The sequence below is a fragment of the Nocardia thailandica NBRC 100428 genome (assembly GCF_000308795.1).
In the GTDB taxonomy this organism is placed as follows: Bacteria; Actinomycetota; Actinomycetes; order Mycobacteriales; family Mycobacteriaceae; genus Nocardia; species Nocardia thailandica.
The window spans coordinates 1-57,538 of the sequence record NZ_BAGK01000127.1 but is presented as its reverse complement, the minus strand read 5'-3'; the positions used below and the strand labels follow the sequence as shown (position 1 = coordinate 57,538).

Sequence of the window (57,538 nt, the reverse complement as noted above, 5' to 3'; positions counted from 1 at the left end):
CTACACCGCCGAGCTGGGCCAGGCCGGGGCGCTGCGCACCGGTGACGACATCCGCCTCGCGGGTGTCCCGGTGGGACAGGTGCGTTCGCTGACCCTGCTCCCGGACCGGGTGCGCATGTCGTTCACCGTCCGCGACGACGTCTTCGTCGGTGACCGGACCGTCCTCGACATCCGCATGCTGACCGTCGTCGGCGGCTACTACGTGGCCGTGCGCCCCGCGGGAACCGCGCCGCTGGGCGCCGCGGTCATTCCGCGCGAACGGGTCATCCTGCCCTACAGCCTGACCCAGGTGTTCGCCGACGCCATCGCCCCCGTGCGGGCGATCGACGGCACCACCGTGCGCCGCAATCTCGACACCCTCGCCACCTCGATCGACCACGGCCCCGAGGCACTGCGCTCGGCGATCCGCGCGACCGACGCCCTGGTCACCCTCATGAACACCCAGAGCGCCGATATCTCTCGCGCGCTCACCGTGGCCGACGAGTACCTGTCGGCGATGAACTCCGCCTCCGAATCCCTCGCCCAGCTTGTGCGGATGCTGCGGGTACTCGAGACCATCGTGCAGACCAACAAGGACACCGTCGCCCAGGCCCTCGACGATCTCTCCGATGTCCTGCACCGGCTCTCGCCGCTGGGCCGGGCCTGGGACCGCGACCTGCACGACCGCGCCCAGCCACTCGCCGACTCGATCGGTGGCCTGCAGAACCTGGTCCGGCAGCTCGGCACCCTCGTCGACTCGCTGCGCGGTCTCGAGGACCGCCTGCTGCCGCTGCTGACCGGCGGTGACGGAATACGCGTGGATCGCTCGTCGGTCACCGTGGTGCCCGACCGGATCTGCGTGCCCGTCCCGGGCGGTGGTTGCTGATGCTGCACCGGATACTCGGTTCCCGCGGATTCATGTCGGCCGCGGTCGTGGTGACCGTGGTCGCCGGCGGCGCGACCGTGACACACCTGACCAGGCCGGGTACCGACACGCGCGCCTACTGCGCCGACCTGCCCGACAGCATCGGCCTCTATCCCGGCAGCGCCGTGACCGTGCTCGGCATCCAGGTCGGTTCGGTGACCGGCATCGAATCCCACGGGTCCTCCGCGCGGGTGCGTTTCACCGTGCGCGCCGACCGCACGCTGCCCACGGACGTCGGCGCGGTCACCGTCAACGACACGCTCATCGCGGACCGTCAGCTGGCCCTGATCGGCGACGAACCCACCGGCGCGGGCCGGGATCCGGGCACCTGTATCACCAAGACCCTGACACCCGAGAGCCTCACCGAGACCTTCGACGCGCTGGCCGGTCTCGCCGGTCAACTGTCCGGCGCGCCCGGCGGCGCCTCCGGCCTGGAGGCCCTCGACCGGGCCACCGACGGCACCGGCGAGCAGATCAACGCGCTGGTGACCCGGCTGGGCCAGGCCCTGGCCTCCCCGGACGCGGCCATCGGCCACCTCGGTGCTCTGCTCGACGCGCTCGCCGCGCTCGCGCACCGGGCCCGCAACGGCTGGAACACCGTGGAAGCCATGACCGTCGAGCTACCGCGCACCTTCCACGACATCGTCACCATCGCCTTCCCGCCGATCGTGGACATCGTCACCTACCTGGTCCAGGTGCTCCCCCAGCTCAACGACTTCTTCATGATGATGGGCACGCCCGCCATCCGGACCCTGGACTCGACGGGCGACCTGGCCGCGCAACTCGCCGCGGGCGCCGGCTCGCTCAGCGAGGTCGTCCGCAGGGCCCCCGCGGTGGCCGCCGGGTTCCTGCACTCCGTCGACCCCACGACCGGGCAGCTGCGGATCGACTACGCGCCACCGAAACTCGCTGTCCCGCCTGCGGATTCGGTCACCCTCTGCGCGGCCCTCCTTGCCGTCACCGGACAACCGTGCGCAGCCGACGGCACCGGCACTGTTCCGGCGCTGCCGGTCCTGCTCGCGGCGGTGAGCGCCCGATGACCCGCGCCCGCCACCTGGCCGCCGTCCTGGCCACCGCCACGATCGCCACCGGCTGCGCGGCAGTGCCCGGTACCGGAGCCACCGACGGCACCTATCCCCTGCACATCGAATTCGCCGATGTGCTCAATCTGCCCGAGGGCGCCACCGTGATCGCCGACGGTGTGCGCATCGGCCGACTCACCGGCGTCCGGCTGATCGAGCGGCCCGGATCGCCCGGTGGCGGTCTCGTCACCGCCGACATCGCCGTCGACAGCTCGGTGCGGCTGCCCGCGGGCACCACCGCCGAACTACGGCAGGAAACCCCGCTCGGTGACATCCACATCGCTCTGACCGAACCCGCCGCAGCCGCCGGAGCCGCGCTGGGCCCCGGGTCGACCATCCCGCTCACCGACACCACCCGCTCGCCGGCGATCGAAGACATCCTCGCCGCGCTGTCGGTGTTCCTCGGCACCGGCGCGGTGACCGACCTCCAGGACATCATCCGCACCGTCAACGGGGTCATGCCCGGCGACCCGCGCGACACCGCGCGCCTGTCGGCGACCCTCGGCACGGACCTCACCGACCTCGCCGGCGATCTCGGCGCGGTCGACAGCCTGCTCGACGGCCTGGAGGCCACCCTCGACCGGGGTGTGCTCGCCAACGCCCCGGTCCTGGAGGAACTGCTCACCCCGTACGGCGTCGAGCAGACCACCGACGCCATCGACGCCCAGATCGGGGTCATCTTCGTGCTCACCGCCCTCGGCCCGGTCGCGCCCAGCACGACCTGGCTCGGCCCGGTGCTCGGCTCCCTGGACGCCACGGTGACCGGCGTCGTCCCGATGCTGTTCGGCAGCGCGCCGTTCGACACCGCCTCCCCGTCGAATCTGAAGGCTCTCGTCGACCTGATCCACACCGAGATCCTGCCGTTCGCCGATCGCGGCCCCACGGTCGATCTGACCCGGATCGAGGTGAGCGGGACCGAGCGGCCACCGGTCGACGAGCAGACCGGCCGGATCATCGATCTGCTGCGGGTGATCGGAGCCGTCCGGTGAAGCTCCGTGCCGCCGTGTCCCTTTCCGCGATCCTGGCCGTCCTCGTCGCCGGGGTCACCTACATGTGCGTCGGCGTCCTCGACATGGACCCGCGCCGCCACTACACCACCATCGACCTGCACCTGTGGGCCTCCGGCGGCCTCGCGCCGCAGGCGCCGGTGCTGCTCAACGGGGTGCCCGTCGGGCATGTCGCCGAGGTCCGCACCCGCCCTGGGGGGGTTCTGGTGCGGCTGGCCGTCGACGACCGGCACCGCATCCCCGCCGCGGGCACCGTCCGCATCGAGCAGCTCTCCGCGCTCGGCGAGCCCTACATCGGCTTCGAGCCCGACACCGAGGGTGGCCCGTACCTGGGCGACGGGCAGGTGGTTCCGGCCGAGGCGGTCCACGAACCGACGACCGTCACCGAACTGTCCACCCGCCTGGTCTCGCTGCTGGACGGGGTCCGCCCCGAAGTGGTGTCCGGGCTCGTCGAGACCTTCGACCGTGCCCTGGCCGGCACCGGCGCCACCGTGCAGACCCTGCAGCGTTCCACCACCCTGCTGGCCGCGACCCTGCTCAGCCGCACCGACGTGCTGCGGCAACTGTTCGCCGACCTGCAGTATCTCGGAGCCGACATCGACTGGATGGGACCGTCACTGGCCGCGGCGGGCCCGCTCTTCGGCGAGTTCGGCATCACGCTCAGCGACATCGTGCAGTCGGGCTCGGCCCTGGTGGAGAGCCGGCCCACCGAGCAGTACTTCACCGGCGCCGGCGTACTGCCGTTCCTGACCGAGGTCGACGCGCTGCTGGCGAAGATCGGCCCGGACGTCGCGCTGCTCGGCCCCGCCCTGCAACCCGTCGTCGCCGACGCGGTCACCCGAGCGCCCGGCATCGACCTCGGCGCGCTCCTCGACCAGGCCGTGCACGGCTTCGGCGAGGACGGCAGCGTGCGACTCCGTATCACCGTCAGATAGACCCCGACCTCCCCCAGGCGGAAGGACAGACGACATGAGCACCGACACCACCGAACACCCCGGCCCGCCGCCCGCGGACACCGAGGCGCCCGATGGCCCCGAGACCCCCGGACCGGCCACCGCGCGGACGGGGACGGCCGCCACACTTCGGAAGGCGCCGGAACCGCTGTCCGGCAACCGCTCCGACCGGACCGCACCCCGCACCGTCGCACTGCGCCTGTCGACCGTGCTGACCGCCGCGGCGCTGGCGGTGTCGGTCGCCGCGACCGCCACCCTGGCCGTGCTCTACGTCGGCGCCCGCGGCGACCTGGACGATCAGCGGCAGCACGCCGCCGACGAAGCCCACGCCGAACGCATCGCCGCCGACTACGCCCTGGGCGCCTCCACCATCGACTACCGCAACGTGAAAGCCTGGCTGGCCGAGCTGAAGACCGGGACGTCCCCGCAACTCTCGGCCAAGTTCGACACCACCGCCCCCCAGCTCGAGCAGATCCTGCTTCCGCTGCAGTGGACCTCCACCGCGACACCCCTCTCAGCGGGCGTGATCTCCGAATCGGGCGGGGTCTACAAGGTCAACGCCTACCTGACGGTCACGTCGAGCAGCGTGCAGAATCCGGCCGGAACCCTGACCACGGTCGCCTATTCGCTGACCATCGACCGCAACTCCGATTGGCACATCACCGATGTCGGTGGCCTGCAGAACGCGGTCCCGGTCAGATAGCAGACGGCCCGGCACCCGCGGATCGGGTGCCGGGTCGCGGGCTGTGGCCGCTACGGCTATCGGGGCCGCACCGTCATCGGCAGGCCGGCGAAGCCGCGCACGTTGACCGAATGCACCCGCTGCGCGGCGGCGGTGTCGATGTCGTAGCCGCTGATCGACTCGGCGATGGCGGTCAGACCGATGTTGGCCTCCATGCGGGCCAGGTGCGCGCCCAGGCAGAAGTGCACGCCCATCCCGAAACTCAGCAGCGTCTGGGAACTGTCGCGGCCGATGCGGTAGGCGGCGGCGTCCTCGAAGACGTCCTCGTCGCGGTTGGCCGAACCGAGCAGCAGCAGCACCCGGTCTCCGGCGGGGATGACGTGGTCCTCGATCGCCACGTCGGCCAGCACCCGGCGCACCAGCAGCTGCGTCGAGTTGTCGTAACGCAGGGTCTCCTCGGTCCAGTCCGGCACGATCGACGGGTCGGCCAGAACCTTGGCGGCCTCGTCGGGGAACCGGTGCCCCCAGTACATGGCGTTGCCCAGCAGTTTGGTGGTGGTCTCGTTGCCCGCCACGATCATCAGGACGAGAAAGCCGATGATCTCCTGCTCGGAGAGCCGGGTCACCCCGCCGTTCTCGTCGTCGGGGATCTCGGCGTCGATGAGCACCGACACCAGGTCGTCGCCGGGATTGCGCCGCCGGTCCTCGACCAGTGCCTTGTAGTAGGTGGTCAGCTCGACGTAGGCGTAGATCGCGGCCGAGGGGACGTCGAGAACCCCCTCCTCGCGGTGCAGCAGCAGATCCGACTGGGTGCGCAGGTGCGCGCGGTCGGCCTCGGGCACCCCGAGCAGCTCCGAGACCACGTCCATCGGCAGCAGCCCGGCGAAATCGCGGATGTAGTCGAACTGCCCCATCTCCAGGCACCGGTCCCAGTGCGCTCGGGTCAGATCGCTGATCCGGTCGGTCAGCTCGAGCAGCCGGCGCGGGGTGAAGCCCTTGGACACCAGTTTGCGGATGCGCGCGTGCTTCGGATCGTCCAGGGCGAGGAAGGACATGGCCAGGTGGGCATTCGGGCCGTAGGAGGTCGGGTCCATCGACACACCCCAACTGTTCGACAGGCGCACGCTGTCACGCAGCGCGGCCCGCACGTCGTGGTGGCGCGACAGCGCCCAGAAGTCCATCGACCCGTTCCGGTAGACCGGGGCCTCGGCGCGCAGGCGCGCATAGGTCGGGTACGGGTCCTCGTGGAACGCGTAGTCGTAGGGGTCGAAGGGGACGAGCGTCTCCATATCGGCGGTCACAGCACACTCCATCACCAGATTTCGTCTTGTCCAGGTCACGCTACACCGTTATCCGGACACCTGTACAGACAGATGTCCATCTTGGCGCCGGATTCCGGACCGGCCCGGCCTGTCCGCGGCGCGAAGGGGTGATGCGCGGCGCACTGCCGTCGTATCGCGGCGAGCAGCAGCACTGTCGGCGGGCAGCGGTCACCCGCCACCCGCCGACCCCGGCCGCCGCGCTCGCCAGGGCACGGGCGGCGTCAGGTCCGGCTCGGCATCGGGACGGACACGCCCTCACACGACGGTGAGCGGCAACGGGATTCCCCGGTCGGCGAAGGCGAAATTCGCGCCGGTGCTGATCCGGGTCAGGGCCACCTCCACGGCCTCGGCCGCGGGTTCGTCGCCGAGGACGACATCGACCGCCAGGGTCCGCTCGTCCGCGGCGGCGACCCGGCACCCGTAGCGCGGGTTCACCCCGCGCACGAGGGCCTCGAGGGGTTCGAGACGGTCCGCGGTCAGCAGGGCGGGCCACACGCTGTCGCGCACGCCGCCGCAGTCGCGGTTCAGGGTCACCCGCACACCGTCGCCGGTCACCTCGATCGCGCGGCTCACGTACTGCACCGGATTGAGCGCCGGATGCAGGGCGATGATCCGGGCCAGGGACTCCGGGTCGTCGCCGAGACACAGTGCGGCGCGGATTCTTTCGGAGGATACCCCCGCCACGCCCGCGAACTGCTTGCGCCCGATCTCGTCGGCCCGCTCCGGCTCGACGCGCTCCCGGACGGCCAGCAGGAAGCCCGCGGCGAGCAGATGCTGCTGCAGGCACACCTCTTCGGCGATGCGGATCAGGGCCGAGCGCGAGAAGTCGGGGAAGCGCAGGTCGCTCAGCAGCGGGCCCCGGTAGTCGCCGACACCTTCGTCGGCCGGGTCGATCGGCGACAGCGTCACCGACGCGGCGTCGGAACCCTCGATCACCCCGGCGTTGCGGGGTATCGGCGGGGGCACATGGGAGTCGTCGATGATCACCGTCCACGCGCAGACCGGCTTCCGGCCCGCGGGCACCCGCGGCGGCCGGTGGATCGGCCGGACCTGGGCGCGGGGATTGGTGGCCAGCGCGGTCGCGTCGAAGGTGGGGTCCTCGATGTCGTGACACATGGCCCGCACGAACGCGTCACCGAGTGGTTCCACGTCGGCCAGCGCGCCGCAGTGGTCGAGCCAGAACTCGCCGTGGTCGTGATCGTCGACCCGGAACCGGAAGTCCAGGAACTGCGGCGGCGCGCCGATGTCCAGCTGCAAGCCCTTGAAAATGGTCTCCACGCTGTCGCCGGCGTAGCCGAGGGCGGTCTGCATGCGCCGGGTGTAGACCGGGCTCGAGACCTGCCATTCCTCGATGGCCACCTGGGTCATGCCCTCGCGACCGAACGCGCCGATGGTGTGCGGCATGCCGGAACGGTCGATGAGGTGACCGCACAGCAGCAGTTCGGGCACCAGCACCGCGAGCTGCTCGCGGGTCAGCGCGGCGAACGACGAATCCTGGCTCACCACAGCGGCACCGGCGACTTGCCCACCGGGTACCAGCCCGGCAACGGCTGATTCCTGGTCGCGTGCTCGATGCGGGCCAGCATGGGCTTGCTCATCGCATTGTTCGTCAGCATCTCGAGGAACAGCGCCGAGACGTTGCCGAAGTCGAAGAAGTCGCGCTGCCAGTTCCACTGGAAGTTGCCGCCGTAGCGGAACCAGCTGCCGCCGATGCCCTCGACGGTGTAGTGGGAACCGTCCTCGCGGGTGGCGTCGGAGGTCTGCTTCCAGAAACCGACGACGTCGCCGGTCCTCTCGTCGATCACGACGTGCTGGTACGGGTAGCGCCAGCCCTCGAGGCCGTCCATCTCCTGACCGACGGCGATCTCCCGGATCTCCTCCCGGCCCACGGCCATGAATTCCTGCTTGGGCCCGTAGTTCCAGCCGTAGGTGGCGTCCTCGGTGTACATGTCGGCCAGCGGACGCCAGTCGCCGAGCTCCTCGCACCGCTTGTTCTCCGCCAGCCAGCGCTCGACCATCTCGTCGAGCTCGGCGCGCGTGTACCCGGTCATCGTTGTTCTCCTTCGTCGTCCGGCTCCCCGGAGAGGATCGACAGCGCCCGTGTCGGGCAATAGGTCACCGCGTCGGCGACGGCGGCGCGCTGCGCCGCCCCCGGGTTCTCGACGAGGATCTCGACTTTTCCGTACTTGGGGACCGCGAACACTCCGGGCGCCTCGGTCTGACAGACCGCGTGCCCCTGGCACAGATCCAGATCAACGACGATTCGCACTCGAGACCCCGCCTTCCGCCATCGGCATCGTCCGTTCGCTCCCGCGAACCGCTTCGCATGGACACCAAGCTGGACATGTGTCTGGACAGTATCACCGGCACTTCGGGCACGGCAATACCCCGCGGTGACCCACGAGGGAGGTACGCGGTGTCAGTCGGCGACCGAGAGCAACGGGGTGATGACGGTCCGGGCGAGCATGCGCAGCGCCTTCTCGTCGCGGGAGTTGGCCGCCCGGCTCGGCATGAGCAGATTCGCGAACACCAGCCGCACCAGGGTCTCGGCGATCAGCTCGGGATTGCGCAGCGCGACCGTGCCGTGCCGCTGGCCCGAGCGGATGCGGTCGGCGACGAAGCCGTCCATGAGATCGAGCAGGGCCGCGTCGTCGGCGCGCAGCGCGTCGAGCATGACCTGGGGTTCGTGCCGGGCGAGCCGGTCCAGCGCCGGATGCTCGCCGACCGCCCGCACCGCCACCACGAATACCTCCACCGCGCCGGTGACCGGGTCCTCGGCGGCCGCGGCGGTGTCGCGCAGCAACTGGAGCATGCGGCCGAGTTCCCGGACGACCAGCTGTTCGACCACTCCGTCCTTGGACCCGAAACGGCGGAAGACGGTGCGGCGGCCCACCTTCGCGCGCACGGCGATGTCGTCCATGGACATGCGGCTGCCGTACGCCTGGTAGAGCTCGAGTGTCGCGTCGAGGATCTGATGATCGGTGCCGGTGAGCGGCACCTCCGGTTCGGCCATCGCCTTGGCGACCACGAGTCTCAGGGGCAAGGCGGACACTCCGCGCACTATACCGGCCGTACCGAAACGGCAGTTTTGGCACTCGAAGAGTGTCATGAGTGCCACACTGGGCGCCGCCGCTTCCCGCGCGTTCGACTGGAGTGTTGATGGCAGGCTCGCCCGCGACGAAAGTCCGTTTCCCGCTTCTCGCCCTCGGCGCCGTGCTGTGGGCGAGCGCGGGCTGTGGCTACACCGTCGCGGATCTACCCCTACCGAAGCCGGGGGCGGGCGGGGCCGTCTACACCCTGCACGCGGTGTTCGGGAACGCGCTCAACCTCCCCGATCAGGCGAAGGTCAAGCTGGGCGGGTCCGACATCGGCGTGGTGTCCGGGATCCGGGTGCACCGGTTCGAGGCGATCGTCGACCTGCAGATCCGCGGCGAGATCGCCCTGCCGAACGGCACCGGCGCCGCACTGCGGCAGGCGACGCCCCTCGGGGACGTCTTCGTCGCGCTGACGCCACCGCATCGGCCCTCGGCCGCCGGGGTGCTGACCGACGGGGACACCATCGCACGCGCCGCCACCTCGGCGGGCGCGACGGTCGAGGAACTGCTCGTGTCGGTCTCGCTGCTCTTCGACGGCGGTGGCGTGGCCCGGCTGGCCCACCTCGGCGATCAGCTCGGCGACATCGTCGACGACCACGGCGGTGAGCTCGCCCACCTGGTCACCGAGCTCACCGCCGTCGTGGGCGAACTCCACGCCAACAGCGCTCGGGTCGACGCCGCCCTCACCGAATTCGGCACCCTCGCCGACACTCTCGACGCCCGCCGTACCGAACTCGGCCGCGTCGCCGACACGCTGCCGCAGGCGATCGGCGCCGTCGCCGAACACAATCGGGCCGTCGGCGACCTCCTGGCCACGCTGTCCACCGCCACCGCCGCCCTCGGCGACTACTCCGCGACCACCGGCGACCGGCTCGCCGAACTCCTCGACAGCGTCGACGCCCTCCTGGCCGCACTCGGCGCCGTCGGAGACGGCATCACCGTCACCGCCGACCAGCTCGAGCAGATACTCCCCCGGCTGCAGGCCGCCACACGCGGCCGCAGCCTCGTGGTCGGCATGACCCTGACCGACCTCGACATCGGACTGCTGACCGACCCCGAGCACAGCAAGTTCTGGGACCGGAACGACGTGGCCGATTTCGTCGGCTCGTTCCTGCAGGTGCTCCGGGTGGTCCAGGGGCGCGTCTCCGGCCCCCGGTGACGGCGCGGCCCCGGCGCGCATCGCGCGCCGGGGCCGTGGTCCGTTTTCCTGGCCGGATCAGCAGGTGCTGGTCACCGGCTCGTTGCGGAATCGGGCTTCCATGTACTCCCACGCGGCGGGCAGGCCCATCACCGCGGCGGTCATGTGCTCGGAGATGTTGTAGGGCACGAAGGTGATCGGCACGTTGTTACGGCAGTAGCGCCCGACGGTCTCGGCGACACTGTCGTACGGGGTGAGGAAGTCCTCGATGCCCTGCCAGTAGTAGTGCGGCGCGGTCGGGTTCAGGTCCGAGTAGCGGATGCTGTTCTCCCGCAGCACCGCGAACGCCTCGGGGCTGTCCATGAGGTCCTTGCGGGCGGCGAGCTGCTCGGCGTTGCGCAGAACGCCGTGGAACAGCAGGAAGCGGCGGCAGGCGTCCTTGGTGAACTCGCGGAACCACAGGCCCTCGTCGTTGAGCTGCGAGGAGATCGGCAGCCGGTCGGGGTATTCGCGTTCCAGGCCCATCGCCGCGGCGAAGGCGAGCCCGAAGCCCGGGTGGTTGGCGAAGCCGAGGCCGCGGGCCATCTGCTCGAGGTCGGCCGGGATGCCGCCGGCGACCACGCCGGCCAGCTTCAGCTCCGGCGCGTAGGTCGGCTGCAACGCGCCCGCCCACGACGTGGCCAGCGCGCCGCCGGAATAGCCCGCGATGCCGACCGGCGACTCGGCCAGACCCAGCTCGGGCACCTTCTGGACCGCGCGGATCGAGTCGAGCACCACCATGCCGCCGAGGCGGCCCGCCGCGTAGGCGACCTGCGGGCCCCAGTAGTCGGGCAGCGACACCGCCCAGCCGCGCATGATCGGCAGCACCGCGCCCGGCCCGTCCTGCAGCTCGCCGCTGAACAGGGAGTGCGAGGGGCTGCACTGCGTGCCGAGGGCGTTGATCAGCGCCTGGTAGGACACCAGCGGGGGCTTGCTCACCCCGGGCGGCAGCATCACCGTGGTGGTCGCCATGATCGGCTTGCCCACCGAGTTGGTGGACCGGAACGCCACCTGCCAGCCGGTCGAACCGCCGAAGATGGTCGTGTCGATCTGCCGGGTGCGGACGACGTCACCGGGATGCAGGGACGCCAGTTCCGCGGGCGCGGCGTAGAACGGGTCCGGGTCGGGCGTCGGATAGGCCGGGTCACCGACCGCACTGGGTGCGGTGAGTCCCGTGACGAGCAGTGCCGCCACCAGGGCAGCGGCACGGGTCCAGCTTCGGAACACGTTTTGTCCTGTCGAGAAAAAGGGAGGGGAGAACGGCCGAGCGCGGCAGCGGCGATGTTTGCGTCACCGTTGCTGCGGGCAACCTAACCGATCGGTAGTGATACCACCCAACCCGTTGCGGTAGACCACGATCGGCCGGGCCCGTCCCTGTGACACCTCCTCAAAAACCCTCCGCGGCAGGGCGAGCCGCGCCCCCGCCGTCGGCTCCGGGGACCGCGGGCGCACCCGCCGCCGCGACGATCTCGCGCAGGGCCGCGATGTGCCCGTCGAATGCCGTGCGGCCGCGCGCGGTCAACCCGGCCCGCAGCTTGTGGCGGGTGCCCGACAGCCGCCGCTCGGTGCGGACGTAGCCGGCCTCCTCCAGGGTGGCCAGCTGCTTGGACAGGGCCGAATCCGACAGTCCCACACGCTCCTTGAGGAACGCGAACTCGGCCCAGTCCACCGCGGCGAGCGTGGCGACGAGCGTGAGCCGCGTGCTCGGGTGGATCAGCTCGTCGAAGCGGGCCTCGCTCACGCGCCCACCCAGCGGCGGCCGGTGCGCAGGATCTCCGGCGCCCCGAATCCGATCACCGCGGCCACGAACACCGCCGACCAGACCGCCGCGTGCCGCGCGCCGTCTGCCGACAGCCCGAGCGCCACCGCGACGGTGAGCAGGACGAACCCGCACAGCATGCCGATCACCAGCCACGCGGTCCACCGGCCCGCGACCGCCCTGCTGACCAGCGCCCGGCCGGTGCGGCGCTGTCCGCCGAGCAGCCGGGAGGCGAGGGTGGCGTGCCCGGCGCCGAACAGCACGGTCGCCGCGACGGCCAGCCAGGCCGGGGCCCACTGCCCGATCGCCCCGAGAACGACCCATCCCCCGGCCATCGCCCACCAATATCCCCGTGGCAGGCCGACTTCGGCGTCGACGCCGCGCCGGGCCCGCTCCACCGCGTCGAGCGCGGCCCGAGCCTGATCAGGAGCTACGTACTCCATGGGAACCTCCCTTTCCTATCTGGAAACAAGCGTCCCTCTTTCCCAGTGGGAAAGTCAAGAAGATGATGGCGCAGGATCGTCCGGGCGGGACGGTCCAGCGCTCCTGAGACACGGGGCCCCCGTCAATTCGGACCCATCCCTGCCCGAATCCGGGCACAGATGTTGGTGAAATCGCGCCGAGCGTGCATGATCTGTCGGGTGAATGACGGAGTGACCGCCGATCTGGTCCGCTATGTGGCGGCCTCCACCGGGCTGCCGGAGCAGGTCGCGGCGCGGGTGGTGGCCGACGTCGTCGGCTACTTCGCCGAGACCGCCGAGCAGTTCGTGCGGCGGCGGCACGCCGAGTTGCAGGCCCGGCAGGTGCGCAACGCCGAGATCTGGCAGCGCCTGGCGGGCGAGCTGGCCGCGCGGCCGGTGGCGGCGCCGGCATTCACCGAACGGCAACTGCGTCGCATCGTCTACGGGTGAGGAGTCCGTCGCACCATGTGTGGAATCGTCGGCTACATCGGTCACCGGCAAGCTGTGCCGGTCCTGCTGGAGGGCCTGCACCGGCTCGAGTACCGGGGGTACGACTCGGCGGGCCTCGCCCTGCCACACCGGGGCAGGCTACGGGTCACCAAGACCCAGGGCCGCGTCCAGGACCTGCGGGACCGGACCGACGCCTCGGCCCTGCGCGGCACCACCGGCATCGCGCACACCCGCTGGGCCACCCACGGTGAACCCAGCGACGTCAACGCCCACCCGCACGTCGACGGGTCGGGCCGCATCGCGGTCGTGCACAACGGCATCGTCGAGAACGCCGAACAGCTGCGCGCCGAGCTGACCGACCGGGGCGTCACCCTGGTCTCCGACACCGACACCGAGGCGATCGCGCACCTGATCGCCGCGGAGCTCGACGGCACCGACTCACTCGAACAGGCAGTGCGCGCGGCATTGCATCGAGTGCAGGGAACCTACGGCCTGCTGGTCCTCGACGCGCGCCGCCCGGCCGAGCTGGTCGTGGCCCGCAACGGGTCCCCCATCGTGCTCGGCGTCGGCGACGGCGAGATGTTCGTCGCCTCCGACATCGCCGCGCTCGTCCACCACACCCAGCGGGTGGTCTTCCTCGACGACGGCGAGCTCGCCACCGTCCGCGCGGGCGAGTTCCGCACCAGCACCCTGGCCTCGGAGGTCGAGAGCACCAAGACCCCGACCACCATCGCCATGGCCGCCGAGGACTACGCCCTCGGCGGCTACCCGGACTTTCTGCGCAAGGAGATCGCCGAGCAGGCCGAGGCGGTCGGCCGGGCCCTGCGCGGCCGCCTCGACGACCGCTTCGCCACCGCCCACCTCGGCGGCCTCGGCATGGACGCCCGCGAGCTGCGCGGCATCAGCAAGGTGGTGTTCCTGGGGTGCGGGTCGGCCTACTACGCCGGGCAGCTCGGCGCGCAGCTGGTCGAGGAACTCGCCCGCATCCCCGCCGTCGCCGAACCCGCCTCGGAGTTCCGCTACCGCAACCCCGTCGTCGACCCGGGCGCGCTCTACGTCGCGATCAGCCAGTCCGGCGAAACCATGGACACCCTCGCCGCCGTGCAGGAACTCCAGCGCAAGGGCGGCCGGGTCATCGGCGCGGTGAACGCCGTGGGCAGCGCCATCGCCCGCCAGTGCGGCGCCGGCATGTTCCTGCACGCCGGACCGGAGGTCTCGGTGGCCTCCACCAAGGCGCTGACCAACATGACCGTCTCCTTCGCCATGCTGGCCCTGCTGCTGGGACGGGTGCGCGACCTGTCCGCCGCCGACGGACGCCGCATCGTCGACGGCCTGCGGGCCCTGCCCGAGGCCATCGACAGCGTACTCACCGGCGAGGACGTCGTGGCCGACATCGCCGACCGCTACGCCAAGGCGCGCAGCATGTTCTTCATCGGCCGGGTGCGCATGTGGCCGGTCGCCCGCGAGGGCGCCCAGAAACTCAAGGAGGTCAGCTACATCCACGCCGAGGCGTACCAGGCCTCCGAGCTCAAGCACGGGCCCCTCGCCCTGATCGACCCGGAGATGCCCAGCGTGGTGCTCGTGCCCGACGACGAGCTGCTGTCGAAGAACCTGGCCACGATCGAGCAGATCAAGGCGCGCGGCGGCCCGGTCATCGCCGTCACCAACACCGAGCTGCCCGCCGGGCTGGCCGACGAGGTCATCCGGGTGCCCGAGGTGGCCCCGGAGCTGGACCCGATCGTGCTGACCATCCCCCTGCAGCTGCTCGCCTATCACACGGCGCTGTCGCTGGGCCGGGACGTGGACAAGCCGCGCAACCTGGCCAAGAGCGTCACGGTCGAATAGGCGCGCGCCCCGGAGGGTCTCAGCCCGCGAGGCCCTCCGGGTTCACCAGCTGCCACTTCAGGATCTTGCCGGTCTCCCCGCGCGGCAGCGACTGCATGAACGTCACGTCGCGCGGCACGGAGAACCGGCTGAGCCGGTTGCGGACATAGCTGCGGACCATGTCCGAATCCAGGCCGGAGCCTTCGTGTTTGACCAGGAAAGCGGCCAGCCGCTGACCGAACTCCCGGTCCGGGACGCCGACCACCGCGACATCGGTGACCTGGGGCAGGTAGGCCAGGGCCTCCTCCACCGGCCGGGGGAAGACGTTCTCGCCGCCGGAGATGATCATCTCGTCGTCGCGGCCCGCCACGAACAGCCTGCCCTCGGCGTCGAGGTAGCCGAGGTCGCCCGTGTCGAGCATGCCGTCGGCCTCCGTCGGCGGCGCGTCGCTGACATAACCGTCGAAGAGCATGTGGTTGGCCACGAAGATCCGCCCGACGACACCGACCGGCACCGGCCGGTGCTCGGCGTCGAGGACCGCGATCCGCGTACCCAGCGGTGGCCGCCCCGCCGTCGTCGGCGCGGCACGCAGGTCATCGGGCCCGGCCACGGTCGCCCAGGACACCTCCGTCGACCCGTAGAGGTTGTAGAGGATCTCGCCGTAGCCGTCGAGGAAACGGTCCACGGTGACCGCGGCCAGCGGCGCCCCGCAACTCACCACGTGCCGCAGACTGCGCAGGTCGTAGCGGGCGCGAACCTCGGCGGGCAGGTCGACCATGCGCTGCACCATGGTCGGCACCACGATCAGGGTGTGCACGCCGTGTTCGGCCACGCGGCGCAGGCAGTCCTCGGCGTCGAAACCCTGGGTCAGCACGACCGTGCCCCGCACCGCCGTACTCAACTGCAACGCCGACAGGCCCCAGGTGTGGAACAGCGGCGCCGGGATCATCATCGTGCTGCCCACGTGGATCGGGATCCGCGACAGCAACGCCACCAGGGTGTCGAAGCCCTTGGCGTGCGGACGGCGCGCCCCCTTGGGCGAACCCGAGGTGCCCGAGGTCAGCACGATGAACCGGCCCGCGACCGTCGGCACGGGAAACTTGGTGTGTCCCAGGGCGACCAGGTCCTCGATGCTGTGGTGGCCCGCGCCGGGGGGCACGTCGTCGGTGAGGTAGCGCGGCAGATCCCGGTGCAGGTACTGCACGAGGTGGGTGAGATCGGAGTCGACGAACAGCGCCGACAGGCGGTGGCGCTGCACGATCTCCTCGATGCGCCGCCCCGACAGGCCGGAGTTCAGCAGCGCGACGTCCACGCCGAGTTTGCCCGCGGCGACCATGGTCTCGACCATGCCGCAGTGGTTGCCCGCCAGCAGGCCGATCCCGTCACCCGCGCGCAGCCCGGACTCGTACATGGCCGCGGCCAGCGCGGTGGTGCGCTTGTCGGTCTGGTCGAAGGTGACGGTGCTGACGTCGTCGATCAGGGCGACCTGGTCGGGGCTGTGCGCGGCGCCCGCGGCATAGCCGCCCGCCAGGTTGAAACCCCAGCGGTACAGCGAACGCAGCTGCCGCGCCGAGGTCAGCGGCGGGGCGACCAGGCCCGAGTTCACCCACCAGCGCACGATCTCCGACCGGCGCCGCATGGGCGCGCGTTCGCCGTTGGCGACCACCGAGGTGCGGGCGCCGCGCACCACATCGGCGGCGCGGCGCAACCCCGCGGTGACCCAGTCGCCGATCGCGGCGTTCTTCACCCCGCCGAGGGCCGGATGCAGGCGCGGGGCCGCGAAGACGGTCACGTCGACGCGGGTGCGCTGTTCGGTGCCGGTCAGGCGGATCAGGGCGAAACTGCCCGTCTCCGGGCTGCGCACCTCGAAGCTCTCGTACCAGCGCCCGACCGACACCGCCAGCCCGCAGTGCCGGATACCGCCCGCCCCGGTCCCGAAGCGCACATGCCAGACCATGCTCCCGTCGGGGTCGGCGACCCGTTCGCAGGCACCGATCCCCGTCCACAGCCGGGGGTAACTGTGCGGCTCCAGCAACACCTCCCACAGCGGCCGGCGTGGGACGGAGAGCTCCACGGTCACATCGACGACATCACTCGGCATTCAGCGTGCTTTCCTCGGCCCGGCCGCACTGCCGGGTAGTGCCTTCGGCGGCGTGGCTCCGTGCCGCGCCGCTGCCCGGGTCAGGCAGTGCACCGAATGTCCATAATCGGTGGTCGGCGGGGTCGGGAAGGCCGTTTTCCCGGATTCTGGAGAGCGGAACGAATCGGGATACCGCTCGATGTGACAATCGCCAATACCGCAATCGGCTCCCATCGGAATCCCGATGTCCGGCATCGGAAGACCTATTGGCCGTAGAGTCGCACTCGCTCTAGGTTCGAGCCGTCACCGTCGGCCACGCGCCGGCGTCGTCCACCGACCACGAACTGCCGAGGAGTACCCATGTCGCGCATCCTGTTCGTCCTGACCGGCGCCGATCACTGGACCCTGGCCGACGGCACCCGGCATCCGACCGGCTACTGGGCCGAGGAGTTCGTCGTCCCGTTCGAGATCCTGAAGTCGGCGGGCCACGAGATCGTCGTCGCCACGCCGGGCGGCGTGGTGCCCGTGGTCGACGCGGGCAGCCTCGCCCCCGACGCGAACGGGGGCGCCGAGACCGCTGCCCACCGCGCGGAGGTGATCCGGTCCAGCGCCGAACTGCGCGCGCCGCTCGACCTGGCGGACGTGCGGCTCGACGAGGTCGACGCGGTCTTCTACCCCGGCGGGCACGGCCCCATGGAGGACCTGGCCGTCGACGCGACCTCCGGCGCGCTGCTCACCGCCGCCCTCGACTCCGGCAAACCCCTGGCGGTGGTGTGTCACGCGCCCGCCGCGCTGCTGGCCGCGACCCGGCCCGACGGCAGCGGCAGCGTCGCCGGGTACCGGCTGACCGGTTTCACCAATGCCGAAGAGGCACAGGCGGGTTTCGCCGACAAGGCGCGCTGGCTCCTGCAGGACCGCCTCGCCGACCTGGGCGCCGACTTCGTCGAGGGCCCGCCGTGGGAGCCCAACGTCGTGGTCGACCGCACACTGATCACGGGCCAGAACCCGGCGTCCTCGGCCGGGGTCGCCGAGGAACTCGCGCGCAGGCTGGCCTGAGCCATAGCCACCGCGATATCCGGAATGCAATACCCGGTACGACGATCCATGACGTGACAACCCTCACAGAAGCCCGATCACGCTGGCGCGGAGCGCATTCGGCGGGATACCAATCGTGGGCCGCGCACCCGGCGCGGTAGCCCGTTCGTGGGCCGCTCCACCCCGAAAGCTCCGCTCCATGCTCGAGATCCATCACTTCACCTACGGGTGGTTCACCCCGGTCCTCGCCGCCGTCATGTCGGTGCTCGGCTGCTTCATCGGGCTGCGGTGCGCGGTGCGCCATCGCCGCTCGGCGCGTGGTGGCGGCGCCTGGCTGGCGGGCGCGGCGATCGCCATCGGCGGAACCGGGGTGTGGGTCATGCATTTCGTGGCCATGCTCGGCTTCTCGATCCAAGGCGCGGTCATCCGCTACGACGTGCCGCTCACCGCGCTCAGCGCGGTCGTCTCGGTGCTGGTGGTCGGCGCGGGCCTGTACCTGGTGCGCGGCGGCCGGCCCGGCGTGGAGGCACTGCTCGCGGCGGGCACCCTGACCGGCCTGGGCGTCTGCGCGATGCACTACCTGGGCATGTATGCCATGAACACCCACGCGCACCTGTCCTACCGCCTGTGGCCGGTGGCCGCCTCGGTCGTCATCGCCGTGGTCGCCTCGACGGTGGCGCTGTGGTTCACCTCGTGGGTGGACGATCTCGGTGTCACGGTCGGCGCCGCCGTCGTGATGGGGGTGGCCGTGAACGGCATGCACTACACCGGCATGAGCGCCGTCCACGCCCACGCCGACTACCGCGTCCCGACGCCGCCCCGGGGATCGGAGGCGTTCCACATGCTCGGACCCGTCCTCGGCATCAGCGCCGTGGTCACCATCATGGTCCTGGTCGGGGTCTGCCTGTCCGAGCTCGGCGACACCCGCGACAGCGCGCGACCGCCGGTCGCGGAACCGCCGCGCGATCCCGCCGAGCGCGCCGACGCGTAGCCCGGCGCCGCGCTCACCACCCGGCGGCCGCGGCGCGGAGGCGGCGGGCCACCAGATCGACGTGCGGACGCGCGGGCATGCCGGGGCGCCGGGCCAGGAACGCCGTGTTGATCGGCGGATCGTCGGGGGTCAGGAGAGCGACAAGGCCGCCCGCCGCGAGCTCGGGGGCGCACAGGTAGTCCGGCAGGACGCTCACGCCCGCGCCCGCGACGACCGCGGCGAGCACGGCGCGCAGGTCGTCGACGACCAGGGCGGGGCGGGTGTCGAGACGGACGCCGAAGACGTGGCGCCAGTAGCGGCGCAGGATGGGCACGTCGACGGCGTAGGTGAGCAGCGGCACCCCCGCCAGGGCGGCGGGGCCGTCGGCCGCGAGGGCGGCGCGGTCGATCCGCGCGGCCACTCCGGGGGCGGCCACCAGAACGAAGGTTTCGTCGCACAGCGGCTCCGCCGTCACCGTGCGTCCGCGCGGGCGGACCGTGGCGACCACGAGATCCAGGCCCCCGGCGTGCAGCGCGGCGAGCAGGTCGTCGGTGAGCCCGGTCCGCACGTGCACGCGGACGCCCTCGGCGATCAGGGGCGCGAGGCTCGGGATCGCGCGGTCCGCCAGGAAGTCCGCCGGACCGCCCAGCAGCACGGGCGGTTCGGGGGCCGGGGCGAGCTCGGCCGGTCCCGTGCCGAAGGCGGCAGCAAGGGCGTCGAGCGGCTCGGCGATCCGCGCGGCCAGGTCGTCGGCGGCCGGGGTCGGCGCGACACCGCGGGGCAGGCGTTCGAACAGCGGACGGCCCAGGCGACGTTCGAGGGCCTGCAACTGCTGGGTGACCGTCGGCTGGGAGACCCCCGCCTGCCGGGCGCCCGCGGTCATCGACCCGGCGCGGTAGACGGCGAGGAAGGTGCGCAGCTGCGTCAGATCCATCAACCCATCGGTTTCCCCATCGCCCACCGAGGCATGATATCGGGAATCCGATCGTCCGACCGCGCGACCAGGTCTTCCCCGGCCCGTCCGGATCGACGCGCGGTCGGTCGCCCGGTGACCTCGGGCGCCCGGCTCACCCAGGACGCGAGCCGCGCGATTGCCCGCCCCGAGCGGCAGGGTGCCGCCCGCCACCGGACTGTCGGCGCTTCCCGAGACACCGGGTATCCGCACCGCGGGATGCCTAGCCGACCGCGGCGGGTTCCCGGCGCCCGACCCGGCTGATCACGCTGCCCGCCAGGACGGCCAGCGGCGTCATGAGCACCGCGTAGACGGCGGCGGGAACGGCGATGCGCGCGTTGTCGAGCACGCTGACGGCCAGGGTGATCGCGATGGCGCTGTTGTGCACGCCGATCTCCATCGAGCAGGCGATCGCCTGCGGCCTGGTGACGCCGCAGGCGCGCGGCACCAGATAGCCGGTGGCGAGGCTGATCACGCAGAACGTGGCGGTGATCGCGCCCACGTCGAGCAGGTAGCCGCCCAGCGCGGAGCGGTCGGCCATCATGGTCGCCACGACCACGATCGCCAGGATCGCGACGGAGGCCGCGCGCACGGGCAGGTCCATCCGCGCCGCGAACCCCGGCGCGCGGTGGCGCACCGCCATCCCGATCAGCACCGGGATCAGCACGATCGCGATCACCTGCAGCGTCTTGCCGAACTGCAGCCCCAGCTCCGCCGCCTGATCGGGGGCGAAGCGAGCGACGGCCAGGTTGGTGACCACCGGCACCGTCACCACGCACAGCACCGAGTTCACCGCGGTCAGTGTGACGTTGAGCGCCACGTCCCCGCGGAACAGGTGGCTGAACAGATTCGCCGTCGCCCCGCCCGGGGAGGCCGCGAGCAGCATCATGCCGACCGCGAGCAGCGGGTCCATGGCGAACACGACGACCAGGCCGAACGCCACAGCGGGCAGGGCGACCACCTGGCACACCAGCGCGATGACGACCACCTCGGGCGCGCGACGCACCCGCGCGAAATCGGCGCCGGTGAGCGAGAGCCCGAGCCCGAACATGATGACCGCCAGCGCGGGCGGCAGCGCCGTGGCGACGAGTGAGGAGTTCATGAACCACCGATCATCCAGGAACGGGCGCCCCGGCACCGGTCACCGGCCGCGACACCGACCACGACGGTACCCGCCCCCGCGGCGGGAGTCCGCCGAATCACGTTCGGGCGCAGCCCTGCTCGCGCGGGAACCCGGGAGCTCGTCAGTGGTCCTCGGCGAGGAACAGGGTGACGGCGACGATCTCGCGGCCGCGCGCGGCGAAATCGACGAACACGATCCCGCCGCCGCCGTCCACCGTCACCGAGGCGGACACGGTGCGGCCCGCGGCGATGAGTTTGTCCCAGCGCAGGTTCCGGGTGGCGGCGGCGAGTTCCTCGATCGAGAGCTCCGCGCCGGTGGACCGGCGCAGCGCGGCCGCGCCGAGCAGGGCGCGCACGTGCGCGCCGTCCCCGACGGCCATCGACGAGAACAGGCGGGCGGCGGCGTGTTTGCCGGGCCTGCCGACGCAGCGGACGGCGCGCAGCAGGCCGACCGCCCCGGACAGGCCCTGATGGGCGACGAGTTGCGGCCCGAGCCGCGCCGCGGCGGCCAGTCCCGGCAGGCCGGTGCGCAGCATGAGCTGGGTGACCATGGCGGTGAACTCCCAGTGCGCGGCGAGGCGGACGATCTTCCAGGAGCCGTCGAGCTCGGCGAGGTCGTAGCGCAGGTGCATGGGGACCCGGACGGTGGCGCCGGTGGACATGGTGGTCGCGATGAACAGGTCGCGCACGACGGTCCGCCCGCCGACCACATCGCGGGCGACGTCGAAGGCGATGTCGTTGGGCGCGATGAAGGTGTCGTAGAACCGGGCGATCGCCGCGGGACCGGTGTGCGGGCGCGAACCGACGGGGTCGTTGACTTCGGCGTCCCCGGCGAAAAGGCCCACCCAGGCGGACTTGTCGTGCGCGGCGACCGCGCGCGGTGAGGCGAGGACGGCCGAGAGCAGGGCGTCGGCGGTCGGATTCGGCGGCATGGATTTCCTCCGCGGTTCGTGGTCCAGGAAGCCGGACCCATGGTAGAACATGTTCTAATTTGCGGCCGCGCGTCTCACATCTCGAGGATCTCCATGGATTGGTACACCGGGAACACCACCTACGACACGGTGCTGACGATCGCCTTCGCCTTCGCCGCGTTCGTGCTGGTCGGCGGGCTGTTCGCGCAGAGCCCCTACGGCCGCTTCGCCACGACCGCCCTGGGGTTCAACCTCAACCCGAAACTGGGCTGGTGGCTGATGGAGATCCCCGCGACGGTGGTGTTCGCGGTGTTCTATCTGTCCGGGCCGCACCGGTTCGAACCGGTCCCGCTGGTGCTCGCGGCGATCTGGCTGCTGCACTACGGCAATCGCGGCTGGTTCTTCCCGCTCTCGATCCGGCAGGTGCCGGGCAAGCGCAGCAGCTTCAACGTCTCGGTGCTGGCCATGGGCATGTTCGTCACGGCGCTGCACGGCTATCTCAACGGCGCCTTCTTCAGCAACGACTACTTCGGGCAGTACACCACCGCCTGGCTCACCGACCCGCGCTTCCTCGTCGGTGTCGTCGTCTATCTGTGCGGATTCGCGCTGCTGGTGCGCTCGGAGTGGATCGTGCGCAACCTGCGCGACAAGGCCGATCCGGGCGCGACCGAGTACCGCGTCCCCTTCGGCGGCGGCTTCCGCTACGTCACCAGCCCGGCGTATCTGGGGGAGCTCGTCGCCTGGGCCGGGTTCGCCCTGCTGACCTGGAGCCTGGCCGGCGTGGTCATCCTGCTGATCACCGCGGGCAACCTGGTGCCGCGCGCCTTCGCCACCCACCGGTGGTACCGGGAGAAGTTCGCCGACTACCCGACCGACCGCAAGGCCCTCATCCCCTTCGTGATCTGAGGGTCCGCCGGGCGACGACACGGTTTCGGTGCTGTTCACCGACGGCGACGGGCAATACGATCGGCGGAGGGTCCGCTCCGGCGGGACCGTGTCCGGCGTACCGAGCTCCGCCCAGTGTCGTCGAAGGGATTGTCATGGCTGTGGACTCCACCAACCGGTTCGACCCCGACGGCGGACCGAGCGGCGCGCGCGACGCCGCCGCGCAGCCGGAGTTCCGGCCCTACGACCATCCCGCGGCGGGCTGGGGCGCGGCCAAGGCGGTCACCGAGTTCATGATCGGCAAGGAGAAGGAGCCGATCCTCGGCCCGCGCGCCATCCTGAAGATGAACCACGAGAACGGCGGCTTCGACTGCCCCGGCTGCGCGTGGCCCGATTCGATCAAGGGCATCCACCTCGACATCTGCGAGAACGGGATCAAGCACGTCACCTGGGAGATGACGCACAAGCGGGTCGACCGCGCGTTCTTCGCCGCCCACACCGTGACCGAGCTGTCGGGCTGGAGCGAGCACGACCTGGAGAACCAGGGCAGGCTCACCGAGCCGATGAGCTACGACCCCGACACCGACACCTACGTGCCGATCTCCTGGGCGGAGGCCTTCGAGCTCGCCGGCCGCGCGCTGCGCGAACTCGACGACCCGAACCAGGCCGCCTTCTACACCTCGGGCCGCCTCGGCAACGAGGCCACCTTCCTCTACCAGCTGCTGGCCCGCGAACTGGGCACCAACAACCTGCCCGACTGCTCGAACATGTGCCACGAGGCGAGCGGGCGGGCGCTGCAGGCCTCGCTCGGCACCGGCAAGGGCACCTGCGACCTGGCCGACTGGGAGGCCACCGACGCGCTGTTCATCATGGGCGTCAACGCCGCCTCCAACGCGCCACGCATGCTGACCGCCCTGGCCGAGGCCGACCGCCGCGGCGCGCAGATCGTGCACATCAACCCGCTGATCGAGGCGGGGTCGCGGCGCACGATCATCCCGCACGAGTTCCTGCAGATGGCGACCTTCCACGCCACCCGCACCGGCACGCTGAACCTGCAGACGCGCATCGGCGGCGACTTCGCGGTCATCCGCGGCATCGCCAAGGCCGTGCTCGAGGAGTCCACCCGCGACCCCAAGGCCCTCGACCAGGAGTTCATCGACCGCTACACGACCGGGTTCCATGCCTACCGCGCGAAGGTGGAGGCGACCCCGTGGTCCGAGATCGAGCGCCAGTCCGCGCTCACCGAGGCCGAACTGCGCAAGGCGGCACGCATCTACTGTGACGCCGACCGGTCCATCATCAGCTGGTGTCTCGGTGTCACCCAGCACGAGCACGGTGTCGACACCATCCGCGAGATCGTCAACCTGCTCCTGCTGCGCGGCAACCTGGGCCGGGAGGGTGCGGGCCCCTCGCCCGTGCGCGGACACAGCAACGTGCAGGGCAACCGGACCTGCGGCATCAACCATCGTCCCGATCCGGCCTTCCTCGACCGGCTGGCGCAGGTCTGCGGGATCGACCCGCCGCGCGAGGACGGCAAGGACACCGTCGCCACCATCGAGGCCATGCACGCCGGGCAGGTGCGCGTCTTCGTCGGCATGGGCGGCAATTTCGCGCTGGCCGCCCCCGACACCGCCTACACCGTCGAGGCCCTGCGCCGCTGCGAGATGACGATCCAGGTCAGCACGAAGCTCAACCGCAGTCACCTGGTCCACGGCGGGCGGGCGCTGATCCTGCCGTGCCTGGGCCGCACCGAGCGCGACGAGCAACGCGGCAAGATCCAGGAGACCTCGGTCGAGGACGCGATGGCGATGGTTCACCTGTCCAAGGGCATGAAGAAGCCCGCCTCCCCGCACCTGCTGTCCGAGCCCGCGATCATCGCCGGGATCGCGAAAGCCGCGCTGCCGCAGAGCCGGACGCCGTGGGACCACTACGTCGGCGACTACGACCGCATCCGCGACACCATGGCACGGGTGCTCGACGGCTTCGAGGACTTCAACCGCCGCGTGCGGCTGCCGCTGGGTTTCCGCATCCGCCAGCCCGCGCGCGAACTGATCTTCCTGACCCCGTCGGGCCGCGCCGAGTTCTCCCGCGCCGACCTGCCCGACACCACCACCGCCCCGGGCACCCTGACCCTGGCCACCATCCGCTCCCACGACCAGTGGAACACCACCATCTACTCCCACGACGACCGCTACCGCGGCGTGAAGAACCTGCGCACCCTGGTCTTCATGAACGCCGAGGACATGGCCGAGCGCGGGCTGGAGCTGTTCGACGAGGTCGACATCACCAGCACCGCCCGCGACGGCAGCACCCGCTCGGTCCGGCGCTATCAGGCCATCCCGTACGACATTCCGCGCGGGTGCGCCGCCGGCTACATGCCCGAGCTCAACGTGCTGTGCGCCATCGGCGACTACAGCACGCAGAGCGATCAGCCCATCATGAAGAACCTGCGCGTCACCGTCGAGCGCTCGCGCTGACCGCTCACCCGGCCGGCAGGATCTCCACGTATCCCTCCGTGCCGTGCACCCGGATCCGCTGGCCGTCGCGGATCAGCGCCGTCGCGTTCTCGACACCGACCACGGCGGGCAGGCCGTACTCGCGCGCGATGACCGCGCCGTGGGTCATCGGCCCGCCGACCTCGGTGACCAGTCCGGTCACCGCGACGAACAACGGCGTCCAGCTCGGATCGGTGTAAGGGGTCACCAGGATGTCGCCGGGGGCCAGGTCGGCCCGGGCGATGTCGGTGACCACCCGGGCCCGGCCCTCGACCGTTCCCGCCGAGACCGCCATGCCGGGCAGGGCGCCGTCGGGCAGGTCGTCGCGATGGTAGGCGCCGCTCAGCGCGGTGCCGTCGGAGGTCAGGATCCGCGGCGGGGTCAGGGTCCGGTAGAAGCGGAAGGCCTCGGCCCGGTCCCGGATCAGCCCCGGCGCGACGCGACCGGTCCCCACGACCTCGCGCAGTTCGTCGAAGGTCAGGAAGTAGATGTCCTCACTCCGCTCGAGCACCCCGGCCCGGACCAGCTCCGCCGCCTGGCGCAGCAGCGCCCGCTTGTAGACGGCGTAGCGGACGACCATCCCGTACTTCGGGTACTCCCGGTATCCGGCGAAGGTGCGAACCCGGTCGATCATCGCCCGGGTCTCCTCGGCCCGGCGGGCGCCGTCGGGGAGCGCGCGCACCCGCTCCAGGAACTCGCGCGCCTGCCGCTCGGCGGCGCGCCTGCCCTCCTCGAAACGTCGTTCCCCTTCGCCCGGCGCGAAATTGGCGATGTTGCCGAGGAGGGTCGGCACCAGGGCGGTGGGCTGTTCGCTCCAGCGCGTGCGGGTGATGTCGATCTCGCCGACACACCGCATCCCGTAGCGGTCGAGGAAGCGTTCCAGCGCCGCGCGGGCCTCGGGGCCGCCGCGACGCCGCGCGAGCTCGTCGAGGAAGCCGTCGCCGTCGCCACCGGACTCCTCGACGTGCCGCAGATAGGCCACCACCTCCGGGTGCGGCCGGATGACGTCGGCGACGTCCAGCAGCGCCAGTCCCATCTCCGAGGTGACGTTGCCCGGCACCGACTGGGTCAGGACGTCGGCGGCGTTCTTCTCCCCCAGCCACTCCCCCAGGCGCTCGTTCAGCCACTCGGCCGCCTCCATCCCGGCGGTGATCGCCTGCAGGCTGCGGGCGTTGAACAGCACGCGGCGCAGCTCCTGGATGTCGGCCTCGACGAAGTCCAGCAGATCGGTGCCCGACCGGGTATCGATCTCGCGCTCGAGCGCGGCGACCGACCGTTCGCTCTCCGCGACCAGCTCGGCGACCAGCGCGGGGTCGGCCTCGATCAGCGGGGCGGCGGGAGCCGGTGCGGCGGCAGGGGACTCGCCCTCGGACAGGGGCACGAAGTCGCGCTCGAGGACCGTGCGCAGCGCGTCCCCGGTGAGCGGGTCCTTGCCGAGGACCGCCACCAGGGCGGGGCGGGTCGCCGCAGAGGCCAGCCGCGGGGTGATGTCGACGAACAGGCGCCCGCCCGCGTGCCGCATCGGCGCCGGGCTGGTCAGCTGCCACACCGACAGGCCGAGCGGCTTCATGGCGTCGGTCATCATCTGCTGGTGACCCACCGAGACGTAGACCCGGGGCGCGTCGTCGGGGGCGTCGGGAATCGGGAACAGGGTGGTGAGGGGGCGGCTCTGCACGATGCGGAAATCCTCGCCGTCGAGGCACCATTCGACGTCCTGCGGGCTGCCGAAGTGTGCCTCGATGCGCCGGCCGAGTGCGGCGAGCCGCAGGATCTCCTCGTCGGTCAGCACCTGCGCGCGCTGCCGGTCGGCGTCGAGTTCGCGGACGCGGGTACCGCCGCCCGGCACGGCCTCCATCGCGATCTTCTTGGTGGCCACGGTCTTCGCCGTGATCGCCCCGGCGCGGACCTGATAGACGTCGGCATTGACCAGGCCCGACACGAGCGCCTCGCCCAGGCCGAAACCCGCGTCGACGGAGACCACCGTGCGGTCGGAGGTGACCGGGTCGGCGGTGACCAGGATGCCCGCGGCGCGGGGGAACACCATGCGCTGCACCACCACCGCCATGTCGACCGCGCGATGCCCGAACCCGTTGCGCTGCCGGTAGGTCACCGCCCGCTCGGTGAACAGCGACGCCCAGCACCGGCGCACGTGCGCGAGCACCGGGGCGGCGCCGACGACGTTGAGGTAGGTGTCCTGCTGGCCGGCGAACGACGCGGTCGGCAGGTCCTCGGCCGTGGCGCTCGAGCGGACCGCGCACGCGGTATCCGCACCGAGGCGGGCGTACCCGCCGGTGATCGCGGCGGCGATGTCGTCGGGGACGGCGCAGTCCTCGATGGCGGCGCGGATTCCGGCGCTGTGCGCCGCGACGGCGGCGCGGTCCGCCGGGTCGACCGCGCTCAGCGCGTCGAGCCGGTCCTCGATCCCGGGGACGGCGGACAGCACCCGCCGGAACGCGGCGGTCGTGACGCAGAAACCGTCCGGCACCCGGACCCCGTCGACGCGTGCGAGCTCCCCCAGGTTCGCGCCCTTGCCGCCGACGCTCGCGACCGAGGTCGCGTCGATCTCCGGGAAATCCAGAACATAGGCCATGCAGACCGCTCCTCACCTGGTGTTTCGGTATGTAGCGAGCGATTATGGACCAGATCTCGGGGCCTCATGAGGGCCCGGAATCGTGTATACAGTGGAAGGGGGAAGGGGATCACACCTCGCGCAGTTCGATCTCCCCCGAGGGGTGCACCACCAGGACGCCGGGGCGGGCGGCGTCGGTGATCAGATGGCGCAGCAGCTCGCGCGCCACGCGCTCGGCGTCGGACTCGCGGTCACAGCTCCACACCGCGCGGGTGCGGGACTTGCCCGCGGTGTTGGCCGAGCCGAAGAAGCGCAGGACCACCGCGTAGCGGTCGCGGCTCATGCGGCCACCGACCACCCGGCTCGACTTCGTCACCGAGACCTCGGAGACGCCCGCGGCCCGGACCGCGCCCGAACCCACCTCGATCCACAGGTCTGCCATCGGCCCAGTCTGCCCGTCCGGGCGGCGCCGGTCACGCGGGACGCGCCCGATGCGGGCGGATCGCCGGTCCAGGGAGCTACCATTCGGTTACGCATCGATCCCTCGACCTGCCAGCCGAAGCACTCGTTCGCGGCCCCGGCCGCCGACGCCGGAGGACCGCCAGCACATGCACAGCGAGCACCTACACCCCGGCAGCGATCACCCGACCCGGTCCCCGGAGCCGGGCCACGGCGGACACGGCGGCCATGCCGGCCACGGCGGCCACGGCGGCCACGCCGATCACGTGACGATGTTCCGGCAGCTGTTCTGGACCATGCTGGCGCTGGCCGTACCGGTCGTCGCGGCGGACGCCATGTTCGCCGACCTGCTCGGCTACACCGTGCCCACCGCCCTGCGCTGGGTGTCGCCGGTGCTGGGCACGGTGATGTTCTTCTGGGGCGGGCGCCCGTTCCTGACCGGTGCCGTCGCCGAGATCCGCGACCGGCGGCCCGGCATGATGCTGCTGATCTCGCTGGCCATCACCGTGGCCTTCACCGCGTCCTGGGGCGCCACCCTCGGCCTGCTCTCCCACGAACTCGACTTCTGGTGGGAACTGGCCCTGCTGATCGTCATCATGCTGCTCGGGCACTGGCTCGAGATGCGGTCGCTCGGCCAGGCTTCCAGCGCGCTCGACTCGCTGGCCGCGCTGCTGCCCGACGAGGCCGAACTGGTCACCGGCGACGGTTCGACCCGGACCGTGCCCGCCGCGGACCTGCACACCGGCGACCTGGTCGTGGTGCGCCCCGGCGGGCGGGTCCCCGCCGACGGCACCGTGGCGGCCGGCACCGCCGACGTCGACGAGTCCATGATCACCGGCGAGTCCCGGCCCGTGCGGCGCGGGCCCGGCGACACGGTGGTCGCGGGCACGGTCACCACCGACACCGCGCTGCGGGTGCGCGTGACCGCCGTCGGCGCCGACACGGCCCTGGCCGGGATCCAGCGGCTGGTGGCCGAGGCCCAGAACTCCACCTCCCGGGCGCAGGTGCTGGCCGACCGGGCCGCGGGCTGGCTGTTCTGGTTCGCCTCGGGCGCGGCCGTGCTCACCGCGATCGTCTGGCTGGCACTCGGGCAGCCGGAGTCGGCGGTCACCCGCACCGTCACCGTGCTGGTCATCGCCTGCCCGCACGCCCTCGGGCTGGCCATCCCGCTCGTGGTGTCCATCGCGACCGAGCGCGCCGCGCGGGCCGGGGTGCTGGTCACCGACCGGCGCGCGCTCGAGGCCATGCGCACCGTCGACACGATCCTGTTCGACAAGACCGGCACCCTCACCCGGGGCGAGCCCGCGGTCGACGCCGTCACCGCGACCGCGGCGGGCTTCGACGACGCCGAGGTGCTGCGCCTGGCGGCCGCCGCCGAATCCGACAGCGAGCATCCGCTCGGCCGCGCGATCGTGGCCACCGCGATGGCGCGCGGGCTGCCGATCCCGCCGGCGTCCGGGTTCACCGCGCACAACGGGGTCGGCGTGACCGCGATCGTCAGCGGCGTGCCCATCAGCGTCGGCGGCCCGGCCCTGCTCGCCCGCCACCGCCTCTCCCCCGCGCCTGCCACCGCGGAGTGGTCGGCGCGGGGATCGACCGTGCTGCACGTGCTGCGCAACGGCGAGCTGGTCGGCGCGCTGGCGCTGGCCGACGAGATCCGCCCCGAATCCGCCCAGGCGATCACGGCCCTGCACCGGCGCGGGATCCGGGTCGCGATGATCACCGGCGACGCCGAGCCGGTGGCGCGCGCGGTGGCCGCGCGGCTCGGCATCGACCAGGTCTTCGCCGGCGTGCTACCCCAGGACAAGGGCGCCGAGGTGAAGTCGCTGCAGGACGCCGGGCACAGCGTGGCGATGGTAGGCGACGGGGTCAACGACGCGCCCGCGCTGGCCAGGGCCGACGTCGGGATCGCGATCGGCGCGGGCACCGACGTGGCCATCGCCTCGGCGGGGGTCGTGCTGGCCGGTGACGATCCGCGCGCGGTGGTGTCGGTCATCGAACTCTCGCGCGCGACGTATCGCAAGATGACCCAGAACCTGGTCTGGGCGGCCGGGTACAACCTCGTCGCGGTGCCGCTGGCCGCCGGGGTGCTCGCGCCCTGGGGCATCACCCTGCCGATGGAGGTCGGCGCGTTGCTGATGTCGGCCTCGACGATCGTGGTGGCGGTCAACGCCCAGTTGCTGCGCGGGCTCGACCTCGACCCGGCGACGGTCTGCGCCGACGGCGCAGGCGCGCGCTGAGCCCCGATCCGGGGGTGGGCCCGCCGCGGGCGGGCCCGAAGTCACCGCCACGGGGGGATTATGTCCCGCCGGGACGGGCACGATGACCGTCTCGCCGGGCCCCCACCTGCGGACACACTTCGAAGATGACCACCGAACCGCTCCCGACGATCCCGGATCCGGCCCAGGTGCGCGCGGCGCTCGCGCTCGCCTGCCGCGCGCCCTCGGTCCACAACACCCAGCCCTGGCACTGGGACTTCGACGGCACCGAGCTGCGCCTGTCGCGGGACGCCACCCGCCTGCTCGGCGCCGCCGATCCGCAGGGCAGGCAGGCGGTGATCAGCTGCGGCGCGGTGCTGCACCACGCGCGCACCGCCTTCGCCGCCGCGGGCTGGCACACCGACACGACCCGGCTGCCCGAGCCGGCGAACCCGGACCTGCTGGCCCGCATCGGTTTCCGGCGCTGGACCGACCCGCCCGTTGGGGTGTTCCGGCGGGCGGCGGTCATGGAGCACCGCTACACCGACCGCCTCCCCCTCGATCCGCCGCGGGACTGGCAGGCGATCCGGCACGAACTCGCCAAACTCACCTCGCCGCACCACATCGGCTTCGACGTGCTGCCCGAGGACGCGCGCGAACGCCTGGCCGCCGCGTCCGAGCACAGCGACGCGCTGCGCCGCTACGACATGGAGTACCAGTCCGAGATCCACTGGTGGGCCGGGCATTCCCTGCCCACCGAAGGGGTGCCCGCCGGTGCCCTCGCCTCCGAGGCCGAGGCGGCGCGGGTCGGGGTGGCGCGCGGGTTCCCTGCCCCCGCGCATCCGCCGCGACGCGCCGCGATCCTCGACCGCTCGCGGCTGGCGGTGCTGTCCGCCGCCGGGGACGGGCCCGCCGAGTGGCTGCACGCGGGCGAGGCGCTGTCGGCGGTGCTGCTCGAATGCGCCGCGGCGGGCCTGTCGACCTGCGCGCTGACCCACATCACCGAGCACCCCGCGGGCCGCAGGCTGCTCGCGGCCCTGGCGGGCGGCCCCGGCATCCCGCAGATCCTGGTGCGCATCGGGTCGGCGCCGGGCGAGGACCGGCCCGAGCGCACGCCGCGCCGCCGGATCGACGAGGTGCTCACCGTGGTCTGAGACGCGGCCCTCTCAGCCGCGTTCGCGCACCACGATCACGGGGATGTCGACGGTGTAGAGCAGCGCGGTGCTGGTCGACCCGAGCATCATGCTCGCGAAGCCACCGCGGCCGTGGCTGCCGACCACGAGCAGCTGCGCCGAGGCCGACTCGTCGTAGAGCGAGCGGACCGGCCGGTTGGCCACGACCACCCGGCGGACCGGCACCCGCGGATACCGTTCGCCGTAGCCGGCCAGCATCTGGGCCAGGTCGGCCTCGGCGGAGCCGCGGCCGATCTCCCAGCCGAGGGCGGGCAGGTCGCTAGAGTCGCTGAACGCGTGCAGCGCGATCAGCCCGACCTCGCGCCGCGCGGCCTCCTCGAAGGCCAGCGCCACCGCGGGCGCGCTGTTGGCGGTGCCGTCGACCCCGACCAGCACCGGGCGGGTCCGGGTCACCGGGTCCAGCGCGGCGAAGTCCTGGACGACCGCGACCGGGCAGCGGGCGTGCCGGGTGACCGCGGTGCTCACCGAGCCGAGCAGGCTGCGCTGGAACGCGCCGCGCCCCCGGCTGCCGACGACCAGGATCGCCGCGTCCGCGGAGCGCGCGATGAGCAGCGGCACCGGCGCCTCGGCGCACACCTCGGTGGTGATCGCCAGATCCCGGTCCGGCACGGCCGCGCGCGCGATCCACGCCGCCTCGCCCAGGATCCGGTCGGCGTCGGCGCGTCGTCGTTCGGTCTCGGCCGGGTCCGGCGCGGGCCCGGGGGCGGTCTCGGCGGAGGTCAGGATGTGCAGGGCGCGGTCGTGCAGCACCGCCTCGGCGGCGGCCCAGCCCACGGCCTGGTAGGAGCTCGCCGAGCCGTCGACGGCCGCGAGCACGGGACGGTGTCCGGTGGGGGTGGTCATGATCATCCCTTCGTCGTGGTGGTCGACCGGGGGTCGGCCGCCGGCGGGCGCGGCCGGGATCGGGATGTCCGGCGAGAGTCCCAGTCTGCCTCAGCCGCGCGGGGTGGCGGCCGAACCTCGTCGGCGCGGGAGGGAGTACCGCCGTCGGGCACCCGCCTCGCATAATGGCGGTAGTGCCCTGCGGAGAGGAGGCTCCCGATGACCTCGGTGTTCCTGGTCGACGACCACGAGATCGTGCGCCGTGGCGTGGCGGATCTGATCGCCACCGAGCCGGACCTGGAGGTGATCGGCGAGGCCGACTCCTGCCACCAGGCGCTGGCCCGGATCCCGGCGCTGCGCCCGGAGGTGGTGGTGCTCGACGTGCGGCTGCCCGACGGCAACGGCATCGAGCTGTGCCGCGAGCTGCTCTCGGCCGACCCGGATCTCAAATGCCTGATCCTGACCTCCTTCACCGACGAACAGGCCATGCTCGACGCCATCCTCGCCGGTGCGAGCGGCTACGTGGTCAAGGACATCCGCAGCCTCGAGCTGATCAAGGCGGTGCGCGAGATCGGCCAGGGCAAGTCCCTGCTCGACAACCGGGCCGCCGCCGCGTTGATGGCCAAGCTGCGCAGCGAGGCCGAGGAGAAGACCGGCCCCCTTGCCGCGCTGACCGATCAGGAACGCACCCTGCTCGCCCTGCTCGGTGAGGGCCTGACCAACCGGCAGATCGCGGCGCGGATGTTCCTGGCGGAGAAGACGGTCAAGAACTATGTCTCGCGCCTGCTCACCAAGCTCGGCGTGGAGCGCCGCACCCAGGCGGCGGTGCTGGCCGCCGAACTCGGCAGGCCACCGCACCGCTGACCCCTCACCCCGCGACGGTCGCGCGGCGGCGTTCCCTGGCGAGGGCGCGGTCGCGCTGTTCCTCGAACCGCGGGATCCGCACCGCGGCCAGCTCGTCGAGGAACCCGCCCAGCTCCTCCCGTGCCGCCTCGCCGCGCGGCCCGAAGTCGTCGCGGCCCAGCAGGTTCCACTTGCGTACCACCGGTGTCAGGACTTCCTCGAGGTGCTGGCGCAGGTCGTAGATCCCGTGCTTGGCCATGAGGACCCCGTGCCTGCGGAAGTTGGGCATTCCGGTGCCGGGCATCCGGAAGTTCACCACGACGCGCGTGATGGCCTCCATCGCCTGGTCCGGCGCCAGGTCGAGGGCGGCGGCGCACAGGTTGCGGTAGAAGATCATGTGCAGGTTCTCGTCGGCGGCGACCCGGGCCAGCATGCGATCGGCCACCGGGTCGTCGCAGACCCGGCCCGTGTTGCGGTGCGACACCCGCGTGGCCAGTTCCTGGAAGGACACGTAGGCGACCGAGTGCAGGAACCCGGCGCCGTCGCCGGATCCGGCGGGCGCGCCGAAACCGGTGGTCATGTGGACCATCCGGTCGTGCTCCAGCGCGACCGGGTCGACGCCGCGCGTGACCACCAGGTAGTCGCGCATGACGACGCTGTGCCGGTTCTCCTCTGCGGTCCAGCGCCCGACCCAGGTGCCCCAGGCGCCGTCGCGCGCGAAGTGGGTGGCGATCTCGCGGTGATACGAGGGCAGGTTGTCCTCGGTGAGCAGGTTGGTGATCATGGCCGCCTTCGCGACCTCGTTCAGCCGGGACTGCCCCGGCTCCCAGTCGGTTCCGCCGAGCGCGGCGAAGTTGCGGCCCTCGTCCCAGGGGACGTAGTCGTGCGGGTCCCAGTCCCTGGCGACGGCGAGATGCCGGTCCACCTCGCGCGCCGCGACGGGCTCGAGTTCGGCGAGCAGCTGGGTCTGGGTCAGATCTGTGGCCACGGATGATGGTCCTTTCCACGGGGTTCGGCGAATTCCGGCAGGCCGGGCCCTGGGCGCAGGCGGATGCCGGTGACGATGGTCGGCTCGATCGCGATGACGGTGTCGAGGTCGGTGTTGACCCACGGCCGCAGCCGGGCGGTGTAGGCGGCGACGAGCCGCGGGTCGGTCACCGCGCGGGCCAGGCCGGTCACGACGACGCTCCAGCCGCTGCGCGTCAGGCCGTCGATCTCGTCCGCCTCGTAGGCGACGACGAATTCGGCGCGGGGACGGGTGTGGAGGGCGCGGCCGACCTCGGTGGCGAGGCGGGTGCGGATGATGACGGTGTCGCCGTCGACGAGGTGGTTGACCGGGCGGATGGCGGGCAGGGCGTCCTTGGTGAACACCACGCGCCCGAAGTCGGCGCCCGCCAGCAGCCGCATCGCCTCGGCCCGCCCGAGTTCGACGATCGTCGCGGCGCGGCCGGTCATCGGTCGGGCCCGGTGACGAGCAGGCCGAGGCCGCCGTCGAAGCGGCGATAGAGCAGTCTGCCCCGCGCGGTGGCGGGGTCGGTGTGGAACAGGAACGGCAGCGCGTGCTCGGTGAGCCGGGTGACCGCGGCGGCCTCGCCGAGCACCGGGGCCGGGTGCGGGTGGACGGTCAGGGCGGTGACGCCGCGCGGGCCGAGCCCCGTTCGCGGCGGGCACAGGTCGCGGCGGCGCTGGAGCCGTATCCCCCAGGGGCCGCCCCGGTAGACGATCGCGTCCTGGCCGGTCTCGGCGTCGGTGAACAGGTGGACGTCGTAGTCCATCGCGTCGAGGGCTCGCGCGGCGCCGAGCGGATCGGTCACCGCGGGACGGACGACCTTGCGCCGCACGATGTCCCCGCCCCCCAGCAGGCCGGGGCCGGTCGCCGGTGCGGGCCAGGGCCGCGGTACCCACTCCCCCGTGCCGCGCACGATCTGGCGTTCGAGCCGGGCGGCCGCGGCCCGGTCGGCCCGGTCCTCGGAGACCAGTGCCTGCATCCGGACCGGGACGTCGCCCACGCGCAGATTCACCTGGACGAGCACCTGTCCGAGCGCGGAGCCCGTGCAGCGGGACCGGATCCGCGCGCCGTCGATACCGTGCCGGTCCAGGGTCCGCGTGAGCGCGGCACGCATCCGCCGCTCCGTCGCCACGGGCACCGGGCCCTCGGCCTGCACCGCCGCGCGCGCGACCGCGCGCGCCGTCACCTGTCCAGATCCACCCACGAGTCCGACCTCCGATCGCCGGTGCCACCACCGCACCGCTGGCGTCTGCCACGATCGCCGTTCGGCCGCCCCCGAGGAAAGGGCCGATGTGCCTGGGCCGTCGGGACCCCGGTCCCGATCCGGAGGGCCCCAGGTCGTACCTCCGGTGGGAGGTGCGGAACTCGCCCCCTCAGTCCAGCCGCCCCCGCGCCCAGGCACCGGACAGGATCTCCTCGACGACCTCGGCCACGCTCTGTCCCGAGGTGTCGAGCCGGCAGCCCAGGCGCGGGGTGTCCTCGCGCAGGATGCGGTCGAGGTCCTCGGGTTGCCAGTCGGGCCCGTAGCCGGTCTTGGACCGCCGCCGCTCGCGGGCGCGGACCACGTCCGGGCGCGGGGCGAGCACGATCACCGACAGCGGCCGGGCGCGGATGTCGCGGGTGAGGGTGGCGAGATGTTCGCCGAGCAGCACGTCCTGCACGATCGTCGTGAAGCCCTGTCCGGCATACGCGTCGGCGGTGGCGGCGGTGAGCCGGTGGCGCAGGCGCAGCTGGGCGAGGGCCTCGGGGTCGGGGTCCGCGGTCATGGGGGCGGCGCCGCCGACGATCATGCGCCGGAAGGTGTCGCCGCGCACGTGCGCCGATCGCGGCAGCCGCTCGGCCAGCGCCTGGGCCACGGTCGACTTTCCCGCCGCGGAGATGCCGGTCAGGACGAGCACACCGCGGGGGCGGTCCTGCGATCCGGGGCCGGGACCGGTCATGGAGCGGTTTCCTTCCGACGGCGGGCCCGGGAAGCCGGGACGGTACCCGACCCTCGCCGAGGTCCGGCGCGACGTCAAACCCTTTTCGCCGCGCCGGGTACCCGGGTCTACCGCTCACGGGCACCCGGCCTCCCCCGCGCGGAGGATGCGGACCCGCCCGGATCTCGTTCCGGGGGCAGACGACGCACACGCTCCCGAAAAATACCGTCTACCTGTGACTTTCCTCAGATCTTCCGCCGCATCGATCGCCCTGGCCGTGCTGTGCGGCGCCACGGTGCCTGCGTGCGCGCCCACCGGAGCGCGACCCACGGAACTCCCCGCAGGCCTGCGGGATCAGCGCATCGCCTGGCACGACTGCGCCGCGGGCGCGGACGACCCCGTCGGCGCCCGCCTCGACGCGGTCGGCGCCCGTTGCGGCGAGTTCCGGGTCCCGCTGGACTACGCGGACCCGGCGGGCGCGACGCTCACCGTCGCGGTCGCCCGGCGGCCCGCGACCGACCCCGCCCGCAGGCTCGGCACCCTGGTCGTGCAGACCGGCGGCCCCGGACCGTCCCGCGACGGCGTCGCCCTGCTGGTCGACGGCCCCGAGGGCGGGCACCCCGCCGACCCGGACCTGGCCGCCCGCTACGACCTGGTCGGGATGGATCCGCGCTTCTTCGGCGCCAGCTCGCCCCTCGAATGCGGCTGGCCGACAGGGGAATACCTCGGCCTGGCCCAGTCGGCGCCGGTCGACGCCGCCGGTGTCGACCGGGCGGCCGCCGCGGCCGCCGCCCTCGCCGGGCGCTGCGCCCCCTGGCGGCACCTGCTGCCGCACGCCTCCACCCGCGACGTCGCGCGCGACCTGGACGTGCTGCGCACGCTGCTCGGCGAGGCGTCGCTGTCCTACCTCGGCTGGTCCTGGGGCACCTATGTCGGCGCCGTCTACGCCCAGCTGTTCGGCGAGCACGTGGACCGGATGGTCCTCGACAGTCCCCTCGACCCGCGCGCCGCCGGGCCCGACCTCACCCGCGACACCGCGGCCGCCGACGCCGCGGCGCTCGCGGACTGGGCCCGCTGGGCCGCCGGGCGCGACGCGGAACTGGGCCTCGGCGCGTCACCGGAGGCCGTCCTCGGCGGCATCGACGATCTGATCGCGCGGGTGGCCGCCGCCCCGCCCACCCTGGCCGGGGTCGCCCTGACCGCCGATCTCGTGCCCGGGCTGCTGCTCACCGTGGACGATTCCGACGAGGCCTATGCGGCCTTCGCCGCCCAGGTCCGGGCCCTCGTCGACGCGTCCCTCGGCGTGCCGGTCGCACCGCCGCCGGTGCTCGCGGCCAAGCTGGCCCTCTACGCGGACACCGAGGTGGCGCCCGAGTTCGGTTTCAGCGCGACGGTCGCCAATCAGTGCGCGGACCGCACCGCCCGCTCGGCCGCCGACCACGCCGCCGACATCGCGGCGCATCGCGCCGCCGAGCCGCTGTTCGGCGCGCTGGCGCGCCGTCCCGGCCCCTGCGTGGCCTGGCCGGTCCGCCCGGCCGAGCCCGCCACGGTGATCGGTAACGACACGCCCGCGCTGCTGGTCGGGGCCGACGGCGATCCGGTGGCGCCCGCGGCGGGCCGGCGCGCGCTGGCGGCGGCGATGCCCGCCGCGCGCACCGTGACGCTGCCGGGGGCGTTCCGGCACGGCGTGTACCTGTTCGATCGCTCGGCGTGCGTGGACGCCGCCGTGACCGCCTACCTCGTCGACGGCACGCTGCCCGCGACCGAGCGCGCCTGCGCGCGCGAGGACCGCTAGCCCGGGCCGGCGAGCCCGGCCTCGTGGGCGACGATGACCGCGCGCACCCGGTCCCGCGCGGACAGCTTGGTGAGGATGTGGCGCACATGGGTCTTCACCGTGCCCGCGCCCACGCCGAGCGCGAGCGCGATCTCGGCGTTGGAGGCGCCCGCGGCCATCACCCGCAGCACCTGCCGTTCGCGGTCGGTCAGGGCGGCCACCAGCGCCCGGGCCGCGGGATCGGCGGCCGGGGCCAGCCGGTGCAGCAGCCGGCGGGTGGTGGACGGGGCGAGGACCGCCTCGCCGGCGTGCACCGAGCGCACGGCGGCCAGGAACCGCTCGGCGGGGGCGTCCTTGAGCAGGAAACCGGCGGCCCCGGCGCGCACCGCGGCCACCGCGTAGTCGTCGAGATCGTAGGTCGTCAGGACCAGCACGCGGGGCGGGTCCGGTGCCGCCAGGATCCGGCGGGTCGCCTCGATGCCGTCGAGTCCGGGCATACGGATGTCCATGACGACCACGTCCGGGCCGAGTCGCGCCGCCGCCGCCACGCCGGCGGCGCCGTCGCCCGCCTCGCCGACGACCCGCAGGTCGGGTTGCGAGTCGACGACCATGCGGAACCCGGCGCGCACCAGCTCCTGGTCCTCGACGAGGAGGACGGTGATCACGGCTGCCCGAGCGGGATCACCGCGGCCAGCCGGTGCCCGCCGCCGGGCCGGTGGCGCAGGTCGACGCTGCCGCCGTAGGCGCCGACCCGTTCGCGCATGCCGATCAGCCCGTAGCCGGGGCGGGTCCCGCTCGGCCCGGCCGTGCCGTCGTCGGCGACCTCGACGCGCAACCGCGGTCCGTCGGCGCGGACCGAGACCCGCGCGGCCGCACCGGTTCCCGCGTGTTTGACCACGTTGGTCAGACCTTCCTGCACGATGCGGTAGACGAGCAGGCCGACGCCGGAATCCAGCGGCGGGCCGGGCAGGTCGACGGCCAGGGTCACCGGCAGGCCCGCACCGCGCAGGTCCGCGGCGAGCGCGGGTAGGTCGGCGATACCGGGGGCGGGCGCCGCGTCGGGCCCGGTCCCCGGGTCCTCGCGCAGGACGCCGATGGCGCGGCGGGTGTCGGCCAGGGCGGCGCGGGCCTGGTCGCCGATGGCGGACAGGGCCTCGACCGCGCGGCCGGGTTCGGCCCGCGCGGCGTAGCGGCCGCCGTCGGCCTGGGCGATGACCACGGCCAGGGAGTGGGCGAGGATGTCGTGCAGGTCGCGGGCGATGCGGGTGCGTTCCTCGAGCACGGCGAGGCGGGTGTGCTCGCGCTGTTGCTGCTCGCGCAGCGCCGCGTGCCGGGTCAGCGCCGTGATCTCGTGGCGGCGCGCCCGCTGCCACGAGCCCGCGAGCCAGGCCGCGCTGACGATCCCCGCCAGCGACACCCCGACCAGCACGTGCGCGAGCGCGGGCAGCGGCAGCTGCGGCCAGCTGATGCCGCCGAGGACGGCCCCGCCGAGCCCGGCGGCCAGGCCGGCGTGGCTGGCCCGCCGGGTGCCGTGGGCGGCGAGGGCGTGGATCGCCAGCGGCACCGCGATGTCGGCGGGCAGCGCCCCGGTGGTGTCGCGCACGGTCAGCCACTGGGTCAGGGCCACCGCGGCGACGATGGCCGCGCAGGCCGTGGGCCACCGCCGCCGCACGGCCAGCGGCGCGAGCAGCGCCACCGAGAACGCGTAGGAGTCCGGGTCCGCGCCGACCAGCAGCCCCGCGCCCGCGCACAGCGCGAGCAGCACGAGCGTCACCGCGGCGTCGGCCCGGACGGGATGGCGCGTCCACCAGCGCACCAGGCGTTCGTCCAGCATGGGCTCACCCTAGAGCGCGGGGCGGCCCGCAGCGTCGGCCCCGGGACCGACATCGGGCCGCCCGGCCTACGACTTCCGGAATAGGGGTGGACCGCCGCGGGCCGGGTGGCGCGCGGCGGTCCGGCGGGTCAGAACCAGTCCGCCCGGCAGTCGCGGGCGGTCACGTCCAGGCTGTCCAGCAGGTCGAACTGTGGCCCGGTGCGCGGGAGTTCGACGCGGAAGAAGTAGCGCGCCGCCTGCCGCTTGCCCTCGTGGAAGGGCTCGCTCCGGTCACCGACGGCGAGGTACTGCTCGAGCCAGATCCAGGCCAGCACGACGTGCCCGACCGCCTCCAGGTAGGTGGCGGCGTTGGCCAGCGCGATCGCGGGGTCACCGGTGGACCACACGGTGGCGGTCGTCGTGGCGACGCAACCCGCGGCCCCCTCGAGCCGCGCGGCCAGCTCGGCCGCCTCACCACCGACCGCGGCGGCCTTCGCCGTGGTGGCCGCGATGGTCGCGAGCAGCAGGGCCAGGCCGGCGCTGTCCCGCATGATCACCTTGCGGCCCAGCAGGTCGAGCGCCTGGATGCCGTGGGTGCCCTCGTGGATCGGGTTGAGCCGGTTGTCGCGGTAGAACTGCTCCACGTTGTACTCGCGGGTGTAGCCGTAGCCGCCGTGCACCTGGATGGCGAGGTCGTTGGCGGCCAGGCACCACTGCGACGGCCAGCTCTTGGCGATCGGGGTCAGGACGTCCAGCAGCAGGCGCGCTTCGGCCCGGTCCGCCTCCCGCTCGGCGGTGCGTTCCTCGTCCAGCAGGCGGCTGCAGTACAGGTTCAGCGCGAGCGCGCCCTCGGCATAGCTCTTCTGCGCCAGCAGCATCCGCCGCACGTCGGCGTGCTCGATGATCGGCACCTGGGGTGAGGCCGGATCCTTCGACCCCGCCGCGCGCCCCTGCGGCCGCGACCGGGCGTAGTCGAGCGCGTGTAGATAGCCGGTGTACCCCAGCGCGGTCGCGCCCTGCCCCACCCCGATCCGCGCCTCGTTCATCATGTGGAACATGTAGGACAGGCCGTGGTTGGCCTCCCCGACCAGGTAGCCGACCGCCCCCGCCGCCCCGCCCGGGGTGTAGCGGCCCTCGCCGAAGTTGAGCAACGTGTTGGTCGTACCGCGGTAGCCCATCTTGTGATTGAGCCCGACCAGCACCACATCGTTGCGCTCGCCCAGGGCGCCGTCGTCCTCGACCAGGAACTTGGGCACGATGAACAGCGAGATCCCCTTCACCCCGGCGGGACCGCCGGGGATCTTGGCCAGCACCAGGTGCACGATGTTCTCGCTGAGCTCGTGCTCACCGCCCGAGATCCACATCTTGGTCCCGGTGATCCGGTAGGTGCCGTCGTCCTGGGGCACCGCGCGGGTGGTGATGTCGGCCAGCGACGACCCGGCCTGCGGCTCCGACAGGCACATGGTCCCGAAGAATCGGCCCTCCACCATCGGCCGTACGAAGGTCTCCACCTGCTCCGCGCTGCCGTGGGCCCGCAGCAGGTTCGCGTTGCCGACGGTCAGGAAGGGGTAGGCGGCGGTGCCGACGTTCGCCGCCTGGAACCACGCCGTGCACGCGCCCGCGACCACGGCGGGCAGCTGCATGCCGCCGATCTCGTAGTCCATGGCCGCGCCGATCAGCCCGGCCTCCGCGAACACCTTCAGCGCCGCCCCGACCTCGGGGATGATGTGCACCTTCTCGCCGTCGAAGGTCGGCTCCTGCGCGTCGCTCTTCTTGTTGTGCGTGGCGAAGTGCCGGGTCGCGATCGCCTCGCTCAGCTCGAGGACGGCGTCGAAGGTGCCCCGGTCGTGATCGGCGTAGCGGGGCCGCGCGGTCAGCGCGGTGACATCGAGCCAGTCGTAGAGCAGGAAGTCCAGGTCGCGCCGGGACAGGATCAGCGAGTCCGTGCCGGTCATCGCGCCGTCCGCTGCCGCGCCAGCTCGCTCTTGGCCAGCGCGTTCTTGTGCACCTCGTCGGGGCCGTCGGCGAAGCGCAGGGTCCGGATGCCCGCCTGGGCGGCGGCCAGGGGGAAGTCCTGGGACAGCCCGGCGGCGCCGTGCACCTGGATGGCCTTGTCGAGGATCCACTCCACCGTGGCCGGGGTGGCGATCTTGATCGCCTGGATCTCGGTGTGGGCGCCCTTGTTCCCGACGGTGTCCATCAGCCACGCGGTCTTGAGCACGAGCAGCCGCAGCTGCTCGAGCCGCACCCGCGATTCGGCGATCCAGTCCCGGACCACGCCCTGGTCGGCCAGCGGACGGCCGAACGCGACCCGCTCGTCGGCCCGCGCGCACATCAGCTCGACGGCCCGCTCGGCCACGCCGATCGACCGCATGCAGTGATGGATGCGGCCGGGCCCGAGCCGGGCCTGCGCGATGGCGAAACCGTAGCCCTCGCCGCCGATCAGGTTGCTCGCGGGCACCCGGACGTCGGTGAACGACATCTCGGCGTGGCCGCCGTGGTCGCGGTCGTCGTAGCCGAAGACCTCCATGCCGCGCCGGATCTCCAGACCGGGGGTGTCGCGGGGCACCAGGATCATCGACTGCTGCTTGTGCCTGCTCGCCGATGGGTCGGTCTTGCCCATGACGATGAAGATGCGCGCGTTGGGGTTCATCGCGCCGGTGATCCACCACTTGCGGCCGTTGAGCACGTACTCGTCGCCGTCGCGCTCGATCCGGGTGGCGATGTTGGTGGCGTCGGAGGAGGCCACGTCGGGCTCGGTCATGGCGAAGGCGGACCGGATGCGCCCGTCCAGCAGCGGTTCCAGCCACTGCTTCTTCTGCGCGTCGTCACCGAAGAGGGCCAGCACCTCCATGTTGCCTGTGTCGGGGGCCGCGCAGTTGAGCGCCGCGGGCGCGAGCTGGGCGCTGCGGCCGGTGATCTCGGCCAGCGGCGCGTACTGCAGGTTGGTCAGCCCGGCGCCGTGCTCGCCGGGCAGGAAGAGGTTCCACAGGCCGCGGCGGCGGGCCTCGGCGCGCAGTTCGGTCATCACCGGCGCCGAGTCCCACGCCCAGGGATTCTCGAGGCCGCGCAGCTGCTCGTGGAAGACCGGTTCGGCCGGATACACGTGGCCGTCCATGAAATCCAGCAGCTCGGCGCGCAGCTCCTCGGTGCGCGCGTCGTAGGCGAAGTCCATCAGTGGTGCTCCTTCACAGCGTCGAGTCCGGTGGCGAGCAGCGGGTGTACGGCGTCGCCGATGCCGTCGAAGCCCGCGCCCACCGTCTGCCCGCGCAGGTGGCGGTAGTGGATGCCCTCGAGGATCGCGGCCAGCTTGAACGCGGCGAGCCCGAGATGGAAACCGAAGCGGGACATGTCCCGTGCGCTGCGCGCGGTGTAACGGGCGATGATCTCGTCCTCGGTCAGGAAGCCCGGCGCGGCGGTCGCGTCGGCGACGAGCCCCGACACCGCGTCGCGGCCGGCGAGCCTGCCGTAGATCAGCATGAGCGCGAGGTCGGTGAGCGGGTCACCGAGAGTGGCCATCTCCCAGTCGATCACGGCGGCGGGCCGGTCGTTCGCGTCGACGAGGACGTTGTCGAGGCGGTAGTCGCCGTGCACGATGCCCGCGGCCGACTCCGGTGGGACGTCGGCGGCGAGGCGTGCGTGGAGTTCCTCGGCCGCGGGCAGCTCGCGGGTGGCCGAGGCGTCGAGCTGCTTCTTCCAGCGGCCGACCTGGCGGGCCAGGAAGCCCTCGGGCCTGCCGAAGCCGGCGAGCCCGACCGAGGCGGGGTCGACGGCGTGCAGGTCGGCCAGGGTGTCGACCAGCCCCTCCGAGATCGCTGTCGTGCGTACGGGTCCCAGCGCGGCCAGCTCGGCGGCCGAGCGGTAGGGCACGCCCTCGACATGTTCCATGACGTAGAACGGCGCGCCGAGGATCTCGGTGTCCTCGCACAGCGCGTGCATGACCGGGACGGGGACCGGGGTGGGCGCCAGCGCCGACATGACGCGGAACTCCCGGGTCATGTCGTGCGCGGTGGCCAGCACGTGGCCCAGCGGCGGGCGCCGCACGATCCAGCGGCCGGTGCCGTCGCTCACCTCGTAGGTCAGGTTCGACTTGCCTCCGGCGATCAGGCGGGCCTCGGTCACCTCGCCGGCGCCGGGCACCGTCTCGCGTAGCCAGGGGCCGAACCGGTCGAGATCGAGACCGGGCAGGGCGCGGGTCATACGGTGGGACCACCCGCCACGTAGAGCACCTGACCGGAGACGAAACCGGCGCCCTCGCTGACGAAGAACGAGGCGGCGTGGGCGATGTCGTCGGGCACGCCGGTGCGCGCGACCGGGATCTGCGCGGCCGCGGCGGCCTTGAAGTCCTCGAAGGAGGCGCCGACGCGCGCGGCGGTGGCGGCGGTCATCTCGGTCTCGATGAACCCGGGGGCGATGGCGTTCACGGTCACGCCGAACTTGCCCAGTTCCAGCGCGAGGGTCTTGGTGAAGCCCTGCAGGCCCGCCTTGGCCGCGGAGTAGTTGGCCTGGCCGCGGTTGCCGAGCGCCGAGGTGCTCGACAGGTTCACGATGCGGCCGAATCCGGCGGCGGTCATGTACTTCTGGGCGGCGCGGCTCATGAGGAAGGTGCCGCGCAGGTGCACGTTCATGACCGTGTCCCAGTCGTCGGCGCTCATCTTGAACAGCAGGTTGTCGCGCAGGACGCCCGCGTTGTTGACCAGGACGGTCGGGGCGCCGAGTTCGGTGGCCACCCGCTCGACCGCGGCGGTCACCGCCGCCTCGTCGGCCACGTCGGCGCCGACGGCGAGGGCGCGGCCGCCCGCGCCCCGGATCTGCTCGACGACGGGCGCGCAGGCGGCCTCGTCGAGGTCGATGACGGCCACGGCGAGGCCGTCGGCGGCCAGGCGGCGGGCGACGGCGGCGCCGATGCCACGGGCGGCTCCGGTGACGATCGCGGTCTTGGTCTCGGTCATGGGATCACTCCAGGTCTGTCGGGTTCGAGGGTTTCGCGGTCCGGCCGCGTCAGACGCCGCCGGTCAGGGTGACGCCGCCGTCCGCGACCAGCAGCTGACCGGTGATCCAGTCGGCGTCGGCGGACAGCAGGAAGGCGACGGCGCTACCGATATCCTCGGGCACGCCGAGGCGCTTGAGCGGGTAGGTGTCGGCGACCTCCTGCTCGCGTCCCTCGTAGAGCGCGGTGGCGAACTTCGTCTTGACCACCGCGGGGGCGACCGCGTTGACCCGGATGCGCGGGCCGAGTTCCACCGCGAGGTCCTGGGTGAGGTAGGTCAGCATCGCCTTGCTGGCGCCGTAGAAGCCGATGCCGGGGGCCGGGCGCACCCCGGCGACCGAGGAGACGTTGACGATGGCGCCGCCGTGCTCGGCCATCCACGCCTTGTGCACCCGCTGCGCCCAGGACAGGGCGGCCAGGCAGTTGACCTCCACGATCTTGCGGGCCGCGCCGAGGTCGAGCTCGATCAGCGGCCCGTAGACCGGGTTGATGCCGGTGTTGTTCACGAGCAGGCCCGCCGCGCCGAAGACCTCGATCGCGCGGGAGACCACCTCCTCCTGGTGGTCGGTGTCGTCGGCGCGCCCGGCGATACCCAGGGCGTGCTCGGGGCCGCCGAGCTGTTCGACGGCGGCGTCCAGGGCCTCCTGGTTGCGGGCGGTGACGACGACGCGCGCGCCCTCGCCGACCAGCCGCTGCGCGATACCGAATCCGATACCACGGCTGGCGCCGGTCACGATGGCCACCTCACCCGCGAACCGATTCTCCGAAACCCTCGACATCCCTCGATCTCCTCCTGCTGACTAAGCGCTTGCTTTGAAGTATCGTGCAGGAGGTCACACGTCAGGTCAAGGGGCGGGCACCCATCACGCGGCTGTCGGCCGGGTCACACGACCTGACACAGGAAGCGGACCACCGCGGCGAGATAATGGGCGGCGAGATGACCGAGACGACCGAACCCCGGGGCGACGCGACCCGCGCGCGCCTGCTCGAGGCGGCGATCGCCGCGTTCGCCGAGAAGGGCTTCAACGGCACGACCACCCGCGACATCGCGGCCGGGGCGGGCATGAGCCCCGCCGCGGTCTACGTGCACCACAAGTCCAAAGAGGAACTGCTGTACGTGATCTCACGGGCCGGTCACGTGGCGACCCTGAACCTGGTCCTCGACGCGATCTCCTCCTCCGCCGACCCGGCCGTCGCGCTGCGCACGGTGGTGCACGAGTTCGCCGTGCACCACGCCCGCGACCACACCGGCGCCCGCATCGTGAACTACGAGCTCGGATCGCTCTCGCCCGAGCACCTCGCCGAGATCCGCGACATCCGCCACCGCATCGATCAGGCGATGCGCGACCTGGTGGAGCGCGGGGTGGCCGAGGGTGTGTTCGACACGCCCGACCCGCGGATGGCCACGGTGGCGCTGCTCTCGCTCGGCATCGACATCGCGCGCTGGTACCGCGACGAGGGCGACTGGTCGCCCGAGGACATCGCCGACTCCTACGCCGAGATGGCGTTGCGCATCGTCGGCGCCCGGCCCGCCTAGCCCGCCGGCGAGAGCACCGCGACGAGGAAGTCCGCGTCGTCGGTGAACGGGCGCAGGTCCCAGGTCGACAGCAGCAGGTCGGCGACAAGGCCGACGGCGCGCGCGTCGTCGAGGAAGTCGGCGAACGCGTAGCCGCGGTCCGCCCCGAACCCGACGACCACCCGCCCGCCCGGGCGCAGGTGGCCTGCGAAGCCGGCGAGCACGGCACGCCGCGTCACCGGCGCGAGGAAGGTCACCACGTTGCCCGCGCACACGACGACGTCGAAGCCCTCGGCGATGCCACGCGCGGGCAGGTCGAGGTCGGCGAGGTCGCCCACCAGCCACGTGGGGCCGGGATAGTCCTCGGCGGCGGCGCGCACCAGCGCGTCGTCGACGTCCACGCCGACCACGGTGTGCCCGGCGGCGTGCAGGTGGGCGCCGATCCGGCCCGCGCCCGAACCCGCGTCGAGGACGCGGCTGCCGCGCGCGAGCATGGCGTCGATCATGCGGGCCTCACCGACGATGTCGTGCCCCTGCTCGGCCAGGGTGCGGAACCGTTCGACATAGCGGGCCGAGTGGCCGGGATCGGCGGCGACGATCTCCTCCCAGCGGCTGGGCACCCGTCCCTCGGACATCACTGCCTCCCTGTTCGGGCCGCGCCGGAACGCGCGACCCGGGCCAGCCTAGTGCGCGGCGGGACCCGTCCCGACCGCCGCGTCGGCGACGGTGACGTGGAAGTCGCGCTCGTCGGGCTCGCTCAGCAGGGCGGTCATGGTCGCGCGGTCGAAGGGCCACAGGTCGATCGTCTTCTGATCGGTGAAGTACCAGGAGTTGCAGCCGGTGTTCCACACCGTCGGCCCCATCGCCTCCGCCACCGACTCCGCGAAGCGATCGGTGGCCTCCTCGGTGACCTCGACGGTGTCGATCTCCCCGTCGCGGAAGCGCTCCAGCCAGCGGGTGATGTAGCGCGCGGTCAGTTCCGAGGAGTACTGCAGGGAGATCGAGCCGGTGGGCGAGTTCGGGCCGAGCACCGTGAACAGGTTGGGGAATCCGGGGATCGCGGTCATCCGGTAGGCGCGCGGCCCACCGGCCCAGGCCTCGTCGATGTGCACGCCGTCGCGGCCGCGCAGGTCCATCGGGCGCATGTAGTTGTGGGGATGGAAGCCGGTGGCGAAGACGATCACGTCGACGTCGTGGTGGCGGCCGTCGGCGGTGCGGATGCCGGTGGGGGTGATCTCGGTGATGGCCTCGGTGACCAGTTCGGCGTTGTCCGCGGCGATGGCCTTGTAGTAGGTCCCCGACACGACCTGCCGCTTGCACAGCGGTTCGTAATCCGGGGTGAGCCGTTCACGCAGGTCCCGGTCCCTGACCTGGGCGCGCAGCGACAGGCGCGCGTACCGCTGGACGGCACGGCGGCGCCAGGTGGGTCGCAGCACGATGTCGGCGAGAATGCCCGAGGCCCAGAGCATTCCGTCGTAGACGCGGTGGTGCAGCGCGGGCGCGGCGCCCAGCAGCGCGCCGATCGCGCGGGCCTGCGGCAGTCCCATCGGCGCCCACAGCACCCACTGCGGGGTACGGGTGAACTGGACCAGCCGCTGCGCCGCCGGCTGCACCGCCGAGACGATCTGCACGCCGGTCGAGCCGCTGCCGACGACCGCGACGCGCCTGCCCTCGGTGCGCACGGTGTCGTCCCAGCGCGCGGTGTGCACCACCGAGCCGGTGAAGGTGTCCAGGCCGGGGATGTCGGGGGTGAACGGGTGGTGCAGGACGCCGGTGGCGGCGATCACGAAGTCCGCCCGAAGGTTCGACCCGTCCGAGAGCGTGACGTCCCAGCCGGTGCCGTCGAACGCGGCGCCGGTGACCTCGGTGCGCAGCCGCAGGTGCGGCTCGAGACCGAAGCGCTCGACGACCTCGCGGTGGTAGCGCTGGATCTCCGGGCCGGTGGCCCAGATCCGGCGCCAGTCCGGCTTGGGCGCGAAGGAGAACTGGTAGATCTGCGAGGGCACGTCGCAGGTCAGTCCCGGGTAGCGGTTCCAGTACCAGACACCGCCGACGTCCTCGCCCTTCTCCACGATGACGAAGTTCGTGAAGCCCGCCCGCTGGAAGGTGACCGCCGCCGAGATACCGGCGACGCCCGCGCCGATGATGACGATCCGCGGATCCCGGACAGGGGTCGATGTCATGTGCGCACCTCTCGGAACAGGCACCACGGCCAGGAAGACCGTCGGTATTCGGATACCCACGGTATTGCAAATGGCGCGGGGGTGTCAACGGGCGTCCCGGCGGGCGCGCCGGTCCGCCTGCCCGCGGGTACCGTGAGTGCGTCGACGAGGGCGGTGGAGGTGCAACAGTGACGGTGATCGATACGGGCGCCGACGGTCTCGACCAGCTCCTCGCCGCGCTGCAGTGGCGCTTCGCCGGGCGCGCCGAGTTCGCGCTGACGGCGGGCGGCTGGGAGACGCTGCCGGGCGAACCCGGCGCGCTGGTGGTGCTGCGGGGACTGGTCCGGATCGAGGGACTCGGCGAGGCCGAGGACCTGGCCGACGGCGACTTCCTGTTCGTGCCGGGCACCGACCGCTGCGCGATCAACGCCCTCTCCGACGCCACCGTGTTGCGGGTCGCCCTGTCGCCCATCGGAACCGGCGCGGCCATGGCCACGCTGCCGCGGCGGGTCCTGCTCTCCGACTTCGTCCGCCACTCCCCCCTGGCCGCGACCATGTTCGAGCACCTGGTCCGGCACTGCCCGAACCCCGCGGGCGTGCAGGGTGATCGGGTGGCCACCCTCCTCGCGTCCATGGCGGTGGAGTCCTGGTACGCGCGGGGGTGCGCGCCCAAGCGGTGGCTGCTGCGCGTGCGCGAGCCGGGGATCGCCGCCGCACTGGCCGCCATGCACGCCGACCCCGGCCGGGAATGGACCGTCGAGGCGCTGGCCCAGGTGGCGCTGGCCTCGCGCTCGGGGTTCGCGGCGCGATTCCAGGCCGCGACCGGGTCCACGCCCGGCCGGTACCTCACCAGGTTGCGGGTGGAGCGGGCGCAGCTGTTCCTGGCCGACCACGAGGTGTCGGTGGGCGCGGTGGCCCGGCGGCTCGGCTACCGCTCCGAGACCGCGTTCGGCCGCGCGTTCCGCAGGCACACGGGCCACACGCCGTCGGAGTGGCGGCGGGTGGCCCGGGCGGCTCCGGTGGAATCCGCTACCGCGTCGCGCGCCTGAGGGACAGGCGAACCACCAGCCCGCCCGCGATCGCCGCGACGGCCGCCACCCCGTAGGTGGCGGCGAGGCCGAGGCCGTCCACGCCCCGGCCGCCGACCGCGGAACCGAGGATGATGGCCAGCTGGAAGCCGCCGACCACCAGCCCGGATCCGGCCTCCATCCGGTCGGGCAGCACGCGCGAGACCCAGACCTGCACGAGGTTGAGGATGCCGCCGAACGCGCCGCCCCACACCACCACGGCGACGTAACCGAGGGCGGGAACCGGCGCCGCGACGATGATCGCCGCCACCGACAGCCCGATCGCGACCGGCACCGCGACCAGCAGGACACCGAGTTTCCGGTCGGCGAGCGAGCCGAGCACGAAGTTGCCGATCAGCCCGCCGATGCCGAAGAGCGCCAGCAGGATCGGCACGGCGGAGGGTCCGGCCCCCAGCAGTTCGGCCAGCGCGGGCCGGATGTAGGTGAAGCCGGCGAAGTGCCCACCGATCACCGCGATCACCCCCGCCAGGCCGACCGCCACACCCGGCGAGCGCAGCGCCGCGCCCATCGCCGGGAAGCCGACGCCCTTGCTCGGCGCGATCGGGGGCAGGCTCACCCACACCGCGACCGCGGCGGCCAGCGTGAGCCCGGCGGCCACGACGAAGGTGGTGCGCCAGCCCGCGTAGGTGCTGAGCAGGACCCCCAGCGGCACGCCCGCCACGGTGGCGACGGTGGTGCCCGCGTTGACGATCATCATCGCCTTGCCGAGCCGATCGGCGGCCACCAGCTGCGCGGCGATCACCAGCGCCATCGACCAGTAGCCGCCGACCGCCACCCCGAGCAGCAACCGGGCGAGCAGCAGCAGCGCGATGTTCGGCGCCACCGCGACCACGAGGTTGGACACGGCCGCGCCCACGGTCAGCACGAGCAGCAGGGTGCGCCGGTCCAGCCGCGGGAACAGCGCCCCGAGGCCGAGCGCGGCGAGCAGGGCGGTCAGCGCGGTCGCGCTCACCGACAACCCCACCGCCCCCTCGGGCACGTGCAGGTCGTCGGCGAGAGCGGTGAGCACGCCGGGCGGCAGGAACTCGGCGGTCACGAGCGAGAAGCTGCCGAGGAACATGGCCAGCAGGGCGGGGCCGGTGCGTGCGGGGGCGGGCGCGCCCGGATCCCGGTGCGGTGTCGTTGTCGTCATGACCGGTGCAACGTTCCCGCCCACGGGTCCACCGCGACCCGAACGCCAGCGCGTCCGCCCGGAACGCCACGCTTTTCGGCGACGCGCTCACAGCGGGATCGCGTACCCCAGTTCCTCGGCGGCCACCGACCACAGGGTGTTCTCGTGGGCGACCGCGGCCGGGTCGACCGCGCGAAACCGCGCGATCAGCGCGTCGGCGAACTCCTCGCCGCGATCGTGCTCGTCGTCGGGGTCGCCGTCGTCGTCGAAGGTGTTCTCCATCGCCTCGGCCTCGGCGCGGGCGGCCGCGTACACGACCGAGCAGGCGACGAGGGCGTCGACGCCGGTGTTGACGAGGTCGGCCGCTCCACCGGCCGGCAGGATCCACACCGAGCCGTCGGCCCGGTCGACGCCGAGGACGCTGATCCCCGGATCGTCGGCGATCACCGCGAGAAGGCGGTCGCCGCAGCGTCGTTCGCCGAACGGCGGTGCGGGCCACTCCCCCGGGTACGGCACGGTGCCGAGCCCGTTGAGCGCGGCGGCCAGAGTACTGTCGGTCACGCCCGCGATGCTACGGGGCGGCGGGACTCAGCGCTGGCGCCAGCTCAGGGGGCCGGGGAGGTCGACGCTGCTCTTGCGGCTGCGTGAATTCCAGGTCCAGGGACCGATCTTGATGCTCCACGAGGACAGGCCGTTCTCGGTGAAGTTGAACTTCAGCGGGCCGAAGGACTTGCGCTGACGGAACTCGAGGGGCATGTCTGGCCTTCCGCTGGATCTCGTTCCAGGGTAATCGATCCGGTGCCGCTGTCCAGCCGCGGGGCTCACAGGCCCGGGCTCGCGCCGATCGTACGGCCGGGCAGGCGGGCGGCCAGCGCGAGCACCTCGGCGAGCTCGCCCGCGGTATCCGTCAGCTGGGTGGTCGTGTGCTCGCTGGTGAGGAAGAACCGCAGCCGTTCGGTGCCCGCGGGGACCACCGGCGACAGGATCGCCCCGGCGTTGTAGCCGCGGTCGAGCAGGCTCGCGGCCGCGAACCCGGCCCGGATCTCCCCCGGCACGAGGACCGGGACGATCGGCGTCGACTCCGAGGCGCCCAGGTCCATGCCGTGCGCGCGCAGCGTGCGGGTGAAGTGGGCGGCGTTGGCCCACAGCCGGGACAGGCGGTCGGGTTCCGCGGCGAGGACGCCGAGTCCGGCGATCACCGCGGCCACGTTCGCCGGCGACGGACCCGCAGTGTAGAGCGCGAGACCGGGCGCCGAGAACTTCAGTGCCGCCACGAGATCGGCGTCGCCCGCGACGAATCCGCCGGTGCTGCCCAGTCCCTTGGACAGGCTGCCCACCCACAGGTCGACGAGCCCGGGGGCGAGGTCGAAGTGCTCGCGGGTACCCAGCCCGCGGGCGCCGAGGACGCCGACCGCGTGTGCCTCGTCGACCAGCACCGCGCAGTCGTAGGCGCGCGCGACCTCGGCGATCTCGGCGATCCGCCCGAGATCGCCGTCCATGCTGTAGTGCCCTTCCACGATCACCAGGGCGCGGTCGAACCGGGCGCGCGCCGAGCGGAGGACCGCGGCGAGCGCGTCGGGATCGTTGTGCCGGAAGGTGACCCGGCGGCAGCCCGCCCACCGCGTGCCCGCGACGAGGCTGGCGTGGGCGAGCGAATCGCAGACGGCCACGTCGGCCTCGCCGAGCAGGAACGCGAGGACGGCGGCGTTGGTGAGGAATCCGCTCGCGGTGACGAGCGCGTCCCCCGCCGCGTACATTCCGGCCAGCCGGGCCTCGAGCTCGCGGTAGAGCGGGATCTCGCCGGTGACGATCCGGGTGGCCGACGCCGAGGTGCCGTACCGCGCGGTGGCGGCGTCGGCGGCGGCGACCACGCGCGGATGCCGGGCCAGCTCCAGGTAGTTGTAGGAGCTGAAGTTGACCAGTTCTCTTCCCCCGGAACGGATCACCGCCCCGTTGGCCCCCTCGGGCGACAGGAACAGCGGATGCGGCAGACCGGTCGTGTCGACGAGTTCCTGGATGGCGGCCTGCTTGCGCAGCGCGGCGACGACCGCCGGGTGGTCGGCGAACTGCCTGCCGGGCCCGCGCCGCGCGCCCGGGACCGTCCGCTCCGCGCGCGGGGCGGAGGGTCCGGCGGGGCGGTCCGTACCGCGTGCGCCGCCGGCGAGGAGGCGCCGCGCGATGTCGCGCTCGTGGTCGCTCACGCCTGCCCACCGGCCCCGACGAGCAGGTCGGCGATGCGGGCGCCCGCCTGGCCCAGGCTGAACGAGCGCCCGAGCTGCATGCTGTTCATCTCCACGCCCAGCGTCCTCGTGACCAGCGCGCCGAATTCGACCGCCATGAGCGAGTCGAGACCGAGTTCGGGCAGCGGCACGCTCAGGTCGAGCGAGTCCGCGGCCACGCCCATGACCTCGGCGAGCTGTTCGGCGAGCAGGTAGCCGACGACGCCGGCGCGCTGCCCCGGCTCGAGCGCGCCGATCTCGGCGCGCAACCGGGCGGCGGCCGAATCGTCGGCCGACGCCTCGGCGATCAGACCCGCGACCCGGGCGGTGTGGGCGAGCTGCGGCGCGGCCAGCACCACCTTGCCCCAGTCGACCGGGATGATGGCGGCCTGGCGCACGCCCAGCCCCAGCGCGGCGTCGAGGTAGGCGGTGCCGTCGTCCATGTCGATGGTGTCGAAGCCGGCGATTCGCAGGTAGCGCTGGACGTTCTCGTCCGCGTCGACCATCCCGCCGCCCGCCATCGCGCCCCACCCGACGCACAGCACGCGCTCGCCCGCCCGGCCCAGCCCGTCGGCGAAGGCCTGCAGCGCGAGATTGGCCGCGGTGTAGGAGTACTGGCCGATGCCGCCCATGATGGCGCTGCCGGAGGAGAACAGCACGGTCACGTCGAGGGCGATGCCCGCGGCGGACACCGCGGCGTGCAGGGTGCGGGCGCCGTCGAGTTTGGGCCGGAACACCGCGGTGAGGCTGTCGCGGTCCATGGTGGTGATGCGCTGGTCGTCCAGGACACCCGCGGCGTGGAAGACCGCGCGCAGCGGGTGGACGGCGCTGTGCGCGCGGCCGATCACCGCGGCGACCGCGGCGGCGTCGGTGATGTCGACGCGTTCGGCGCTCACCTCGATCCCCTGGGCTCGCCAGGCGGCCAGCTGCCGCCGCGCGGCGTCGCCGCGCGCGCCGCCGCGTCCGACGAGGACCAGGTGCCGGGCGCCGTGCCCGACGAGGCGGCGGGCGGTCGCCAGGCCGAAGGCGCCGAAGCCGCCGGTGATCAGGTACCGCCCGGCCGGGTCGACGGCGATGTCGGCCGAGCGCGGACGGACCGGGGGCGCCTCGCTCCCGAGGTCGAGGGCGACGCGGCCGGTCGCGGTCGAGCGCAGGGCGTCCTCGAAGGCGGCGCCGACCCGGTCGGCGCCGAAGGTCCGGTACGGCAGCGGCCGGTAGACCCCGCTCGCGAGTTTCTCGCCGACCTGCTGAACCCGCCGGATCACCTCTGACCGGCGCCGCTTCAGCATGCGGTCGAGATCGAAGGAGTGGTAGGTGAGGTTCTTGTCGAAGTTCTTCAGCTCGAGCAGGCCGCCGCCGTAGATGTCGGCCTTGCCGATCTCCACGATCCGCCCGAATTCGGCCGCCGCGGCGAAGTTCTGGTGGATCACCTCCCCGGGGGCGGTGTTGAGGACGATGTCGGCGCCGTTCCCGCCGGTCAGCGCGAGGACGGCGGCGACGAAGTCGAGCGAGCGCGAGTCAACGACCTCGTCGGCGCCCTGCTCGAGGACGTAGGCGCGCCGCTCGTCGGTGCTCGCGGCCCCGATCACCCGCGCCCCGGCCTGTTTCGCCACCTGGATGGCGCAGGATCCGACGCCGCCCGCCGCGCCGTGGACCAGCACGGTCTCGCCGGGCCGCACGCGCGCCAGGTCGTGCAGGCAGTATTCGGCGGTCACCATCGACACCGTGGAGGTGCACAGCTCGGGGCGGACGGCATCGGCCACCGCGCCGACGAGTTCGGCCTTCGCGACGTGGTAGCGCTCGATCATGCCCGCCGAGGCCAGACCGACCCGGTCGCCGACGGCGAGGTCCTCGACGCCGGGCCCGACCCGCACGACGGTGCCCGCCCCCTCCATGCCGGGCGCGGTCCCGAAGTGGGTGTCGGCCAGGTCGTCCGGGCCGAGCACGCCCAGGATCTTGAGCGGGTCCTTGAAGCCGAGTCCGACGGCGGCCATGCGCACCTCCACCTCGCCGGGGCCGGGGGCGCGGCGCTCGGCCCGCCGCCAGCCGAGGCGCGACAGCACGCGATCGGCGGGGACGTCGAGGCGATAGTTGGCCTCGGGGTCGGTCAGCGGGGTGGTCTCGTCCAGGGCGGCGAGCCGGTCCGGCAGGGCCCGCACGACGGTGGTGCACCAGCGCAGCCCGTTGCGCAGGAAGACCTCGTCGGTGTCGCCCGGCGCGAACGCGCCCGGCACCCGCAGTTCGGCGTGCAGGTCGGCGGCGGCGGTGTCGGGGTCGACGTCGATCAGCCGCCACCGCAGCGGCGGCTGTTCGTTGAGCAGGACCCGCCGGGCCCCGGCGAGCGCGGCGTGGTGCGGATCGGGCACGGCCGAGTCGTCGGGGTGGACGAAGGCCCGTTCGGTGACGAGGCTGACGTGGATGGTGCCGTCGCCGGTGAGCGGCAACGGTTCCGGGTCGACCTCCTCGGCGTGGCGCTCGACGGTCAGGGCCAGCCGGCTCAGCCGCCACAGGTCGGCGACGACGTCGCCGCCGTGCCCGGCGACCACGCACACGTGCACACGCCGGACCCCGGGTTCCCGGTGCGCGGCGCGCAGGTGCGCGAGCAGCGCGGGATCGACGCCGGGCGCCGGATCGGCGTCGCCCGCGTGCCCGTCGCCGGGCCCGACCACCCGCGCGCGGGGTGTCGACCCGGCGATCAGCTCGACGCGGGCCGGGTCGGCGCCCGCCAGGGGCACCACCAGGGTGATCGCGTCGGTCACCTCGGCCTGGACGCTCCGGTCCACGACGGGCAGCAGGGTCCAGCGTTCCTCGTAGTACAGGCTTTCCAGCCTGCGCAGGACGCCGCCGCCGAACGGGACGGCCCGGAACCGGGCGCCCAGGATCTGCGCGACGGGCCGGTGGTCGCGGTCGAGGATGTGCACGTCCGCGCGCAGCGGCGCGGTCAGCCGGGCCACGACGATCGGTTCCGCGGGCAGCGGCGCGTAGCAGCGGACCGCGTCGGCGCCGACGGGGATCACCGCGCCGTCGAGCGCGGGGCCGCCCGCGTCGCCCAGGGAGACCACCTGCCAGGCGGCGTCGAGGACGCAGGGGTGCAGCAGGTGCCCGGAGTCACGGGCGACGGCCGCGTCGAGGTGGGCGACAACGGTGTCCCCGTCCGCCCAGGCGGCGCGCACGAGCCGGAACGCGGGCCCGTGCGCGACGCCGGTGGCCGTGAGGTCGGCGTAGAGGCGGGCCGGGTCGATCGCGGTCATGGTCGCGGTGTCGGGCACGCGCGGGGCGGCCGGGGTGAACGCGCCCTCGACCAGGCGGCCGGTCGCGTGCACGGTCCAGGTGGTGCCGGTGGCGGTCCGGGAGCGGATCGCGCACCGGCGCGCGCCCGCGTCGACCCGCACCTCCATGACGGGGGCGTCGCCGGGTTCGATGGTCAGCGGCGCGACGAAACGCAGGTTCTCGACCGCGGCGCCGGTGCCGCCGAAGACCGCCCGCGCGGCACTCAGCGCGGCGTCGACGTAGGCGGAGCCGGGCAGGATGCGCGTGCCGTCGACGACGTGGTCGTCGAGCCAGGGCAGGGCCCCCGCGGTGAGGGTCAGGCTCCAGCGGTGCTCGGTGCTCAGGTCGGGGTCGCCGAGCATGGTGGGTGTGCCGGGGCTGCCGTGGCGCTGCTGGGCGAACTCGGGCAGGTCGGCGCGCAGCCGGGTGCGCTGCCACGGGTAGCGCGGCAGCGGCAGGTGCGCGGCGGCCGGGCCCGCGGTGGCGGCGAAGGTGTCGAAGGTGAGCGCGCCCGCGGTGTAGAGGCCGGCCACGAGCTGGCGGACGCTGTCCTCGTCGGTCTGTTTGCGGTGCAGGCTCGCGACGGTGGTCCCCTTCTCCCCCGCGGCGAGGAGGAGTTCGCGGATGTTGGCGCCCAGCACGGGGTGTGGGCCGACCTCGAGGAAGACCCGCTGCCCCGCACCGATGAGCCCGCGGATCGCGTCGGCGAAGCGCACGGGCCTGCGCACGTTGTCGCACCAGTACGCGGCGTCCCACCGCTGGCCGGCGACCGCCTCGCCGGTGACGGTGGAGAACAGCGGGATCGTCGGCGCGCCGGGTGCGAGACCGGCCAGCGCCGTACGCAACTCGTCGAGGATGGGGTCCATCAGCCTGCTGTGGTAGGGCACCTCGACGTGCAGCTGCCGGGCGAAGACGCCGCGTTCGGTGAGGGCGGCGGCGAGTTCGGCGAGGCGCTCGACCGCGCCGGAGAGCGTCACGGCGGCGGGGCTGTTGACGGCGGCGATGTCGAGGCGCGGGTCGCCCTCGATCAGGGCGGCGGCCTCGGCCTCCGGCAGGCCGACGGCCAGCATGCCGCCGGTCCCGGCCGTCCCGGCCTGCAACCGCGCCCGGTGATGGGCGACGGTGAGCGCGTCGCGCAGCGACAGCATCCCGGTGACGTAGGCGGCCGACACCTCGCCCACACTGTGCCCGACCACCGCGCCCGGGTGGATGCCCCGCGCCCGCAGCGCGGCGGTGAGCGCGACCTGGATCAGGAAGTTCGCCGGCTGGGCCACGGCGGTGTCGGTGACCCGGGAGTCGGCTTCGGGCCTGCGCAGTTCGTCGAGGATCGACCATCCGGCCAGCGACCGGAACACGGTGTCGATCCGGTCGGCCTCCGCGGCGAACACGGGGTCGCCGGCCAGCATGCCGCGGCCCA

General features: G+C 72.8%; 51 protein-coding genes (1 of these 51 cut by a window edge). 18 read left to right on the top strand and 33 right to left on the bottom strand.

Translation table 11 applies throughout. The annotated features are described in order from the left end of the window. The 5 genes in view from ON36_RS13630 to ON36_RS36140 are tightly spaced (at most 34 nt apart) and all read left to right on the top strand, a layout consistent with a single transcriptional unit that may run on beyond the window. Positions 1-865 carry the 3' portion of an MlaD family protein gene (locus tag ON36_RS13630; RefSeq protein ID WP_245558071.1) on the top strand. 176 nt of this gene lie to the left of the window's left edge, so the window shows 865 of its 1,041 coding nt (coding positions 177-1,041); its start codon lies off the left edge, out of view; its stop codon occupies positions 863-865. Continuing rightward, a complete protein-coding gene (locus tag ON36_RS13625) occupies positions 865-1,944 on the top strand; it encodes an MlaD family protein (protein ID WP_043652261.1) in 1,080 nt (359 codons plus the stop codon). Before ON36_RS13630 ends, ON36_RS13625 begins: the two co-directional genes overlap by 1 nt. Beyond that, the gene (locus tag ON36_RS13620; protein ID WP_043652258.1) at positions 1,941-2,975 is read left to right on the top strand and encodes an MlaD family protein; all 1,035 of its coding nucleotides are present in this window, start codon (positions 1,941-1,943) and stop codon (positions 2,973-2,975) included. The genes ON36_RS13625 and ON36_RS13620 overlap by 4 nt, the downstream gene beginning before the upstream one ends. Further along, a complete protein-coding gene (locus ON36_RS13615) occupies positions 2,972-3,928 on the top strand; it encodes an MlaD family protein (RefSeq protein ID WP_043652255.1) in 957 nt (318 codons plus the stop codon). Before ON36_RS13620 ends, ON36_RS13615 begins: the two co-directional genes overlap by 4 nt. Positions 3,929-3,962: 34 nt before the next feature. Continuing rightward, positions 3,963-4,649 (top strand): hypothetical protein, encoded by a 687-nt coding sequence (locus ON36_RS36140; protein ID WP_043652252.1) that lies wholly within the window; start codon positions 3,963-3,965, stop codon positions 4,647-4,649. Between the two features lie 56 nt (positions 4,650-4,705). Here the strand turns inward: ON36_RS36140 and ON36_RS13605 are convergent, their stop codons facing one another. The 5 genes from ON36_RS13605 to ON36_RS13585 form a co-directional block, all read right to left on the bottom strand. Continuing rightward, positions 4,706-5,941, bottom strand: coding sequence for a cytochrome P450 (locus tag ON36_RS13605; protein ID WP_043652249.1), 1,236 nt, complete (start codon positions 5,939-5,941; stop codon positions 4,706-4,708). A gap of 264 nt (positions 5,942-6,205) precedes the next feature. Beyond that, entirely contained in the window at positions 6,206-7,453 is a 1,248-nt protein-coding gene (locus ON36_RS13600; RefSeq protein WP_043652572.1) for a hypothetical protein, read from the bottom strand. Further along, positions 7,450-8,001, bottom strand: coding sequence for a Cif family virulence factor (locus ON36_RS13595; RefSeq protein ID WP_043652247.1), 552 nt, complete (start codon positions 7,999-8,001; stop codon positions 7,450-7,452). The genes ON36_RS13600 and ON36_RS13595 overlap by 4 nt, the downstream gene beginning before the upstream one ends. After that, positions 7,998-8,219 (bottom strand): ferredoxin, encoded by a 222-nt coding sequence (locus ON36_RS13590; RefSeq protein WP_043652245.1) that lies wholly within the window; start codon positions 8,217-8,219, stop codon positions 7,998-8,000. The genes ON36_RS13595 and ON36_RS13590 overlap by 4 nt, the downstream gene beginning before the upstream one ends. A gap of 150 nt (positions 8,220-8,369) precedes the next feature. Then, on the bottom strand, positions 8,370-9,002 hold the full coding sequence (locus tag ON36_RS13585; RefSeq protein WP_052313954.1) for a TetR/AcrR family transcriptional regulator: 633 nt from the start codon (positions 9,000-9,002) through the stop codon (positions 8,370-8,372). A 107-nt stretch (positions 9,003-9,109) separates the two neighbouring features. Here ON36_RS13585 and ON36_RS13580 point away from each other — a divergent pair, with 107 nt between their 5' ends. Continuing rightward, positions 9,110-10,204 (top strand): MlaD family protein, encoded by a 1,095-nt coding sequence (locus tag ON36_RS13580; protein WP_043652244.1) that lies wholly within the window; start codon positions 9,110-9,112, stop codon positions 10,202-10,204. A gap of 57 nt (positions 10,205-10,261) precedes the next feature. On the opposite strand, the gene ON36_RS13575 is transcribed toward ON36_RS13580, so the two are convergent. The 3 genes from ON36_RS13575 to ON36_RS13565 all read right to left on the bottom strand — a co-directional run bounded on the left by ON36_RS13575 (position 10,262) and on the right by ON36_RS13565 (position 12,424). Beyond that, a complete protein-coding gene (locus ON36_RS13575) occupies positions 10,262-11,449 on the bottom strand; it encodes a lipase family protein (protein ID WP_043652241.1) in 1,188 nt (395 codons plus the stop codon). 160 nt (positions 11,450-11,609) lie between these two features. Then, the gene (locus tag ON36_RS13570) at positions 11,610-11,963 is read right to left on the bottom strand and encodes a transcriptional regulator (protein WP_052313952.1); all 354 of its coding nucleotides are present in this window, start codon (positions 11,961-11,963) and stop codon (positions 11,610-11,612) included. Further along, positions 11,960-12,424, bottom strand: a complete 465-nt coding sequence (locus tag ON36_RS13565; protein ID WP_043652240.1) for a hypothetical protein — start codon at positions 12,422-12,424, stop codon at positions 11,960-11,962. Before ON36_RS13565 ends, ON36_RS13570 begins: the two co-directional genes overlap by 4 nt. Before the next feature lie 198 nt (positions 12,425-12,622). On the opposite strand from ON36_RS13565, the gene ON36_RS13560 reads away from it, so the two are divergent. Both ON36_RS13560 and glmS read left to right on the top strand, forming a co-directional pair. Then, a complete protein-coding gene (locus tag ON36_RS13560) occupies positions 12,623-12,892 on the top strand; it encodes a hypothetical protein (protein ID WP_245558070.1) in 270 nt (89 codons plus the stop codon). 15 nt (positions 12,893-12,907) lie between these two features. After that, positions 12,908-14,737 carry a glutamine--fructose-6-phosphate transaminase (isomerizing) gene (glmS, locus tag ON36_RS13555; RefSeq protein WP_043652236.1) on the top strand — a complete coding sequence of 610 codons (1,830 nt, stop codon included), beginning with the start codon at positions 12,908-12,910 and terminating at the stop codon, positions 14,735-14,737. Between the two features lie 19 nt (positions 14,738-14,756). On the opposite strand, the gene ON36_RS13550 is transcribed toward glmS, so the two are convergent. Next, on the bottom strand, positions 14,757-16,817 hold the full coding sequence (locus ON36_RS13550) for an AMP-binding protein (RefSeq protein ID WP_043652233.1): 2,061 nt from the start codon (positions 16,815-16,817) through the stop codon (positions 14,757-14,759). 339 nt (positions 16,818-17,156) lie between these two features. On the opposite strand from ON36_RS13550, the gene ON36_RS13545 reads away from it, so the two are divergent. Beyond that, entirely contained in the window at positions 17,157-17,852 is a 696-nt protein-coding gene (locus ON36_RS13545) for a type 1 glutamine amidotransferase domain-containing protein (RefSeq protein WP_043652230.1), read from the top strand. 178 nt (positions 17,853-18,030) lie between these two features. Continuing rightward, positions 18,031-18,822: an MHYT domain-containing protein gene (locus ON36_RS13540; protein WP_052313951.1), complete on the top strand. Its 792-nt coding sequence runs from the start codon at positions 18,031-18,033 to the stop codon at positions 18,820-18,822. A gap of 13 nt (positions 18,823-18,835) precedes the next feature. Here ON36_RS13540 and ON36_RS13535 read toward each other — a convergent pair whose 3' ends face one another. From ON36_RS13535 to ON36_RS13525, 3 genes are all read right to left on the bottom strand, one after another. After that, on the bottom strand, positions 18,836-19,735 hold the full coding sequence (locus tag ON36_RS13535) for a LysR family transcriptional regulator (protein WP_043652227.1): 900 nt from the start codon (positions 19,733-19,735) through the stop codon (positions 18,836-18,838). A 241-nt stretch (positions 19,736-19,976) separates the two neighbouring features. Further along, positions 19,977-20,855, bottom strand: coding sequence for a bile acid:sodium symporter family protein (locus ON36_RS13530; RefSeq protein WP_043652224.1), 879 nt, complete (start codon positions 20,853-20,855; stop codon positions 19,977-19,979). 142 nt (positions 20,856-20,997) lie between these two features. After that, entirely contained in the window at positions 20,998-21,807 is an 810-nt protein-coding gene (locus tag ON36_RS13525; RefSeq protein WP_043652221.1) for a nuclear transport factor 2 family protein, read from the bottom strand. Positions 21,808-21,900: 93 nt separating this feature from the next. Between ON36_RS13525 and ON36_RS13520 the strand changes: the two genes are divergently transcribed. After that, the gene (locus ON36_RS13520) at positions 21,901-22,692 is read left to right on the top strand and encodes a phosphatidylethanolamine N-methyltransferase family domain-containing protein (protein ID WP_043652218.1); all 792 of its coding nucleotides are present in this window, start codon (positions 21,901-21,903) and stop codon (positions 22,690-22,692) included. Positions 22,693-22,826: 134 nt separating this feature from the next. Further along, complete coding sequence (locus tag ON36_RS13515; RefSeq protein ID WP_043652215.1) at positions 22,827-25,148, top strand: FdhF/YdeP family oxidoreductase; 2,322 nt, start codon at positions 22,827-22,829, stop codon at positions 25,146-25,148. Positions 25,149-25,152: 4 nt separating this feature from the next. On the opposite strand, the gene rph is transcribed toward ON36_RS13515, so the two are convergent. Then, the gene (rph, locus tag ON36_RS13510) at positions 25,153-27,756 is read right to left on the bottom strand and encodes a rifamycin-inactivating phosphotransferase (RefSeq protein WP_043652212.1); all 2,604 of its coding nucleotides are present in this window, start codon (positions 27,754-27,756) and stop codon (positions 25,153-25,155) included. A 109-nt stretch (positions 27,757-27,865) separates the two neighbouring features. Beyond that, positions 27,866-28,177: a hypothetical protein gene (locus ON36_RS13505; RefSeq protein ID WP_043652209.1), complete on the bottom strand. Its 312-nt coding sequence runs from the start codon at positions 28,175-28,177 to the stop codon at positions 27,866-27,868. 166 nt (positions 28,178-28,343) lie between these two features. Here ON36_RS13505 and ON36_RS13500 point away from each other — a divergent pair, with 166 nt between their 5' ends. After that, positions 28,344-30,434, top strand: a complete 2,091-nt coding sequence (locus tag ON36_RS13500; RefSeq protein WP_043652206.1) for a heavy metal translocating P-type ATPase — start codon at positions 28,344-28,346, stop codon at positions 30,432-30,434. Positions 30,435-30,559: 125 nt separating this feature from the next. Then, entirely contained in the window at positions 30,560-31,546 is a 987-nt protein-coding gene (locus ON36_RS13495) for an Acg family FMN-binding oxidoreductase (protein WP_043652204.1), read from the top strand. A gap of 12 nt (positions 31,547-31,558) precedes the next feature. Here the strand turns inward: ON36_RS13495 and ON36_RS13490 are convergent, their stop codons facing one another. Then, entirely contained in the window at positions 31,559-32,428 is an 870-nt protein-coding gene (locus ON36_RS13490; protein ID WP_043652562.1) for a universal stress protein, read from the bottom strand. A gap of 198 nt (positions 32,429-32,626) precedes the next feature. Here ON36_RS13490 and ON36_RS13485 point away from each other — a divergent pair, with 198 nt between their 5' ends. Further along, positions 32,627-33,271, top strand: a complete 645-nt coding sequence (locus ON36_RS13485; RefSeq protein WP_043652201.1) for a response regulator — start codon at positions 32,627-32,629, stop codon at positions 33,269-33,271. Between the two features lie 4 nt (positions 33,272-33,275). Here ON36_RS13485 and ON36_RS13480 read toward each other — a convergent pair whose 3' ends face one another. From ON36_RS13480 to ON36_RS13465, 4 genes are all read right to left on the bottom strand, one after another. Further along, a complete protein-coding gene (locus ON36_RS13480) occupies positions 33,276-34,238 on the bottom strand; it encodes an acyl-ACP desaturase (RefSeq protein ID WP_043652198.1) in 963 nt (320 codons plus the stop codon). After that, complete coding sequence (locus ON36_RS13475; RefSeq protein ID WP_083885116.1) at positions 34,223-34,705, bottom strand: pyridoxamine 5'-phosphate oxidase family protein; 483 nt, start codon at positions 34,703-34,705, stop codon at positions 34,223-34,225. The genes ON36_RS13480 and ON36_RS13475 overlap by 16 nt, the downstream gene beginning before the upstream one ends. Next, the gene (locus ON36_RS13470) at positions 34,702-35,463 is read right to left on the bottom strand and encodes a sigma 54 modulation/S30EA ribosomal C-terminal domain-containing protein (RefSeq protein WP_157224867.1); all 762 of its coding nucleotides are present in this window, start codon (positions 35,461-35,463) and stop codon (positions 34,702-34,704) included. The genes ON36_RS13475 and ON36_RS13470 overlap by 4 nt, the downstream gene beginning before the upstream one ends. 169 nt (positions 35,464-35,632) lie before the next feature. Further along, positions 35,633-36,199 carry an AAA family ATPase gene (locus tag ON36_RS13465; protein WP_052313949.1) on the bottom strand — a complete coding sequence of 189 codons (567 nt, stop codon included), beginning with the start codon at positions 36,197-36,199 and terminating at the stop codon, positions 35,633-35,635. Between the two features lie 214 nt (positions 36,200-36,413). On the opposite strand from ON36_RS13465, the gene ON36_RS13460 reads away from it, so the two are divergent. Next, positions 36,414-37,973 carry an alpha/beta fold hydrolase gene (locus ON36_RS13460; RefSeq protein WP_043652195.1) on the top strand — a complete coding sequence of 520 codons (1,560 nt, stop codon included), beginning with the start codon at positions 36,414-36,416 and terminating at the stop codon, positions 37,971-37,973. Here the strand turns inward: ON36_RS13460 and ON36_RS13455 are convergent. The 7 genes from ON36_RS13455 to ON36_RS13425 form a co-directional block, all read right to left on the bottom strand. Beyond that, positions 37,970-38,617, bottom strand: a complete 648-nt coding sequence (locus tag ON36_RS13455; protein WP_043652192.1) for a response regulator — start codon at positions 38,615-38,617, stop codon at positions 37,970-37,972. The two genes, ON36_RS13460 and ON36_RS13455, sit on opposite strands and share 4 nt — an antisense overlap. Then, the gene (locus tag ON36_RS36605) at positions 38,614-39,786 is read right to left on the bottom strand and encodes a sensor histidine kinase (protein ID WP_043652191.1); all 1,173 of its coding nucleotides are present in this window, start codon (positions 39,784-39,786) and stop codon (positions 38,614-38,616) included. Before ON36_RS36605 ends, ON36_RS13455 begins: the two co-directional genes overlap by 4 nt. Before the next feature lie 128 nt (positions 39,787-39,914). Next, positions 39,915-41,720, bottom strand: coding sequence for an acyl-CoA dehydrogenase (locus ON36_RS13445; protein WP_043652189.1), 1,806 nt, complete (start codon positions 41,718-41,720; stop codon positions 39,915-39,917). Continuing rightward, the gene (locus ON36_RS13440) at positions 41,717-42,940 is read right to left on the bottom strand and encodes an acyl-CoA dehydrogenase family protein (RefSeq protein WP_043652187.1); all 1,224 of its coding nucleotides are present in this window, start codon (positions 42,938-42,940) and stop codon (positions 41,717-41,719) included. The genes ON36_RS13445 and ON36_RS13440 overlap by 4 nt, the downstream gene beginning before the upstream one ends. Beyond that, positions 42,940-43,965: a phosphotransferase family protein gene (locus ON36_RS13435; protein ID WP_043652184.1), complete on the bottom strand. Its 1,026-nt coding sequence runs from the start codon at positions 43,963-43,965 to the stop codon at positions 42,940-42,942. Before ON36_RS13435 ends, ON36_RS13440 begins: the two co-directional genes overlap by 1 nt. Next, entirely contained in the window at positions 43,962-44,717 is a 756-nt protein-coding gene (gene fabG, locus ON36_RS13430) for a 3-oxoacyl-ACP reductase FabG (protein WP_043652181.1), read from the bottom strand. The genes ON36_RS13435 and fabG overlap by 4 nt, the downstream gene beginning before the upstream one ends. 49 nt (positions 44,718-44,766) lie before the next feature. Beyond that, positions 44,767-45,534 carry an SDR family oxidoreductase gene (locus ON36_RS13425; RefSeq protein WP_043652178.1) on the bottom strand — a complete coding sequence of 256 codons (768 nt, stop codon included), beginning with the start codon at positions 45,532-45,534 and terminating at the stop codon, positions 44,767-44,769. A 158-nt stretch (positions 45,535-45,692) separates the two neighbouring features. On the opposite strand from ON36_RS13425, the gene ON36_RS13420 reads away from it, so the two are divergent. Next, positions 45,693-46,292 carry a TetR/AcrR family transcriptional regulator gene (locus ON36_RS13420; RefSeq protein WP_043652551.1) on the top strand — a complete coding sequence of 200 codons (600 nt, stop codon included), beginning with the start codon at positions 45,693-45,695 and terminating at the stop codon, positions 46,290-46,292. Here the strand turns inward: ON36_RS13420 and ON36_RS13415 are convergent. Continuing rightward, positions 46,289-46,906 carry a class I SAM-dependent methyltransferase gene (locus ON36_RS13415; protein ID WP_043652175.1) on the bottom strand — a complete coding sequence of 206 codons (618 nt, stop codon included), beginning with the start codon at positions 46,904-46,906 and terminating at the stop codon, positions 46,289-46,291. The two genes, ON36_RS13420 and ON36_RS13415, sit on opposite strands and share 4 nt — an antisense overlap. A 48-nt stretch (positions 46,907-46,954) precedes the next feature. Beyond that, positions 46,955-48,454 carry a flavin-containing monooxygenase gene (locus ON36_RS13410; RefSeq protein WP_043652173.1) on the bottom strand — a complete coding sequence of 500 codons (1,500 nt, stop codon included), beginning with the start codon at positions 48,452-48,454 and terminating at the stop codon, positions 46,955-46,957. Positions 48,455-48,621: 167 nt separating this feature from the next. Between ON36_RS13410 and ON36_RS13405 the strand changes: the two genes are divergently transcribed. Further along, positions 48,622-49,482: a helix-turn-helix transcriptional regulator gene (locus tag ON36_RS13405; protein ID WP_043652171.1), complete on the top strand. Its 861-nt coding sequence runs from the start codon at positions 48,622-48,624 to the stop codon at positions 49,480-49,482. Here ON36_RS13405 and ON36_RS13400 read toward each other — a convergent pair. The 5 genes from ON36_RS13400 to ON36_RS13385 all read right to left on the bottom strand — a co-directional run. Beyond that, on the bottom strand, positions 49,463-50,653 hold the full coding sequence (locus tag ON36_RS13400; RefSeq protein WP_043652168.1) for an MFS transporter: 1,191 nt from the start codon (positions 50,651-50,653) through the stop codon (positions 49,463-49,465). The two genes, ON36_RS13405 and ON36_RS13400, sit on opposite strands and share 20 nt — an antisense overlap. Before the next feature lie 87 nt (positions 50,654-50,740). Continuing rightward, positions 50,741-51,193, bottom strand: coding sequence for an SUKH-4 family immunity protein (locus ON36_RS13395; RefSeq protein WP_043652165.1), 453 nt, complete (start codon positions 51,191-51,193; stop codon positions 50,741-50,743). A gap of 27 nt (positions 51,194-51,220) precedes the next feature. Further along, the gene (locus ON36_RS33500) at positions 51,221-51,388 is read right to left on the bottom strand and encodes a DUF4236 domain-containing protein (RefSeq protein ID WP_083885113.1); all 168 of its coding nucleotides are present in this window, start codon (positions 51,386-51,388) and stop codon (positions 51,221-51,223) included. 65 nt (positions 51,389-51,453) lie between these two features. Next, complete coding sequence (locus ON36_RS13390; RefSeq protein ID WP_043652163.1) at positions 51,454-52,833, bottom strand: aminotransferase class I/II-fold pyridoxal phosphate-dependent enzyme; 1,380 nt, start codon at positions 52,831-52,833, stop codon at positions 51,454-51,456. After that, the coding region (locus ON36_RS13385) for an SDR family NAD(P)-dependent oxidoreductase (protein WP_043652160.1) at positions 52,830-57,538 on the bottom strand (4,709 nt) is incomplete at its 5' end. The genes ON36_RS13390 and ON36_RS13385, both read right to left, overlap by 4 nt.

Coding starts and splice junctions, on each gene's coding strand:
- ON36_RS13550 (WP_043652233.1), bottom strand. CDS start 16,817: ATGCCGAGTGATGTCGTCGATGTGACCGTGGAGCTCTCCGTCCCACGC.
- ON36_RS13465 (WP_052313949.1), bottom strand. CDS start 36,199: ATGACCGGTCCCGGCCCCGGATCGCAGGACCGCCCCCGCGGTGTGCTC.
- ON36_RS13410 (WP_043652173.1), bottom strand. CDS start 48,454: ATGACATCGACCCCTGTCCGGGATCCGCGGATCGTCATCATCGGCGCG.
- ON36_RS13495 (WP_043652204.1), top strand. CDS start 30,560: ATGACCACCGAACCGCTCCCGACGATCCCGGATCCGGCCCAGGTGCGC.
- ON36_RS13440 (WP_043652187.1), bottom strand. CDS start 42,940: ATGGACTTCGCCTACGACGCGCGCACCGAGGAGCTGCGCGCCGAGCTG.
- ON36_RS13595 (WP_043652247.1), bottom strand. CDS start 8,001: ATGACCGGGTACACGCGCGCCGAGCTCGACGAGATGGTCGAGCGCTGG.
- ON36_RS13490 (WP_043652562.1), bottom strand. CDS start 32,428: ATGACCACCCCCACCGGACACCGTCCCGTGCTCGCGGCCGTCGACGGC.
- ON36_RS13530 (WP_043652224.1), bottom strand. CDS start 20,855: ATGAACTCCTCACTCGTCGCCACGGCGCTGCCGCCCGCGCTGGCGGTC.
- ON36_RS13525 (WP_043652221.1), bottom strand. CDS start 21,807: ATGCCGCCGAATCCGACCGCCGACGCCCTGCTCTCGGCCGTCCTCGCC.
- ON36_RS13605 (WP_043652249.1), bottom strand. CDS start 5,941: ATGGAGTGTGCTGTGACCGCCGATATGGAGACGCTCGTCCCCTTCGAC.
- ON36_RS13535 (WP_043652227.1), bottom strand. CDS start 19,735: ATGGATCTGACGCAGCTGCGCACCTTCCTCGCCGTCTACCGCGCCGGG.
- ON36_RS13500 (WP_043652206.1), top strand. CDS start 28,344: ATGCACAGCGAGCACCTACACCCCGGCAGCGATCACCCGACCCGGTCC.
- ON36_RS36140 (WP_043652252.1), top strand. CDS start 3,963: ATGAGCACCGACACCACCGAACACCCCGGCCCGCCGCCCGCGGACACC.
- ON36_RS13520 (WP_043652218.1), top strand. CDS start 21,901: ATGGATTGGTACACCGGGAACACCACCTACGACACGGTGCTGACGATC.
- ON36_RS13435 (WP_043652184.1), bottom strand. CDS start 43,965: ATGACCCGCGCCCTGCCCGGTCTCGATCTCGACCGGTTCGGCCCCTGG.
- ON36_RS13475 (WP_083885116.1), bottom strand. CDS start 34,705: ATGACCGGCCGCGCCGCGACGATCGTCGAACTCGGGCGGGCCGAGGCG.
- ON36_RS33500 (WP_083885113.1), bottom strand. CDS start 51,388: ATGCCCCTCGAGTTCCGTCAGCGCAAGTCCTTCGGCCCGCTGAAGTTC.
- ON36_RS36605 (WP_043652191.1), bottom strand. CDS start 39,786: ATGCTGGACGAACGCCTGGTGCGCTGGTGGACGCGCCATCCCGTCCGG.
- ON36_RS13400 (WP_043652168.1), bottom strand. CDS start 50,653: ATGACGACAACGACACCGCACCGGGATCCGGGCGCGCCCGCCCCCGCA.
- ON36_RS13505 (WP_043652209.1), bottom strand. CDS start 28,177: ATGGCAGACCTGTGGATCGAGGTGGGTTCGGGCGCGGTCCGGGCCGCG.
- ON36_RS13445 (WP_043652189.1), bottom strand. CDS start 41,720: ATGACCGGCACGGACTCGCTGATCCTGTCCCGGCGCGACCTGGACTTC.
- ON36_RS13515 (WP_043652215.1), top strand. CDS start 22,827: ATGGCTGTGGACTCCACCAACCGGTTCGACCCCGACGGCGGACCGAGC.
- ON36_RS13420 (WP_043652551.1), top strand. CDS start 45,693: ATGACCGAGACGACCGAACCCCGGGGCGACGCGACCCGCGCGCGCCTG.
- fabG (WP_043652181.1), bottom strand. CDS start 44,717: ATGACCGAGACCAAGACCGCGATCGTCACCGGAGCCGCCCGTGGCATC.
- ON36_RS13545 (WP_043652230.1), top strand. CDS start 17,157: ATGTCGCGCATCCTGTTCGTCCTGACCGGCGCCGATCACTGGACCCTG.
- ON36_RS13485 (WP_043652201.1), top strand. CDS start 32,627: ATGACCTCGGTGTTCCTGGTCGACGACCACGAGATCGTGCGCCGTGGC.
- ON36_RS13540 (WP_052313951.1), top strand. CDS start 18,031: ATGCTCGAGATCCATCACTTCACCTACGGGTGGTTCACCCCGGTCCTC.
- ON36_RS13580 (WP_043652244.1), top strand. CDS start 9,110: ATGGCAGGCTCGCCCGCGACGAAAGTCCGTTTCCCGCTTCTCGCCCTC.
- ON36_RS13620 (WP_043652258.1), top strand. CDS start 1,941: ATGACCCGCGCCCGCCACCTGGCCGCCGTCCTGGCCACCGCCACGATC.
- ON36_RS13625 (WP_043652261.1), top strand. CDS start 865: ATGCTGCACCGGATACTCGGTTCCCGCGGATTCATGTCGGCCGCGGTC.
- ON36_RS13415 (WP_043652175.1), bottom strand. CDS start 46,906: ATGTCCGAGGGACGGGTGCCCAGCCGCTGGGAGGAGATCGTCGCCGCC.
- glmS (WP_043652236.1), top strand. CDS start 12,908: ATGTGTGGAATCGTCGGCTACATCGGTCACCGGCAAGCTGTGCCGGTC.
- ON36_RS13425 (WP_043652178.1), bottom strand. CDS start 45,534: ATGTCGAGGGTTTCGGAGAATCGGTTCGCGGGTGAGGTGGCCATCGTG.
- ON36_RS13565 (WP_043652240.1), bottom strand. CDS start 12,424: ATGGAGTACGTAGCTCCTGATCAGGCTCGGGCCGCGCTCGACGCGGTG.
- rph (WP_043652212.1), bottom strand. CDS start 27,756: ATGGCCTATGTTCTGGATTTCCCGGAGATCGACGCGACCTCGGTCGCG.